The sequence below is a fragment of the Streptomyces sp. CB02009 genome (genome assembly GCF_001905825.1).
Classification (GTDB): domain Bacteria; phylum Actinomycetota; class Actinomycetes; order Streptomycetales; family Streptomycetaceae; genus Streptomyces.
This window is the reverse complement of record NZ_LIVV01000016.1, coordinates 1-54,918: the sequence shown is the minus strand read 5'-3', so window position 1 is coordinate 54,918 and position 54,918 is coordinate 1. Positions and strand designations below refer to the sequence as shown.

67 protein-coding genes (1 of these 67 only partly in view) are annotated in these 54,918 nt (G+C 70.7%); 50 read left to right on the top strand and 17 right to left on the bottom strand.

All coding sequences use genetic code 11. The features are described from left to right. The 5 genes from AMK27_RS39600 to AMK27_RS39575 all read right to left on the bottom strand — a co-directional run. On the bottom strand, positions 1-560 hold the start of the coding sequence (locus AMK27_RS39600; RefSeq protein WP_073919220.1) for a hypothetical protein. The gene continues 1,774 nt to the left of window position 1, outside the view; the window shows 560 of its 2,334 coding nt (coding positions 1-560); the start codon lies at positions 558-560; the stop codon falls past the left edge of the window. Then, entirely contained in the window at positions 560-1,066 is a 507-nt protein-coding gene (locus AMK27_RS39595; RefSeq protein ID WP_073919219.1) for a hypothetical protein, read from the bottom strand. The genes AMK27_RS39600 and AMK27_RS39595 overlap by 1 nt, the downstream gene beginning before the upstream one ends. Continuing rightward, positions 1,066-1,407, bottom strand: a complete 342-nt coding sequence (locus AMK27_RS39590; protein WP_073919217.1) for a hypothetical protein — start codon at positions 1,405-1,407, stop codon at positions 1,066-1,068. Before AMK27_RS39590 ends, AMK27_RS39595 begins: the two co-directional genes overlap by 1 nt. Before the next feature lie 411 nt (positions 1,408-1,818). Next, complete coding sequence (locus AMK27_RS39580) at positions 1,819-2,349, bottom strand: GNAT family N-acetyltransferase (RefSeq protein ID WP_241847779.1); 531 nt, start codon at positions 2,347-2,349, stop codon at positions 1,819-1,821. Further along, positions 2,346-3,599 (bottom strand): hypothetical protein, encoded by a 1,254-nt coding sequence (locus AMK27_RS39575; RefSeq protein WP_073919253.1) that lies wholly within the window; start codon positions 3,597-3,599, stop codon positions 2,346-2,348. Before AMK27_RS39575 ends, AMK27_RS39580 begins: the two co-directional genes overlap by 4 nt. 156 nt (positions 3,600-3,755) lie before the next feature. Here AMK27_RS39575 and AMK27_RS39570 point away from each other — a divergent pair, with 156 nt between their 5' ends. From AMK27_RS39570 to AMK27_RS39550, 5 genes are all read left to right on the top strand, one after another. Next, entirely contained in the window at positions 3,756-4,142 is a 387-nt protein-coding gene (locus AMK27_RS39570; RefSeq protein WP_073919213.1) for a hypothetical protein, read from the top strand. Next, positions 4,139-4,564 carry a DUF6415 family natural product biosynthesis protein gene (locus AMK27_RS39565; RefSeq protein ID WP_079188797.1) on the top strand — a complete coding sequence of 142 codons (426 nt, stop codon included), beginning with the start codon at positions 4,139-4,141 and terminating at the stop codon, positions 4,562-4,564. Before AMK27_RS39570 ends, AMK27_RS39565 begins: the two co-directional genes overlap by 4 nt. Before the next feature lie 238 nt (positions 4,565-4,802). Beyond that, complete coding sequence (locus tag AMK27_RS39560) at positions 4,803-6,290, top strand: pyridoxal phosphate-dependent decarboxylase family protein (RefSeq protein WP_198956022.1); 1,488 nt, start codon at positions 4,803-4,805, stop codon at positions 6,288-6,290. After that, positions 6,287-6,955 (top strand): hypothetical protein, encoded by a 669-nt coding sequence (locus AMK27_RS39555; RefSeq protein ID WP_073919211.1) that lies wholly within the window; start codon positions 6,287-6,289, stop codon positions 6,953-6,955. Before AMK27_RS39560 ends, AMK27_RS39555 begins: the two co-directional genes overlap by 4 nt. Beyond that, the gene (locus AMK27_RS39550) at positions 6,952-7,764 is read left to right on the top strand and encodes a phosphotransferase (RefSeq protein WP_073919210.1); all 813 of its coding nucleotides are present in this window, start codon (positions 6,952-6,954) and stop codon (positions 7,762-7,764) included. Before AMK27_RS39555 ends, AMK27_RS39550 begins: the two co-directional genes overlap by 4 nt. A gap of 149 nt (positions 7,765-7,913) precedes the next feature. Here the strand turns inward: AMK27_RS39550 and AMK27_RS39545 are convergent, their stop codons facing one another. From AMK27_RS39545 to AMK27_RS39510, 8 genes are all read right to left on the bottom strand, one after another. Beyond that, on the bottom strand, positions 7,914-9,089 hold the full coding sequence (locus AMK27_RS39545; protein WP_073919208.1) for a hypothetical protein: 1,176 nt from the start codon (positions 9,087-9,089) through the stop codon (positions 7,914-7,916). Next, complete coding sequence (locus AMK27_RS42535) at positions 9,086-11,752, bottom strand: hypothetical protein (RefSeq protein WP_143204940.1); 2,667 nt, start codon at positions 11,750-11,752, stop codon at positions 9,086-9,088. The genes AMK27_RS39545 and AMK27_RS42535 overlap by 4 nt, the downstream gene beginning before the upstream one ends. A 74-nt stretch (positions 11,753-11,826) precedes the next feature. Further along, positions 11,827-14,391, bottom strand: coding sequence for an ATP-binding protein (locus AMK27_RS39535; protein WP_241847786.1), 2,565 nt, complete (start codon positions 14,389-14,391; stop codon positions 11,827-11,829). Positions 14,392-14,393: 2 nt separating this feature from the next. Beyond that, positions 14,394-15,011, bottom strand: a complete 618-nt coding sequence (locus tag AMK27_RS39530; RefSeq protein WP_073919203.1) for a hypothetical protein — start codon at positions 15,009-15,011, stop codon at positions 14,394-14,396. Then, positions 15,008-15,349: a hypothetical protein gene (locus tag AMK27_RS39525; RefSeq protein WP_073919202.1), complete on the bottom strand. Its 342-nt coding sequence runs from the start codon at positions 15,347-15,349 to the stop codon at positions 15,008-15,010. The genes AMK27_RS39530 and AMK27_RS39525 overlap by 4 nt, the downstream gene beginning before the upstream one ends. Next, positions 15,349-16,443, bottom strand: coding sequence for a conjugal transfer protein (locus tag AMK27_RS39520; RefSeq protein WP_158076968.1), 1,095 nt, complete (start codon positions 16,441-16,443; stop codon positions 15,349-15,351). Before AMK27_RS39520 ends, AMK27_RS39525 begins: the two co-directional genes overlap by 1 nt. Next, complete coding sequence (locus tag AMK27_RS42530; RefSeq protein ID WP_073919200.1) at positions 16,440-16,664, bottom strand: hypothetical protein; 225 nt, start codon at positions 16,662-16,664, stop codon at positions 16,440-16,442. Before AMK27_RS42530 ends, AMK27_RS39520 begins: the two co-directional genes overlap by 4 nt. A gap of 110 nt (positions 16,665-16,774) precedes the next feature. Further along, positions 16,775-17,596, bottom strand: coding sequence for a hypothetical protein (locus AMK27_RS39510; RefSeq protein WP_241847778.1), 822 nt, complete (start codon positions 17,594-17,596; stop codon positions 16,775-16,777). 312 nt (positions 17,597-17,908) lie between these two features. Here AMK27_RS39510 and AMK27_RS39505 point away from each other — a divergent pair, with 312 nt between their 5' ends. Next, complete coding sequence (locus tag AMK27_RS39505) at positions 17,909-18,628, top strand: prepilin peptidase (protein ID WP_073919199.1); 720 nt, start codon at positions 17,909-17,911, stop codon at positions 18,626-18,628. A 413-nt stretch (positions 18,629-19,041) separates the two neighbouring features. Here the strand turns inward: AMK27_RS39505 and AMK27_RS39500 are convergent, their stop codons facing one another. Continuing rightward, a complete protein-coding gene (locus AMK27_RS39500) occupies positions 19,042-19,242 on the bottom strand; it encodes a hypothetical protein (protein WP_073919197.1) in 201 nt (66 codons plus the stop codon). Positions 19,243-19,541: 299 nt separating this feature from the next. Here AMK27_RS39500 and AMK27_RS39495 point away from each other — a divergent pair, with 299 nt between their 5' ends. From AMK27_RS39495 to AMK27_RS39430, 15 genes are all read left to right on the top strand, one after another. Beyond that, positions 19,542-19,940: a WYL domain-containing protein gene (locus tag AMK27_RS39495; protein WP_073919195.1), complete on the top strand. Its 399-nt coding sequence runs from the start codon at positions 19,542-19,544 to the stop codon at positions 19,938-19,940. 242 nt (positions 19,941-20,182) lie between these two features. Beyond that, on the top strand, positions 20,183-20,479 hold the full coding sequence (locus tag AMK27_RS39490) for a hypothetical protein (protein ID WP_073919194.1): 297 nt from the start codon (positions 20,183-20,185) through the stop codon (positions 20,477-20,479). Positions 20,480-20,548: 69 nt separating this feature from the next. Next, positions 20,549-20,995 carry a hypothetical protein gene (locus AMK27_RS39485; RefSeq protein ID WP_073919192.1) on the top strand — a complete coding sequence of 149 codons (447 nt, stop codon included), beginning with the start codon at positions 20,549-20,551 and terminating at the stop codon, positions 20,993-20,995. Positions 20,996-21,285: 290 nt separating this feature from the next. Beyond that, positions 21,286-21,861: a hypothetical protein gene (locus AMK27_RS39480; protein WP_073919191.1), complete on the top strand. Its 576-nt coding sequence runs from the start codon at positions 21,286-21,288 to the stop codon at positions 21,859-21,861. A 282-nt stretch (positions 21,862-22,143) separates the two neighbouring features. Further along, positions 22,144-22,767 carry a hypothetical protein gene (locus AMK27_RS39475; protein ID WP_073919189.1) on the top strand — a complete coding sequence of 208 codons (624 nt, stop codon included), beginning with the start codon at positions 22,144-22,146 and terminating at the stop codon, positions 22,765-22,767. Positions 22,768-22,778: 11 nt separating this feature from the next. Beyond that, positions 22,779-23,681: a hypothetical protein gene (locus tag AMK27_RS39470; RefSeq protein ID WP_073919187.1), complete on the top strand. Its 903-nt coding sequence runs from the start codon at positions 22,779-22,781 to the stop codon at positions 23,679-23,681. Positions 23,682-23,779: 98 nt separating this feature from the next. Then, positions 23,780-24,496 carry a hypothetical protein gene (locus AMK27_RS39465; RefSeq protein ID WP_073919186.1) on the top strand — a complete coding sequence of 239 codons (717 nt, stop codon included), beginning with the start codon at positions 23,780-23,782 and terminating at the stop codon, positions 24,494-24,496. A gap of 339 nt (positions 24,497-24,835) precedes the next feature. After that, positions 24,836-25,165: a helix-turn-helix transcriptional regulator gene (locus tag AMK27_RS39460; protein WP_073919184.1), complete on the top strand. Its 330-nt coding sequence runs from the start codon at positions 24,836-24,838 to the stop codon at positions 25,163-25,165. Beyond that, positions 25,162-25,974, top strand: coding sequence for an ATP-binding protein (locus AMK27_RS39455; protein WP_073919183.1), 813 nt, complete (start codon positions 25,162-25,164; stop codon positions 25,972-25,974). The genes AMK27_RS39460 and AMK27_RS39455 overlap by 4 nt, the downstream gene beginning before the upstream one ends. Positions 25,975-26,078: 104 nt before the next feature. Further along, positions 26,079-26,474: a DUF6248 family natural product biosynthesis protein gene (locus tag AMK27_RS44625; RefSeq protein ID WP_445194900.1), complete on the top strand. Its 396-nt coding sequence runs from the start codon at positions 26,079-26,081 to the stop codon at positions 26,472-26,474. Positions 26,475-26,660: 186 nt separating this feature from the next. Next, positions 26,661-27,032, top strand: coding sequence for a DUF6409 family protein (locus AMK27_RS39450; protein ID WP_073919181.1), 372 nt, complete (start codon positions 26,661-26,663; stop codon positions 27,030-27,032). A 363-nt stretch (positions 27,033-27,395) separates the two neighbouring features. Further along, complete coding sequence (locus tag AMK27_RS39445; protein WP_073919180.1) at positions 27,396-27,689, top strand: hypothetical protein; 294 nt, start codon at positions 27,396-27,398, stop codon at positions 27,687-27,689. Between the two features lie 140 nt (positions 27,690-27,829). After that, complete coding sequence (locus AMK27_RS39440; RefSeq protein WP_073919178.1) at positions 27,830-29,227, top strand: hypothetical protein; 1,398 nt, start codon at positions 27,830-27,832, stop codon at positions 29,225-29,227. A gap of 111 nt (positions 29,228-29,338) precedes the next feature. Further along, positions 29,339-29,740, top strand: a complete 402-nt coding sequence (locus AMK27_RS39435; RefSeq protein ID WP_073919177.1) for a hypothetical protein — start codon at positions 29,339-29,341, stop codon at positions 29,738-29,740. Positions 29,741-29,812: 72 nt separating this feature from the next. Beyond that, on the top strand, positions 29,813-30,211 hold the full coding sequence (locus AMK27_RS39430; RefSeq protein ID WP_073919175.1) for a hypothetical protein: 399 nt from the start codon (positions 29,813-29,815) through the stop codon (positions 30,209-30,211). Here the strand turns inward: AMK27_RS39430 and AMK27_RS39425 are convergent. Then, a protein-coding gene (locus tag AMK27_RS39425; RefSeq protein WP_445194899.1) for an IS5 family transposase occupies positions 30,192-31,036 on the bottom strand; the annotation gives its coding sequence in 2 pieces (ribosomal slippage) (positions 30,192-30,706 and positions 30,706-31,036; 846 coding nt in all). The two genes, AMK27_RS39430 and AMK27_RS39425, sit on opposite strands and share 20 nt — an antisense overlap. 79 nt (positions 31,037-31,115) lie before the next feature. On the opposite strand from AMK27_RS39425, the gene AMK27_RS43965 reads away from it, so the two are divergent. From AMK27_RS43965 to AMK27_RS39335, 19 genes are all read left to right on the top strand, one after another. Next, complete coding sequence (locus AMK27_RS43965) at positions 31,116-31,610, top strand: phosphoadenosine phosphosulfate reductase domain-containing protein (RefSeq protein WP_274535771.1); 495 nt, start codon at positions 31,116-31,118, stop codon at positions 31,608-31,610. A 78-nt stretch (positions 31,611-31,688) separates the two neighbouring features. Continuing rightward, positions 31,689-31,961 (top strand): hypothetical protein, encoded by a 273-nt coding sequence (locus tag AMK27_RS43960; protein WP_241847776.1) that lies wholly within the window; start codon positions 31,689-31,691, stop codon positions 31,959-31,961. A gap of 155 nt (positions 31,962-32,116) precedes the next feature. Continuing rightward, a complete protein-coding gene (locus AMK27_RS39410; RefSeq protein WP_073919172.1) occupies positions 32,117-33,571 on the top strand; it encodes a DNA cytosine methyltransferase in 1,455 nt (484 codons plus the stop codon). A gap of 216 nt (positions 33,572-33,787) precedes the next feature. After that, positions 33,788-34,267, top strand: a complete 480-nt coding sequence (locus tag AMK27_RS39405; protein WP_073919170.1) for a hypothetical protein — start codon at positions 33,788-33,790, stop codon at positions 34,265-34,267. A 5-nt stretch (positions 34,268-34,272) separates the two neighbouring features. Then, positions 34,273-34,647 (top strand): hypothetical protein, encoded by a 375-nt coding sequence (locus AMK27_RS39400; RefSeq protein ID WP_073919169.1) that lies wholly within the window; start codon positions 34,273-34,275, stop codon positions 34,645-34,647. Positions 34,648-34,795: 148 nt separating this feature from the next. After that, positions 34,796-35,722, top strand: a complete 927-nt coding sequence (locus AMK27_RS42525; RefSeq protein ID WP_143204939.1) for a hypothetical protein — start codon at positions 34,796-34,798, stop codon at positions 35,720-35,722. 205 nt (positions 35,723-35,927) lie between these two features. Beyond that, positions 35,928-36,581: a hypothetical protein gene (locus AMK27_RS39390; protein ID WP_073919166.1), complete on the top strand. Its 654-nt coding sequence runs from the start codon at positions 35,928-35,930 to the stop codon at positions 36,579-36,581. An 87-nt stretch (positions 36,582-36,668) separates the two neighbouring features. Beyond that, positions 36,669-37,334 (top strand): hypothetical protein, encoded by a 666-nt coding sequence (locus AMK27_RS43955; RefSeq protein WP_241847775.1) that lies wholly within the window; start codon positions 36,669-36,671, stop codon positions 37,332-37,334. Between the two features lie 53 nt (positions 37,335-37,387). After that, positions 37,388-37,582 (top strand): hypothetical protein, encoded by a 195-nt coding sequence (locus tag AMK27_RS39380; protein WP_073919242.1) that lies wholly within the window; start codon positions 37,388-37,390, stop codon positions 37,580-37,582. 431 nt (positions 37,583-38,013) lie between these two features. After that, positions 38,014-38,388, top strand: coding sequence for a DUF3846 domain-containing protein (locus AMK27_RS39375; RefSeq protein WP_073919165.1), 375 nt, complete (start codon positions 38,014-38,016; stop codon positions 38,386-38,388). Positions 38,389-38,451: 63 nt separating this feature from the next. Further along, complete coding sequence (locus tag AMK27_RS39370) at positions 38,452-38,718, top strand: hypothetical protein (RefSeq protein WP_073919163.1); 267 nt, start codon at positions 38,452-38,454, stop codon at positions 38,716-38,718. Further along, positions 38,715-39,260, top strand: coding sequence for a hypothetical protein (locus AMK27_RS43175; RefSeq protein WP_073919161.1), 546 nt, complete (start codon positions 38,715-38,717; stop codon positions 39,258-39,260). Before AMK27_RS39370 ends, AMK27_RS43175 begins: the two co-directional genes overlap by 4 nt. A 337-nt stretch (positions 39,261-39,597) precedes the next feature. Continuing rightward, complete coding sequence (locus AMK27_RS39360) at positions 39,598-39,852, top strand: hypothetical protein (protein ID WP_073919159.1); 255 nt, start codon at positions 39,598-39,600, stop codon at positions 39,850-39,852. 99 nt (positions 39,853-39,951) lie between these two features. Beyond that, positions 39,952-40,449 (top strand): DUF6573 family protein, encoded by a 498-nt coding sequence (locus AMK27_RS39355; protein ID WP_198956021.1) that lies wholly within the window; start codon positions 39,952-39,954, stop codon positions 40,447-40,449. A 183-nt stretch (positions 40,450-40,632) separates the two neighbouring features. Further along, positions 40,633-41,061 (top strand): hypothetical protein, encoded by a 429-nt coding sequence (locus AMK27_RS39350; protein ID WP_073919157.1) that lies wholly within the window; start codon positions 40,633-40,635, stop codon positions 41,059-41,061. A gap of 390 nt (positions 41,062-41,451) precedes the next feature. Next, positions 41,452-41,586, top strand: a complete 135-nt coding sequence (locus tag AMK27_RS44275) for a hypothetical protein (protein WP_274535769.1) — start codon at positions 41,452-41,454, stop codon at positions 41,584-41,586. A gap of 72 nt (positions 41,587-41,658) precedes the next feature. Next, positions 41,659-42,168, top strand: a complete 510-nt coding sequence (locus AMK27_RS43950) for a DciA family protein (RefSeq protein ID WP_241847785.1) — start codon at positions 41,659-41,661, stop codon at positions 42,166-42,168. A gap of 713 nt (positions 42,169-42,881) precedes the next feature. Continuing rightward, positions 42,882-45,272 (top strand): hypothetical protein, encoded by a 2,391-nt coding sequence (locus AMK27_RS42170; protein WP_274535770.1) that lies wholly within the window; start codon positions 42,882-42,884, stop codon positions 45,270-45,272. A gap of 159 nt (positions 45,273-45,431) precedes the next feature. Continuing rightward, on the top strand, positions 45,432-45,878 hold the full coding sequence (locus AMK27_RS39335) for a hypothetical protein (protein ID WP_073919155.1): 447 nt from the start codon (positions 45,432-45,434) through the stop codon (positions 45,876-45,878). A 379-nt stretch (positions 45,879-46,257) separates the two neighbouring features. Here AMK27_RS39335 and AMK27_RS39330 read toward each other — a convergent pair whose 3' ends face one another. Further along, complete coding sequence (locus tag AMK27_RS39330; RefSeq protein WP_073919153.1) at positions 46,258-46,641, bottom strand: hypothetical protein; 384 nt, start codon at positions 46,639-46,641, stop codon at positions 46,258-46,260. A gap of 619 nt (positions 46,642-47,260) precedes the next feature. Between AMK27_RS39330 and AMK27_RS39325 the strand changes: the two genes are divergently transcribed. The 6 genes from AMK27_RS39325 to AMK27_RS39305 all read left to right on the top strand — a co-directional run bounded on the left by AMK27_RS39325 (position 47,261) and on the right by AMK27_RS39305 (position 50,236). After that, a complete protein-coding gene (locus AMK27_RS39325; RefSeq protein WP_073919152.1) occupies positions 47,261-47,665 on the top strand; it encodes a hypothetical protein in 405 nt (134 codons plus the stop codon). Positions 47,666-47,720: 55 nt separating this feature from the next. After that, positions 47,721-48,773, top strand: coding sequence for a DUF6292 family protein (locus AMK27_RS39320; RefSeq protein WP_073919150.1), 1,053 nt, complete (start codon positions 47,721-47,723; stop codon positions 48,771-48,773). Between the two features lie 392 nt (positions 48,774-49,165). Then, positions 49,166-49,333: a hypothetical protein gene (locus tag AMK27_RS42870; protein ID WP_158076967.1), complete on the top strand. Its 168-nt coding sequence runs from the start codon at positions 49,166-49,168 to the stop codon at positions 49,331-49,333. Between the two features lie 72 nt (positions 49,334-49,405). Further along, entirely contained in the window at positions 49,406-49,741 is a 336-nt protein-coding gene (locus AMK27_RS39315; protein ID WP_073919149.1) for a hypothetical protein, read from the top strand. 35 nt (positions 49,742-49,776) lie between these two features. Further along, the gene (locus AMK27_RS39310) at positions 49,777-49,983 is read left to right on the top strand and encodes a hypothetical protein (RefSeq protein WP_143204937.1); all 207 of its coding nucleotides are present in this window, start codon (positions 49,777-49,779) and stop codon (positions 49,981-49,983) included. Between the two features lie 31 nt (positions 49,984-50,014). After that, positions 50,015-50,236: a hypothetical protein gene (locus tag AMK27_RS39305; protein ID WP_241847774.1), complete on the top strand. Its 222-nt coding sequence runs from the start codon at positions 50,015-50,017 to the stop codon at positions 50,234-50,236. A 230-nt stretch (positions 50,237-50,466) separates the two neighbouring features. Here AMK27_RS39305 and AMK27_RS39300 read toward each other — a convergent pair whose 3' ends face one another. Then, a complete protein-coding gene (locus AMK27_RS39300; protein WP_073919144.1) occupies positions 50,467-51,570 on the bottom strand; it encodes a DUF5954 family protein in 1,104 nt (367 codons plus the stop codon). Between the two features lie 353 nt (positions 51,571-51,923). Between AMK27_RS39300 and AMK27_RS39295 the strand changes: the two genes are divergently transcribed. From AMK27_RS39295 to AMK27_RS39280, 4 genes are all read left to right on the top strand, one after another. Then, a complete protein-coding gene (locus tag AMK27_RS39295) occupies positions 51,924-52,433 on the top strand; it encodes a hypothetical protein (RefSeq protein WP_073919143.1) in 510 nt (169 codons plus the stop codon). Positions 52,434-52,785: 352 nt separating this feature from the next. Next, positions 52,786-53,463: an HNH endonuclease family protein gene (locus AMK27_RS39290; RefSeq protein WP_073919141.1), complete on the top strand. Its 678-nt coding sequence runs from the start codon at positions 52,786-52,788 to the stop codon at positions 53,461-53,463. 657 nt (positions 53,464-54,120) lie between these two features. After that, positions 54,121-54,351: a hypothetical protein gene (locus AMK27_RS44620; protein ID WP_445194898.1), complete on the top strand. Its 231-nt coding sequence runs from the start codon at positions 54,121-54,123 to the stop codon at positions 54,349-54,351. A gap of 241 nt (positions 54,352-54,592) precedes the next feature. After that, positions 54,593-54,918, top strand: a 326-nt coding sequence (locus AMK27_RS39280; protein ID WP_241847783.1) for a sigma-70 family RNA polymerase sigma factor, incomplete at its 3' end; no start/stop codon positions are given.

Here is a 54,918-nt window from a genome sequence, read left to right as displayed (position 1 = left end):
GGACGCCGCGCCTGAACCCGGACGAGAACCTGCACCGCGAAGACCTGACCGTCCACTCCCGGCAGGAACTTTCCCACCCCGTCGGCCAGATCCGTCTGCCGCGGCCGCGGGACGGCCCCGCCCCGCGAGCGGCCGGACCCCGATGACGTTCCGCCGTTCAGCCCCGCCATCACCTGACCAAACACCGGGGCCGCCCGGCCACCGCTCGGACCGGTTCCGAGCTGCTCCCCGTACGCCGACGGTCCCCGCTTCGCTGCCCGCCGCATGAGCCGGCGCCGCCACCGTGCCACCTTCCGGCCAGAGACCGGCACCAGGTCCACGACCAGTTCGGCCCGCTCGCCCCGTTCGCTCGCCACGTGCGCGCAGGCGGCCGCCATCATCTGCAGCGGATCGGGATCGAGACTGGCCGCCGCAAGCCGCCGGTGATCGGCCCGGGCGAGCACGAGCTCCGCCCGCGCCACGTAGGCCCCGCCTTCTTCCCGATGCGGATCCTTGTTCTCCTTGCGTCGGCGACTGGGGGCTGGCGGAGTGGCGGTCTTCTCCATCAGGACCTGGGTCATCAGACCTCCTGTTCGTTCCCGTTGTCCGTCACGTTGAGAGGCGAGATGTTGGCAAAGCGGATCGGTCGCAGCTCGCCATGACTGCGGCCCACCTCGAGCACGTCCACGTCCGGAAACGACACCAGGCGCAGCAGCCCTGCAGCCCGCGCAGGCCCTTCCAGCCGAGTCGCCAACTTCCCCTCGACGCTCATGTGGCGCATGCGGACCCCGGACGCTCTGCGCGGCAGCCATCCGGCAGCTGCCGGCACCCGGACCAGACGGGCCGCGTGCCGGCCGATCTCTTCCACCGACGGATCGAAGTCACGTGTCGGCACCAGGTCGACCACCGTCCGGGACCTCAGCGCGGCGCGGGCACGGCGACGCCACCACACCCAGCACGCACCCCACAGGGCGGCCGCCGCCACTACGGACAGCCCCAGCCACCACAGATGCGCCTCGGCGTACCCCGTCACCGAAGCGGTCACGGCCGACAGGGATCTGGACGGGCCGAGCAGGGCATCGCCCATCACCAGTTCGCCTTCGACAAAGGGAAACCAAGCGGGCCCCGCCGATACCGGCGCCCCGGGTCCACCCCGCGCACTCGGTCTGCGGCCGCGTACCAGCCACGCCGCACCAGGACCGCCCCGCACGTCATGAAGAGGACCGGCACCGCGGGCCAGCCACTGCGCCTGGCCGCGGCCTCGGCCGCCGACTCCCCTATGAACGGCAGGTTGCTCAGGTCGCCACCCCACCAGCCCGGAAAGCAGGCGACCACGAAGACGACCGCGACGAGCCAGCCAATCCAGCTCACCAGCGCGTCGACTGCCGCATCTCGCCGCCCAAGCAGACGCTGTTCATCCGTTGCCATCGGGCACTCCCCGCAGGCCGGGGCGGCCTCGCGCCGCCCGTACGCCCTCCGCAAGGACCCGCAATCCCAAGAACGTGACCGTCCGGGCACGATGAATGTGGGGCCGGACCCCGCGACCACCTGAAGCCGCTCAGAGCCGCAGCGGCAACGCGGCGTGGAGCGCTTACGGTGCGCGACGAGGCCGATCACTCAGCCAGACCGCACTACGACGAAGCAATGTGTGCGGAGCTGCCGTCCACTATCTGGGGGCCCGCGCGGTTCAGCCCCGGGGCCGGCGAGGTCGTCGCGTCCGGCCGCAAGAGGAGTATCCAGAGCCTGGTGCGCGGCACCTTCTTGTACCGGCAGACGGAGCACATCCCCAGCAGCTCAGGCGCCACCTAGAGTCGTCGAAGGGCTCTGCTGTACGCGAGGTCACCCAGCCGCAGGCTTGCCAGGGAGGCCGTGGACCATGACGAGGAAGTTCGGGGAGTCGGGGAACGGTTGCCGGCGGCCGACGGGTTGGTAGCCCCACGTTTCGTACAGCGCCTGCACCCTGTCGTGACCGGGGTCGACGAGGAGCGCGGCCAGGGCCTCGGGCCGGTCCTGCAGGAGTGCGGCATGCAGCTGCTCGGCTGCCCCGGTCTTGCGCCAGCGGGGGCGGACCATCAGCTCCGAGACGCTGAACGTCGAGTCCTCGGCTGGTGCTTCGGGCAGGTGCTCGCGCCACCATTCGCGGCCCGGGCGGGCGGGGGCGCCGTAGGCGAAGCCGACCGGCTCGTTGCCGTCGTAGGCGATCACGCAGGAGAAGCCGGGATGGGAGCCCCAGTGGTCGACGAACCAGGGGAAGCGCTGAGCGAACTCGTCCATCTCGTCGGCGTAGGCGTCCGCGTGCACGGCGAGGAGGGTCTGCCGGATGCCCGGCAGGTCTTCGTGCCGGAAGCGACGGAGGGCTATGGCGGTCATGCGCTGGTCCATTCGGTCCGGTACCGGTCCGTCCACTCGACGGCCATGGGGTGGGGGGCTCGGGAGAGCAGCTCGCGCTGGAAGTCGCCCAGCACCCTGCGCATACGTCCCGGCAGGGGTGTGCCGGCCATGATGGTGAAGACCTGGCCACCGGAGGCGCACGCCTGCTCGGCGTCGCCTTGGTGCAGCTGCGCGAGGGCGAGCCGTGCGGTGGTGTAGGCCCTGTTGCGGCGGTACGTCTCCGGCAGCACCGCCAGCGCTCTGTGCGAGGCGGCCTCGGCCTCTGCGGCGTCGCCCACGATGTCCCGCACGATCGCGGTCAAGGAGTACAGCTCCGCCGGTCCGTAGAAAGCGATCCACGCGGCCCGGGGCTGTGCCAGATCTACCTTGGCCAAGGACTCCTGCGCGCGGCCCAGGCAGTTCAGCGCCGATCTGCGGTCCCGGCCGTGGGCGAGGCCGACGGCGGCCCGGGCGTGCGCGAGGGACGCGTGCAGCGGCGAGCGGCGTGCGATGGCCGTCGTCAGGGCGGCCTGAGCGGATGCCACAGCCTCGGAGTAGTCACCGCGCTGCCGGGCGAGCATCGCCCGCAGGTTCCATACCTGCATCACCATCTCGGGGTCCTGGGCCAAGCCTGCAAGAGTGAGGGACCTGTCCAGGTGGTGGCCGGCACCGTCGAGCCGTCCGGCGTCGATCAGTGACCACGTGGCCGCCGCGGTGAACGCGGCGGCCAGAGAGAACAGCCGCTCGCGGGTGCGCGCCGAGGCACCCTTCTCCTGGAGCCGGGCGGCCTCGTGCGCGCCGGCGAGCGCCGCCTGCTCCAAGGTCGCGTGCCCACCCCGATGGTCATCGAGCGTCCTCAGAGAGTCGAGCTGTGCCCGCAGCCGCAGGACATCCGAGGTGCCGACAGATGGAGCGGGACCTGCCAGGACGAAGGACGCCGACGCCCCGACGGTCGAGTTCAGGAAGGAGCGGCGGAGCATGGAGTCCTCCGGGGGAGTGCTGGTCTTACGGCGCCGGTCGGCGAACCCTAAGTCCTGGGCGGACCGGCCGCTGATCGCTTCCAGAGCCAGGCGCACCGCGATCCGGGGCCAGGTCGTCTCGCCTGAGCGCCACTTGCGCACCGTCACATCGGAGAGTGTGCCCGGCTTTCCGGTGCTCTGACCGATCGCCGTGTTCAGCTCAGTCGCCAGATCAGGGGCCGTCCAGCCCTCGGTGTCCATCCACACGATGAACGCCTCGTTGCGCGCCATGCGATCCACGGTAGACCTGTCGCGCAGCTCGGCGAGAGTCAACGGATAGTCAAGTCGCTACGGCCAGGTCGAGTGAAGCGGCGCAACTCGCTGTGTCCCGAACCACCCTGGCGGCAGTTACCTGGGGGAGCACCCGGAAGAACGTGGAGGAGAGTCATGTTCCCCATCGACCCGCCCAGGGCACCACGGCAGCCCACCGCGGTCGCCCTGTACGCGGCCGACCCCGATCCCGGCACGGTCCGGGGGATGCTTGCGGCCGCGGCTGGCGTCGCCGTAGCGCGCGGCTGGACGGTTGCGGACGGCGGTGCAGTCTCCGATGACTGCCTGCTGACGCAGGCGCCGCAGACCCGGCCGGGCTGGAACCGCCTCCGCGAGCTCGCCGAGCTGCGCCGGATCACCATCGTCCTCGTCCCGGCCCTTGGACACATCGGATTCACCTGGGCTGTATGGCTCGCTGAACAGCGGTTTCTGCACTGCCGTGGAGTGTCCGTCGTCTCCGTCGAGCCGATGCTCGACGCCATCATGACGGGAGAGAACCGGTGACGTACGGCAGCATCGTCCACGACCCAACCAGCTCCCTGGACGCCGACATCCCGCTCGACCGCAGCCTCCACGAACAGCTCGCGGCCACAGTGCTCAGCTGGACGCCGGGGGATGACAGCCTCCCGCCCACGGCCGACATCGAGCAGGTCGCACTCCGGCTCACCGGCTACGCCAACCTCCTTGTCCGCGAAGTGCAGTCGACAGCCATGGCGCTGCCGCGAGACGGACAGGCGTCCACCGTGGCGGCCCGGACGCTGGCGCACATCGCGATCGGGGAGGCCATCAGGCGCCTGAGCGTCCCGCCGGTTCCCGGGCGGCATCCCCTGCGGGTGGCCCAGTCCCAGGCCCGGCTCGTACGGGCCTTGCACGTCGCGCTCGACCGCGTCCTTGCCGCGGCGCCCGTCAGCGTAACGAGCCCGTGAAACCGCTGCGCGCCGGCCCCGCCCGGACGGGGCCGGCGCGCAGCACGGGGCCCGCCTGCCAGGGGTGGACCCCCCACAGCCCCCGCACCCGCGCCGGAAGGCAAGGAGTGCGGGCGCGGAGCCCCTTCGAGCGAGCGCCTCGCGCCGTTGGAGGTCTCCGCACGCAGCATCGCCCCGGACACCTCCCCACCCGGGAGGGCCGGGGGCACCTTCACTGAGCCCGAGAAGGAGCCCTGTCATGCCTCTGCTGAGCGAGATGGACCGCAACAGCGCCATCGCCCTGCTGAACCAGCTCGTCACCGTCGGCGTCGACTTCAAGCTCGACGACCAGGTGACCCGCAAGCGCCTCGCCCCCGCCGAGATCCGCGACCTCCTGGTCACCGACCTGCCCGAGAGGTCGACCGGCGTCCCCTCCGTGGTGCAGGAGCTCGTGGAAACGGTCCTGCCGATGTGCAACAACGAGGCCTCCCCGCGCTTCCTCGGCTTCGGGCACACGGGCGCCGACGTCGCCGCACTGGCCGGCGGGCTGCTCGCCCTGTTCGCCCAGCAGAACCTCATCAACCAGTCCTTCGCCGCCCCCTCAGCCACCTTCACCGAGATCGCCGTCATCCGCTGGCTGCGCGACCTCATCGGCTTCACCAACCCAGCCGTCACCGACGTGAAGACCGTGTGGGACGTCGGCGGCGTCACCACCTACGGCGGCACCGGCTCCAACACCACCGCCATGATGCTGGCCCGCGAGAACATCGCCCCCGGCACCATGCACGAAGGAGTCACCGACGCCACCCGCAACATCGTCGTCCCCGCCGGCATCGGCCACTACAGCGTGAAGAGCGCGCTGGAATGGATCGGCTGCGGCGGCCGCGTCATCGAGGTACCGACCAAGGGCTACCGGTACGACCGCACCGCCCTGGACCGCACACTGAGAGACCGGCAGGGCGAGATCATGTCCGTGGTCGCCTACACCGGCGACAGCCGCACCCACACCGTGGAAGACCTCCGTGCCGTCCACGACATCACCCGCAGCATCGACCCCCAGATCTGGCTTCACGCGGACGCCTGCTGGGGCCTGATGTGCGCCTTCACGCCCGAACTCGGCCACAAGCTCGCCGGGATCGAGGACTTCGACTCCATCACCGTCGACCCCCACAAGGTCATGGACATCCCGTACGCGATGTCCGCCCTCCTCGTCCGCGACCCCGCCTCGCTGCGGCTCGTGTCCTCCTACTCGGACCTGATCATGCAGGAGGACTTCGCGTTCGGGCAGGTCACCCCCTTCATCGGCACCAAGGAATGGTCGTCGATCAAGCTCTGGGCGATGATGCGCGCCCACGGCCGCCGAGGCCTCGCCGACCTCATGCGCCGCCGCCTCATCACGACCCGCACCTTCACCGGCCTCGTCGACGACAACCCCCACCTCCTGCGGCTGAACGACCCCGACATGACCGCCGTCGTGTTCATGTACCTGCCCACCAGCCACGACCCCCTCCATCCCGACATCGAGCGGATCAACACGATCAGCAAGGCCATCCACGCGCGGATCCTGGACGAGGGCCGCTGGCACTTCCACCAGTTCTCCCTCCCCGACGACACCGGCCGCATCCAGCAGGGCGCCACGCTCCACCCGCTGCGCTTCATGGGCAACAACGGCCGCATCGCCGAGAGCCACATGCGCGACGCCCTCGCCTACGTCACCGGCCTCGGCCGGGCCCTGGAGCAGCAGTGAGCACCCACCTGTTCACTGCGGCCGCAGCCCTGCACCCGGCCCGCGACGGCTACGCCCTCGCGTACGGCTCGCACGCGACCCGCCCCAGGCCCGCATCCGACCTCGACCTCCTCTACACCGGGACCGCCCCCCTGCCGGCCGCCCGCCTCGCGCGTCTCATCGACGGAGTCAAGCGGCTCCACGCCGACCACGGCCTGGACATCGACGAGGAGGTCGCCTTCACGTCCAAGCTCTACGCCACCACCCGGGAGATCGAGAACGCAGCCCGTCTCGGCGGCTTCGACGGCGTCACCGACTACGCCACACCCGTCGGAGACCCCGACGCCCTGAACTCGCCCCGGTTCAAGGCACGCCTCCTCCTCAACGCCCTGACCACACCCCACGTCTTCCTGACTGGAGACGTCCACAGCTACCGCCGACACGTCGTCGCCGCGGAACGAGGAGCCGCGCTCCTTGCCCTGAGGATCACCGGCGCCGGAAAAATCCCTCTTGCCCGGGCTGCACACGCCCTACTCTCGTCACCAGAGGGCCTGACAGAGAAGCACTTTCTCGGCTACCGGCACGAGACCCACCTCCACGCGGTACTGCACCGGGGCCTGCTCCACCTGGCCCAGGAAGGCCAAGTCTGCATCGACCGCGACACCATCACCTGGAGAGCGACGTGACCACACCCACCCGGGACGACCTCCCGCCCGCGCTCCGCGAGCGGATCGCCGGCCAGCTTGCCGTCACCGGCCCGGCCCAGCCCGTGGCCGGCGGATACACCCCCGGCGTCCGCGTCCGCATGCCCCAGGCCGACGGCCGCGCCGCCTTCGTCAAGGCCATCCGAACCACCGACCCGTTCGCCGCCACCTACCGCACCGAAGCGGCCATCAACCGCGCCCTCCCCCAGGGGCCCGGCCCCCGACTCCTGGCCGACACGGACGCCGACGGCTGGGTCGTCCTCGCCTTCGAGCACATCGACGGCCGACACCCCGAACTCACGCCCGGCTCCCCAGACCTGCCGCTTCTCCTGGACGCCGTCACCACCCTCCACGACACCCTCACCCCGAGCCCCTACCAGGACGCACCGAACTTCGCCGACCACCCGGTCGTCGAACGAGCCGCGGAGCACCACGAGGCGATGAGGGGCGACACACTCCTGCACTGCGACATCCGCACGGACAACCTCCTGCTCGACGACGCCAACGTCCGCTTCGTCGACTGGGCCAGTGCCCACCGGGGAGCCGCCTGGCTCGACATCGCGCTCCTCGTTCCCCAACTCATCCTGGCCGGCCACGGACCCGAGGACGCGGAGAAGCACGCCGCCCAGGTCCCCGCCTATCGCAACGCACCCGAGGCGGCGGTCACCGCCTTCGCCTCCTCGATCACCGCCTACTGGGCCGATCGCGCCGACCAAGGCGGCCCCGAGCTGCGCCAGTACCGCCAACGCGCCCGTGAAGCAGGGCGAGCGTGGGAAGCGCACCGCAGGTAGCTCCTGGGAGGTCGGAACGCCCCCAGAGTCAGCAGGCGCCAGCCGCCTAGCGCCACCCAATCCACGCATGGGCGCACCCACATGAGCTGAGCCCCGGCGCCAGACGGCCGGGGATCAGTCCGCTGAGTAGGAACGGTCTGCCTGGTGTTCTATCCACCCTGGGGGAAGTACGGCGGGGCCCAGCCGAGGTACGTGGCGCCCCACACGGATTCGATATCGCCCGCGTCAACGACATCGATGTAGCCCTTGCGCCGGATGTCGTTGGAGGCGATCTTCCCGCCGCCGAGGTACAGCGCGACGTGACCGGCCCGCTGTCCGGTGTCCCAGTACATCAGCGCCCCGGGCGGCGGCCTGCGGTCGCGGTCGTGGCGCAGGGCAGCGGGCATCTGCCAGTAGTGATCGACGGCGTACTGGACGCCGGAGTAGGACCAGCCGTAGGTCCGGGCAACGAACGCGAGACAGGCCCGGTACCAGTTCCGGCCCCCACTGACGGCCTCTCGGCGCGCCCAGGCGATCGCCGCGGCTGTAGAGCGGGGGTTCCTGACAGAAGTGGGCCAGCCGGCACTGCCGTCATGGAACACGGGGCTGCCCGGCGAGTTTCCATGGCCGACACCAGAACGGCTGAGCTGATCGTAGGCACGGACGTGCCCGATGACCTCGGTCGCGTACGTCCCGGACTGGTTGTAGCGGAGCACCGCCTTGCGCAGCTGCGCCTCGTCGGTGAGATTGTTGTGTCCCGTGCCGCACAGATAGAACGCGGTGGCCTGGGCCGCATCGAAGATGTTGTGCGGGTCGCGGATGCCGTCGCCGTTGCCGTCCTGCCCGGAAGGCCCCTGCCAGGTGGAGGGGATGAACTGCATAGGGCCCACCGCCCGGTCGAAGACGGCATCGCCGTCGAGGGTGCCGTTGTCGGTGTCGCTGTGGACGCTGGTGTTCCCGCCGGCGCCTGAGCCGTTGAGCGGCACGCCGAGGATCCTGGGCGTCACGTCACCGTTCGCCGCGACTCTGCGGCCGGCGGCGTGGCCGGACTCGACCTTGCCGATACCCGCGATGACGGACCAGCGCATCCCCAAGCACTTCGGGCGGAGCGTGGTGACGGCATCCGACGCTTTGACGTAGGCGCTGAGGACGACGGGACCGATCCCGGGGACGCTTGACGGCGTCGCGTCTGCCGGCCCTGGGGCGGACCTCCCGCTCTCTTCCTCGTTGCCGGTCGCCCCGCTGGCTACGGCGGCGATGAACAGGACGAGGAGTCCGATGACGAATGCCAGCGGGGCGAGGACGACCGAACCGACGGTCAGCGCTGTCTTCGTTGACGCGCTCATGGCCGGCCCGGGCGGCGCGGATTCGGCCTCACGGGCGGCGTCCTGCGTGCAGGGCGAGGCGTCCGAGCAGGAGTGGGCGGGGCAGCAGGAGGAGGCGTCTGCGGGGTCGGCGGGGCAGCGGGGGGCTGAGGTGGCGGGGGAGACGCGGGCTGCGGAGGCTGGGCCTGGAGGCGGTGCAGCCTCTGCCGGAGCATGGCCTGGGCCGGTCCGGCCGGAGGCTGCACGACCCGCGGTGGCGCCGGACGCCGACGCATGGCAGGCACGGCCGGTACAGCGGGTACGGCAGGAACGGGAGCAGGAGTGGCTGCGGGGGCGGGAGTGCGCGGGCGGGGTGCTGGACGCGGGCGCCGTGCGGGCGGGTAGGGGCCGGGCCTGTGCGGGGCGGTGTAGCGGCCCAGTCCGCCCCGGCCGGTCACGATCCGGCCGAGTGAGCGCAGGTTGTGGGTGTACTCCCCGCTGAAGTCCGCCACCGGTGCCACGACATTCTGATGGACCGCCTGGACCGCGCCCTGAACTCCGGCCACCGCGCTGCCGGCCACGGAGGCAACCTGGCTGGGCAGGGCCGCGGCCGCGGCACCGACCCGTCGGGCCGCGCGGGGTCCGTAGACCGGCAGACCGATGGTCGCCTTCAACCCGAACGCCGTCGTCTTCGCCGCGCCCTTGGCCCCGGCGAGGGCCGTGCGGCCGGCGAGGTTCGCCGTCCCGGCCACCGCCCGCCCGGCGCCGCTCAGAGCCTTGCCGCCCAGACGCGCGACCGCCCGGCTGGTCCCGGCCCGGCCGATGCCGACCCGGCCGATGCCGACGGCGGCGCTGGTGCCGCCGGTCGCGGCGAGCGCGCCGAGCATGAGCCCGCCCACCACCAGCTTCCGGCCCATGCTGCCGCGCTGTGGCCGGGCGAGCTCGGACGGAGAAACCGCCCCGCCGGCGATGCTGCTGCCGACCCGGGCCCGGGCGCGCGTGGCCAGGCCGCGGGTGGCACGGGTCAGTCGCTTTCGGTAGACGAAGGCGCCGACGACGACGCAGTCCAGGACGACGAAGCGGATGGTGATGCCGCCGGGGATGTCGGTGTCGGAGGCGTTGAGCACGGCGTTCACGACGACGACGAACACCGCGACGGCGGTGACGGAGACGATCAGGAGGGCCAGGGAGCGGGCGATGGCGGTCGCGCGGTCCCAGAGCCAGCCGCGCCCGGGCCCGGGCAGGACCCCGAAAGCCAGCGCGACCTTCGCGATCATCGCCTCGAGGGCGATCTGCAACTGGGCAAAGAGGAAGCTGAACGTCAGCACGATCATGAAGAAGCAGGTCAGGAATGCGGCGATGACCATGAAGAAGGCGCCGCCGACCTTCTCCATGCTGGCCTTCTTCGCCGACGCGGCGCCGTCCTTGACGCACGCGGCTTCGAACTCCTTCAAGGGCCCTTTGGCGGCGAGCTTCTCGCGGACGACCGTCTCAGCGGGCTGGGTCGCGGTGTCGACGAGGTCGCTGAGAGGGCCGCCGATGAAGGGAACGTCCTGGACGTACTTGTTGTCGGCGGCCAGGATCTCGTCGATCTTCTGGTCGAAGACGGCCTGGGAGATGCGGGACTGACGGAACAGCGTGCCGCACTGCGGGCCGCGGCCGCTCTTCGGGTCCTCGAAGGTCCGCCCGTAGGAGAGCATCATGGCCGGGCGGGCGACGAACGCGTCGACGAGGGCATCGGTGATGGGCCGGGCGATCGAGCCGGCCGAACTGCGCACCCGCTGTCCGACTGTCGAGCCCTGCCCGGCCTTCTCCCATGTGCTGCCTGCTGTCGTCGTGGCGGTGCCGCCGGCGTCGATGGCTTCCTTGTCCAGGACGAGCGCGGCGGTTTCCACCGCCAGGTCGCGGACTGTGGCGACCGCGCCGTGGTCCTTGGACAGCAGCATCTCGGGCGGCGAGGCGAGCGCGCCGATGGCGAGCGCGGAGATGACCATCGCCGCGGCCATCTCGCCCCAGCCGCGGGCCCGGTTGCCGAACATCAGGTGCCAGGAGGCCACCACGGCCGAGAACGTGAGGAACAGCGCGGGCAGCCCCAGCTGCATGATCACTCCGCCGTACAGCGACGTCGAGACCTGGAGTGCGGGCTTGAGGAGCAGGCCGGCCAGCGAGAACGACAGGGCCCAGGCGATGAGGAAGCAGGCGAAGGAGACCAGCCACTTGTTGCAGAGGAACATCATCTCGACGAGGAAATGCTCGACCTTGAGTTCCCAGTCGTTCCAGTCGCCGGTGTCGGCGTAGATCCGGTAGGCGGAAACAGGGATGTTGTTGCGGTCGGTGACCTCGAACGCGGACAGCACACCGCCCTGGGATGCCTGGGTCTTGAGGTACTTGTCCACCTCCTTGTCCCAGTCCTCCCGCGCCTTCTTCGCCTTCGCCGCCTTCTCGGCGGCTGCCTTCTTCTCCGCTTCCTCGCCGATCTCCTCCAGAGTGGTGCCGTTCTCGGGCGGGGTGAGGACCGGGCCGGGCGCGAGCGGGTTGTCCGGATCGACCGGCGGAGCGAGCGGCCAGGGCGCCGTCGGGGAGGGGGTGGGCGTGGCCCTTGGCGCGGCGGCGGCCACCGCAGTCAGCGTCAGAGATGCCACGCCTGCGAGCAGCAGCAGGACCACCGCGAGCAGCAGCGCCCGGCCCGGCCGCGCCCACCGCACCACTGCGACGGCACGGCCCCCGACACCCGCCCCCACACGTGTCGCGCTCCGCACGAGGCGCTGCTTTTGGGGCATCAGACTGTCTGCCGCACGGGCTGGGAGTGAATGTTGTCGGCGGCAGCCTGGTCGGCGGGGATGACGACCTGCATGGTGCCGATCCGCCCGGTCAGATCGCGGTGCAGGCATTCGCCGGCACGCGCGGCGCGCTCCGCGTCGTTCATGTCCGGCCGGTTGGGGGACAGGCCGGTGGTGACCAGGTTCAGGAGGTCTTCGTCCTCGGGGTTGCAGCCCAGGAACGCCAGGCCCCGCCGGGCGAGGTTGCGGTTGGTGTGCCGGAAGAGGAACTTGCGCGGGATCAGACCGCGCAGGATCTGGCCCTTTTCGCTGGAGGCGGGGCCGATGTCGTCCTCATCGTGCCCGCCGAACCAGGCGCCCGCGTTGTGCTTGCGGCCGTCCTTGACCAGCTCGATCGCCAGGTCCAGGCCCTCGGGGGAGGACGTGAGCCACCAGCACTCGTCCCACACCACGACCGCGAACTCATCCGGCTGCGCGTAGACGATCTTCCGGCACAGCGCGGCGATCAGATACATCACCGCACGGCCGAACGTCTTCTCGAACTGCAGCTTCTCCAGACGGCCCGCCTCGAGCTCGCTCTTCGACGGCAGCGCCAGCGACGCCACGGCGAAGACGACACTGTCGGCCCTCGAGTTGCGCACCACTGGCAAAGACTCGTCGAACACCGCGCGGGCGAGGTCCTTGCGGCGTACTGCCGCGAGCCGGCGGGCCGCCATCGCCGCGAACGTATCCCCGCCCGCGCCCCGGTTGGTGAGCTCTTCAACCAGGACCCGCATCGACGGGCCCGGTTCCTGAAGGACTGCTTCGATCGCCTCGGAGAGGGCGATGCCCTCCTCGCTCATCGGCGCCAGCCCCAGGAGCAGTGTGAGGAACGACTCGGTGAACCGCTGTGCCTCCGAGGCCTTGGTGAAGATCCGCAGCGGGTCCAGGGAGATCCGAGCCTGGTCGTCGATGGTGATGATCTCGCTCTCGCCGGGGCAGGCCTCGGCGAAGCGCACCCACTCCTGCTGCTCGGTCCGGTCCACCACCACAGCCCGCCCCCGCCTGACACCGCGAAGACGCCGCCCGGCGGCGAGCTCCGAGTACATGGCGCCTTTCATCCCCACCGACTTGCCACTGCCCAGCTCACCGACCCACGCGGCCGCCGCCGACACGTTCTCCCGCGGGCCGCGCGACCAGTCACACAGCACCGGCCGCACCCCGCCGTTCGCCAGCTGCAGCCCGTACAGAGGACCTGTCTCATCACCCAGCGCGCTGCCGGTGAACGGGCCGGCCATCGCGAAGTCACGCGCGAGGAGGTACTGCGAGTACTGGGCCATCACCGACGGTGTACGGGCGCCGGGCAGCATTCCGTACCAGAGGTTCTCCTGCTCCCCGAGCGGCCGGACATACGTGTACTCGCCGCCGGCGAAGTGACCGGCCAGCTCACCCGCCCGCCGTTCCGCCTCCTGCGGGGTGCCGCCCCACACGCACAGCGCGGTCATCGCCCGCACCTCCACTTCCGTCGTGGAGGACGTCAGGCGCTCACGGAACTCATCCAGGCCTGATGCAGCCTTGTCGACGCTGGCCGGCACCCCCGCCGTCTCCCCGCCGTACTCCTGATACTGGTTGGCGAGCTCTCTTGCCTGACGCCGGCTCTTGGCCTCCGCCGCCGCGCCGCCCTCCACCCGCAGACGCACCACCCAGTCCACAGGGAAGGAGAAGTCATCGAGCTGGCCGAGATACTCCGAGCCGGGAAACGCGAACGCCTCGGGCATCTCGGCGAGCGCCAGCATCGCCTGGTAGGACGGCCCCCACTCTGTCGTCACCTCCAGCCACCGCCGCGCGAACGGATTCCCCCACGCCTTCGTCCCGCGACCGCCCTCGGTGTCGCCGTCCTCGTCCTGCCAGGCAAGAAGGTGGCCGCCCTCGGCGAGGACCACCTGACCCAGCGCGGCCGCCCCCCGCCCACGCCCCCGCATGCGCCGCTCACCCTGAACCCCATCGGGCAAGGCCGGCTCGACCAGGCCGCGGCGCGCACTGTGCCCGTAGATCCACAGCACCTCCGCTGCCGACGCCGGACGGACACCGATCCCGGACGGCCACGTCGACGCCAGCCGCTCCGCCTGCCCAAGGCGCAGCTCCTCTTCACGCGCGGAAACGGGCCGGGGGAGCAGTCCCAGCGTCAGCGCGATTCCGGCGCGCGCGGCCGTGAACACCTCGCGCACCGACTCCGCCCGCTGCATCGGCAGGGGCAGGGCCAGCCAGTCCGACCGTCCCGTCAACTCCAGCTGCTCCAGCTGACCGCGCAGAACATCGACGCTTTCGCGATAGCGCGGCGAGGCCCCCATATCGATGTCCGCGCACATCTTCGCGACTACCGCGGCCGGGTCCACTGCCGGGCACAGGCTCAGCAGCATCGACTCTCCCCGCAGCTGCTTGACCAGCGCCTCCAGGGAGCCCAGCCGCTGCTGCTTGGCACGCCGCGAGGCGTGAGCCGTATCAGCGCCCTGCACCCGGAAGACCGCCCAGACCGTTCCCTGCGTCGTCCACACGACGTTCCCGGCCACGTGCCGGATCGGCATCCTCACCGCTCACACCCCGCCCTTCCGCTACGTGTCTGCCGAACCTGTCCGCCCTCATGACGCAACGCCAGAAGCCCCGCGGCCGCCGAAACCGGCCGCCCCACCCCCGATCCCGACGAATCAGCGACCTGCTCGGCCGCCGACTTGGCCACCCGGTCTCCCTGGTTCTCAGCCAGCCGCCGGACCTCCCGCAGGGACGCCGCCGGCGTCCAGGTCACGCTGCACACACCCACCAGCTGCCGACGCCCCCGCGGCCTCACCGGCCTGCCCCCGAGTCGGCCCCCGGCAGGCGCCACCACAGTCCCGCCCGCGCTCACGGCGGCCAGAAGCGGATTGCGCCCGTCGATGTGCACGTGACGCACCACCAGCGACAGCCCATACGGCACACCGATCGCGATCACCAGGTTCACCAGCCCGAAGTGCGCCCACACCGAGCGCGTCAGCATCAAGCCCCCGAACACCACGGCGAGCACGATCACCTGCGGCACCGTGTACGGCCCGCCCCAGATCGCGCCGCGTCCTCCCGGCCACATCCCGATCATCAGCGGGTGCCGCCGCGCCTTGGTGTAGCAGCGGCCGACCAGCACCTCGTCCTCGACGGAGGGCGTGTCCGCGCTCACAGCACCTCACCACCAGGACCGGCGTCCGCCGGCTCCACGACCCGGACGACCGCCGGCCCGCGCCCCTCGGTCACCGGCGGCGCAACGCCCCCGCCCGGCTTGATGGTCTCCCCGACGCTGTCGCGGAACGCGACCGCGTTCATCACCGCGAACCACAGCGCAGCCGCCCCCAGGAACGCCGCGCCCGCGGCCAGCAGCGAGTTCGTCTTCTTCCACGTCACGATGACGGAGACCACCAGCATCAGGGACATCACCGTGCCGGTCAGCAGGTTCCGGATCCTTGCCCCCAACCCGTCGACGTCCGTGACCACGTCCGCCAGTACCACCAGGCTGTCCATCAGTTACTCCCGTCCGTCGTCGCATCAGAACCAGCCGAGACGGCGAGGAGGGGAGCCGCTTCTACGGCCTCCACCTCCCATCGCCCATCCCGCGCCTTCAGCGCGAGCGCGTACGTCAGCGGCCGCTCGACGCCCGCGTGATCCGTCGCCGTGACGCCCAGCAGCAGCCGCCGCCGAGTACCGTCCGGGATCTCCGCGCCTTCGGGGAAAGCCGCCCCCGGGGCGTTCGTCCCGTACTCCGCGAGTCGGTCCAACCTGACCGACGCGTACGGCGCCGGCACGACCGGCGACAGCGTGCTGCCCGGAGACATGTACCGGTCCAGCTCACCCTCGCCCGCCAGGTACGACGACAAGAACCCCCCGAGCGTCCTCACCCCGGCGTCCGTCCGACGTGCCTCCGCCCACTGCCCATAGACGAGCGCGGGTGCCTTCCCCACCGGCGGCGCACTCACCTCGGCAGGCAGGGACACCGCCGTGAGCGTCCCGCCGGGCCCAGACCGCACCGGCACCCGGAAGTACCGCATCACCACATCAGTTCGCTCCGGTGCACCAGGCTTGTCAGGGGCGGCCTTGACCAGGCGGACACGAGCGGCGACCGTCACCGCCCAGTAGCCGTCCGAAACTGCACGCATCCGTACCGACGCGACCTGCTCCACCACCTGACTCCCGGGACCGGCAGAGAGCGCCAGCGTCTCGGCGCCGGGCAGGAAGGCCGCGAGCGAAGCCTGCGTCCCCTCCCCGGCTTCCAGGTAGGTGCTGACGAACAACTCCGCGAACCCGCCTGGACCTGCATCCGAGACACTGCTGGCCGCGGCTGCGGACCGCTCCGGGACCGCCGCCGTACCTGATGCCACGTCCGGCTGCGCCAGCAGCGCCCACGCGCCCAGTGCCGGCCCGGTCAGCAGCAGCACCCACGCCGAGCGCCGCAATACCGTCACCGCGTTCGCCGCAGCGCCGAGGGAACCCAGAGCCCACCCGCCAGCCTCCCCGGGCAGCACCACAGATTCCTCCTCCGGCCGACGCCCCACCACCGGACCGGACCGCCCGTCCGCACCGCCACGACCACGGATCGAGTCGTGCTCCCGGCGCTTCACGTCAGCGCCTCCCTCAGCAGCGCGGCGCGAGTGCGCCGGGTCTGCGCCGGCAACGCCGCCCACCGGGCAAACGCCGCACGCGCTCCCGGAGCCTCATCCCGCAGATAGGAGCGCATCGCCTCCTCCGTGTCCGCCGAGAACGGGGCGACCTCCAACAGCGCGGCCAGTTCCCCCAGCCGACGGCGGGCCCGCACCAGCACCGCCTCGTCCGTGTCCACCACAGCCGACACCTCCCATACCGGTTCACCGGCGGCCGATCCGCCGTGCCACCCCCGCAAGGAGCCGCCCCGGCCCGAACGTGACACCCCGGCACCCACCAATCCGCGGAACGTCACGCCGCCTGCACCCACTGCTCCGCGACCGACCGCAGCCGCGCAACGCTCCGACTGCGCCGCTTGCGCCACGTCACCGCCGAAACCCCCGCCTCCTGGGCCGCAGACCGGGACTCCTCACGCACCTCACCCGCGATCTGGCGCGCCCGCGCCTGCGTCAGCAAGCCCCTCCGCATTCCCCACAGCAGCAGTTCGGCCAGCTCAGCCTGAGCGGGATCCAGCTCCTCGCCAGCGTGCGCGAGTCCGCCAGCCACGGCCTGCTCCGTGAAGGCCTTACGGCATACGACGTCCGCGACGTTCTCGGCATCGGGAAGCTCCGCCAGCGCCGGATCCCACTCCAGCCCCTGCGGGTCGTCGTCCCGCAGCTCCCGGCTTGCCCGGTGCAACGTCTCCAGAAGCAGGTTCGCGGCGACCTTCCGGGCCCGGTGCAGCGGATAGCAGCGCACCACCCCGTACAAGCTCGCCACCACGACCTGACCGACCTCGTCGAAGTCCCGCCCGGGGCGCAGCAACGAGAGCGTCATCCGCACCGCCCCGTCCAACATCGCCTGGACGACCACCCGAGCCGCCAGCCGCGCCTCCGCGCCCTCACCCGAGGCCACCGCGAGAAGAGCCCGCATCCACCGGTCGCTGTGCTCACGGCCCAGCCGCCGATCCCGCACACCGATCCAGCCGAGCAGCTCCGCCAACTCCGCCGGACCCTCACCCCGGCACAGCACGCCAGCCTCCTCCAGCCAGCCCCGCACCCGCTCACCCGAGCCCGGCTCAGCACACACCAGCGCCCACTCGGCGTTCAGTCCCTTGAAGACACGGATGTCCACGACACGGCCCCACTCTCTCGATGACGTGTCGTCGACTGTCCTCAGCACCCCTGACCCAGAAGGTGACCCGGAACACCAAAGCTGCAGGTCAAACGGTTGCCCAATCGGAACCCCGCCCCCGAACCCCCAACGGGTCACTCCCTCCGGAGCCCTGGGTCACTTTCTGGAGCGCGGCGATTCACCGACGGATGCGTCTGTGCGGCTACTCCGCGCTGCGGTCGGAGGCGTCGCCGCCAACGTGACCACGAGGTACCTGCCGCTGGTAAGGCCCGTAGCGTCACGGCACGTGGAGCCGTCTCGTACTCTCACCACGTGACCCAGCTGACGCTCTTCGCCGCCTGCTACGGCATCGCCGCCGGGATCCTCATCCCGCGGGTCGCCTACCGTCTCTCTACGGAGGCTGGGACGCCCTGGCGTGCGAGCTGTCCGCAGGGCCACCCGATCCGTACCTGGGCCGGACTTGCCCGCTGCACAACCTGTGCTGCCCCCTACGGGCCATCCGCCCTTCCGGTCACGCTGACCACCACGCTGGGCTGCACGCTCCTTGCTCACGCCACCGGACCGCGCCCCGAGCTGATGATCTGGCTGCTTGCGGTGCCGGTTCTCGTTCTGCTGGGCGTGATCGATCTGATGGCGCATCGCCTGCCCAACGTCCTCACCCTGCCGCTAGCTGTCTCTGCCCTGGCCGGGCTCGGCGTCGCAGCTCTCCTCTCCAGAGCGGGCGGATCATTCACCGGGGCGCTTGGGGGCATGCTCGCGATGGCGGGCGGCTACCTTGTGCTCTTCTTGATCAGCCCGCGCAGTCTCGGATTCGGTGATGTGAAGCTCGCCCTGGCTCTGGGCGCCGTGCTCGGCTGGTACGGCTGGACGGCCCTGGCGGCGGGGGTGATGGCCGCGCAGGTTCTGGCCGGCGTCTACGCACTCGCGCTGCTCATGCTCCGCAAGGCCTCCCGCACGTCGGCCATCCCGTTCGGGCCCTTCCTCGCGAGCGGGACGCTACTCGGCATGCTCCTGGGCGCCGCCGGCGCTTGAACCCGGTTGCCTCACCAGTTGCCTTGCCGGTTGCCTCACTGGTTGCTTCACCTGTTGCCTCAATGGTTGCCTCATCGGTTGCCCACCTGTTTCACGGCACTGCTCGTCGCCCCAGGTCAACCCCTGTGGGTCACTCCTTAACGGCGCCGACACCTCTTTCTCCGCGATAGCCGGAGGAAGAGGCCTGCGTCTTCTCAGGGCCGGGCCCGGCCTGCACCAGCCCAGGCCAGCTCGGACCGGTCTCCACGGCTCGGTCCGTTCCTCGGCCCCGCTCCCTGCTCCCCGCTCCGGATCCGGGGCCGCTCGCTGCGCGGCCCCGGCCCGGACACCGCGTGCGCTCCCGCTCGAAGGCTGCGCCCGGACATGCCGAAGCGGCCCCGCCGGAAGGCGAGGCCGCTTGGTGTGGAGCTGATTCAGTGCATCTCCCAGTCGACGCAGCGGCGCTGGGGGAGCGGCGGCTCGACGCCGAGGCGCAGCGCAAGCCGGACCGCTGCGCGGTCCCGCTTGTGTGCCGCCTGCTGGTGAGGCTTCCTGCTCCCGTCCTTCAGGTGGGAGATCCAGGGCCGCTCCTGGAGCTGCAGGTGCGCGGGGCGGTCGTGGAAGGTACGGGCCATCTCGGGGCTCCTCGCTGTGGATTTGTCCAAGTGCGTGTTTCGCGGTCGCTGACCGGCTGCCACCGCCGATCAACTGAGACAACCATAACCACTACTCACCACTTTGGTCAAGTGGGGGTGCTGTGATGCCGCCGCGTGGCGCGGTGTGCGGGCGGCCGAATGGGTGAACGCGAAATCGGGGCGAGGAAAAGACCGTTCCAGCTTCCTGGAAGTGATGTGTGTAAGTTATAGTTGTCTTGTTGGTCGGGAGTGGCACCCGGCCAACACCCCCCGAACTCACAAGCTCCAGGGAGAAACCCGTGTCGAACTCCATGAAGATCACCGCCGGTCAGACCACCACCCGCACCCTGACCGACCTGATCCGCGCCATGGACGGCCAGCGCGCCACGACCATCACCTACATCGACAGCAAGGGTGACGAGTCGGTGCGCACCATCGAGATCCACAACATCCTCACCACCAGCAAGGGCGGCATCATCGTCCGCGCGATGTGCCGCACCCGGGGTGAGATGCGCACCTTCACCCTGGAGCAGATCAAGGCGTACACCGTCCACCGCATCCGCTTCGTCCTCGCGGTCCCGGAGGAGAACGCGGCGGATGTGACCCCCCTCGCCCACTTCGTCTTCACCGCGCAGGAGCTGGTTGACCTGGAGCTGGAGCGCGACTACCCGGCGCCCACGCTGAAGCTCGCCGCATAGGCGAGCGGGCCCGCCCCGGCGGGGCGGGCCCTCGCCACCGCGCCTGCCGCCGGGGGGTCGTACTCGTCCCGCCCCCGGCTTGCAGGAGGAGCCGAAATACAGGCGCCTCGCCCACGGGACCGCGTCGACAACAACACCGCCCCACAACCCGCCCTGACCTTCCCGGCTCATCACGCCGTCGAGCAACCCTGCTCAGCTTGGCGAGAGGACCCGGGGATCAGCCAGAAGAGAGGAAGACCTCCATGCGCAGCCATGAGTTCGGATTCCACGTCTCGGATATCGCCCACACGGCCGGACCACTCCTTGGCGACGACTGGCGGGCCGAGTCGGGCGCGTGGGGCACCTGCGGCTTCCTCCTCGCCCCCGACGACGAGGAGTACACGATTGGTGTCCTCGACCTCGGCCCCGGCTGCGTCGACCGTCCCCTATGCGTCCAGGACGCTCACGGGGACCGGCGCGTCCTGCCTGAGCTGACCATCGCCGACACCCTCGACGAGATCGCCCACGTGATCGCCCGAACCGTCCGCGACATGCGCTGACCCACTCAGTCGTCGTGTGGCTCCCTCGCGTGATCGTTCCACCCGACTTACAACCCGAAGGAGCTCCCTGTGAAGGACACCACCACGAACGCCACCCTCGCCTGCGCCGCGTGCGGCGGCCATGGCGTCTACGCCTCCACCCTGCCCGTCCCTGAGCCGCTCTACGGCGTCGAGTATCCGTTCAGCATCTCCGACATTGCCCACGCCACGGCCGCCCGCCTGACTGCCGATCTAGGCGACCAGTGGACGGCCGAGGCCGGGTACTGGGGCGTCACGGGTACCATCTCCGGGCCCTGCATCGCCTCCTTTACCTTCCGGATCGACTACGAGGGAGACCTCGTCATCGACTACGAGGGTCGTTACGTCGATGACGGTTTCCCCGAAGACCCGGAACTCCCTGAGAACGTCGTGCGTACCGACGATGGGGTAGCACTCATGGACGCCTGCGCCCCGGTCGGGCTTGACACCCTTGCCGAGCAGTCCGCTGCCGCGATCCGCGCCGTCATCGGCAGCTGAACTTCCTTCCGCTGCGGTGCGCCAGGGCCTGAAACGCCGTGTCTCCGGCTCGTTCGCAGGCTCCCAGTGACTGAGGGGAAAGCGGTGTGCGCCGCTTTCCCTCCCGGCCACCGCCAGGCTCCAGCCGAGCCCGGCGCCGGCGGCCGCAGTCTCCCTCGACACAGAAATCTGACGGGTAGTCACAGGTTGTGATCGTGATTGGGTGTTGGTATAGTTTTTTCATCGGGGCGGGGAGCCCCGAGGCGGCAGTGGCAGCCGCACACCGAAAACCGCACCACCCAAGGAGACCCGTGAACACCTCCCGCGCCGCGTACGCCGTCCTCGACACCGCCCGCCGCCTGTACCCCGAAGCCGCGACCGTGGACGTCTACAACTACGGCGGGACCACGCGCCTGGACGTGTTCAAGGCCGACACCGAGCAGGACCGGGCGCTCCCTCACTTCACCGTCCGCTCTGTCGGAGTGGCCTTGGACGCCGCCGCCGGAACGTACGCGGCCCTGGCCTTCGGCCCCCGCTCTGCCTGGCCCAAGCGCTTCACCATCACCCACACCGGGCCCCTCGACGTCGCCGACGCCGACCGGACCGCCGGGGACCACGTCTTCAACGGCCGCGCCTGGACCGGCATCGGCGAACAGGCCATCCAGGCGGCTCACCACGTGCTCGTCTACCGGCGAGACATGAACCGCTCCGAGACCCTGCGCATGGTCCTGCAGTACCAGTACGAAACGGCGGTCAGGAACCTGGAGCTGGCCACCCGTGCTCCGAAGGGATACCGCCACCTCTTCGCCCTTGCCCGCTCCATCGTCAAGCACAACCCCGTGAGCCCCGCCGCCGCATGGGTCGCGGCTGGCGCCGACACCCGGTAGGCAACGCCTCCGGCTCGGGCCCCCACGCGGGCCCGGGCTCCTCCCTGCGGTCAGGCCCTTCCCAGGGCCCCGGCCTGCGGCGCCTCCTGGCGGATGAGCCTGGGGGACTGACCCCCGGCCGTGTCCCGCCCCGGTGACGCGGGGCGGGACCAGCCTGGCTACGGCGAACCGCCGGGAGCGCCGCGCCGAGGAGCGTCGGCGCGGCCGACGAGACACATCAGAGACGCCCCCGCGGCAGTGGCAGCCGCGCACCCCGAACACGCACCCCACCCGAGGAGACCCATGCCCCTGCCTGCCCGTACCCGGACGGCCATCCACGCCGCCCGGCTGGCGCGCCCTGCCGTCCGACGTAAGCGCCCGACCGTCCTCACCTGGGGTCTGGGTGCGGATTCGACGGCCGAGATCCTCATGTTCCTCAACGACCCCGTCGCCCACGGCCTGGAGCTGGACCTGTCCGACCTCGTGATCGTGCACGCCGTGACGGGCGACGAGTTCAGCGATTCCCTGTCCTTCGCCGACCGCCTGGTCCTGCCGCTCCTGCGCGCATGGCGGGTCCGCCTGGTCCAGATCTGCCGCGGCGGCCCGCGCGACGCTGACGGCGTCCTGGTCCTCGACGACTCCCGCGCGCCCCGCCGCATCCACGCGGCCAGCCCCTGGCGCCTGTCCGACGAGCTGCGCACCGCCGGCACCGTCCCGATGCTCGCCTCCGGCCAGCGACGCTGCAGCATTCGATTTAAGGGCTGGGTACTGGACACCTGGGCCGCCCATGAGTTCGGCACCGAGACCTTCCGCCGCGTGATCGGCTACCACGCCGACGAGACCGGCCGCGCGCTGAAGGACTCCGCCATCCAGGACCAGCTGAACACGGCCGCCGGCCGGATCATCTGCGAGCCGGACTACCCCTGATCCGTGCAGGCATGAACCGGGCCGCCGTCGAGCGGTACGTCCTGGACTGCCTCGGTGAAATGATCTTGAAGAGCCACTGCGTACAGTGCCCCTTCACCGGGGTCTGCTCCTCCCGAGAGCTCTACGAACAGCGGCTGCGCGCCCACCCGGCCGAGGCCGCGCAGGTCCTGCGCATGGAGTACATCTCGCTGGCCCTGAACGAGCGGATGTCCCTCTATGGGCCCGGCGGATCGCTCCGCCGGCGCCTGGCCGAGGACGACCGCAACCGGCCGGTCCTGGACGCCTTCCAGGCCGACCTGGAGCAGACCCCGTACGCGGTGTACGAGGTGCGCCGCCTCACCGGCTTGGGCCGGACCAAGGACTGCCGGCGCTGGCACGGCAAGGACTGCGCGGAGCCGAAGTGGTGGTGCAGCCAGCAGCGCAAGCCCCGCTGCCGCCGCATCCACGCGGTCGTCGACCAAGGCGGCGCGCCGGTCGACGCCGAACCGCAGTGCCCCGGCGACGATGAGCGGTGCCGCGGCGCGCAGCAGAAGGGCCCGACCTGGCGATCGGTGCGCACCGTGTACGAGGGCCCCCGCGAGCGGGCCGAGGAACTGGTCACCCGGTTTGCCGGACGCTTCCCACATCGCGTCCGCCTGGTCGACGGAGAGGCCTCCGGGATCCGGCGCGCCCACTACCTGGACGACCTCGAAGGCCTGCCGCACGCTGAGGCGTTCATCGTTGCCGCACCGGCGGGCGTCGCGGACAAGCAGCGCCCGGGATTCGAGACGCGCTGGAAGCAGCACACCGGGAAGAGGCCGGTCTTCCCGCCGCTGCGCGGACTGCCTGAGCCGACCCCGCGCAAGAGGTCGGCTGGCGGCCCAGCGCCGCTGCACCGGGCCAGGGTCATCGGGGACGTGCTCCTGATCGTGTGACTGCACCTCCTTGCGAAGTGATTAATAACGTGTATAGTTGTCTCATGGTTCGGCGGTGGCAGCCGACCACCCGGAAACACTCAACTCGGAGGCACTGCATGAGCACCCATACCCTCAGCGCGACCCGGCTCGACGCCGTCATCGCCGAAGGGACCGACCGCGGCTTCACCCGCATCCGCCTGGCCGACGGCCACGCCCTCCTCGTCAAGGCCCAGCCCGGCGCCCGTGCCGCGGACGAGGTGCTCCTCTCGCCGGGCCTCACCGCCCCGGATACCGAAGCCTGGTCCGAAGAGGACTCGTTGGAGGAGTGGCTCACCGGCGGGGACCTCGGCGCGGAGACCGGAACGTTCCTGGACGTGCCCACCGAGGCGCTGCGCGACCTGATCGCCGAGCACGGCGGCGAACACGAGGACCAGGAGGGCGAGGACCCCGCGCCCAGCACCGAGGGCGACGCGGCCGGAAAAGCCGCCCAGGAGCTCGGGGCCGAGCTCGTTGAGCTGCACGGGGCGTTCGAGCACGGATACGGCGCCGACGACATCCGGCGCGTCTTCAGGCGCATCAACGACGCGGGCGGCCCGTACCTGGTCTGCGTGTGGGACATCGCCGACGACTACGGATTCGGCGGCAACGCCGACTTCTACGCCGAGGACGAGGAGTGCAGGCTCTTCGAACTCAAGCCGGACGTCTACCGCTGGCTCACGGGCCAGCAGGACAGCCCCGGCCCGCTGGACACCTGGGTGGGCGCGCACGTTCCCGAGCTGGTCGAGTTTGCCGCCAGCGACGACCGCCACAACTACGCCCGGACCGAGCGCTGACCGTCGCTGCGCGCGGCAGGGGGCGGGATCTCCGCCCCCTGCCCGCGATTGAGCAGGCTGCCGAACGCTCAGCATCGAAGGGATCTGCATGAACGAGACCCGACGCGCTGCTGGCCTGCGGCCGGAGGCCGGGTTGCTCGCGCACCCGGTCATCCGCCGCCCGCAGCGCACGCTCACCCCCGAGGAGCGGGAGATCGTACGGGGATGGGTGGGCTCAGTTCGCCCAGAACAGCTGGGCGGAATACCTCGAAGCCGTTCACGACGTCGACTAGGCGCCAGTCGTTCCAGCACCAGCGCGCAGCACTCGCCCTTCTATCTCTAGATAGCTAGAGTTGGCGCATGAGCTATCCCTTCAGGGTCACTGACGCGACGGTCGACGTCGTCGAAGCCCTGCTTTCTGGCGATGACGAGCTTTACGGCTTGAAGATCGCCAAATCCATCAACCGGCCCAGCGGGAGCGTGGTTCCCATCCTCATGCGCCTCGAAGCCTGCGGTTGGGTTCTGAGTGAATGGGAGCAGGATGGGGCCGTCCGTGGGCCCCGGCGTCGTTTCTACCGTCTCCATGCAGATCATGTCGCTGAGGCCAGACGTCTGGTCAGTGAGCGGAAGACTGCACCCAAGAAGGCCCACTCCGGCATCCTGCAGCCCGGCCTCGGGGGCGCTCGATGAGTGCTGAAACCATCATCTTCGCTTTGACGGCCGTGGTCCTGCCGCTGTTGCTGTCAGAGTTCGGCGAGTGGTGTCCCTGGATGGCCAAGCGCCTCACAGGTTGGACGGCGCGACGGCTGGGTGACGCACAGGCGGCAGAGCGATACTCCGAGGAGTGGCTCGCGGAGCTGGCCCACCTTCCCGGAAAGCTGTCGCATCTGCTGACAGCGACTAGTTATCTCTTAGCACTGCCACGTATCCGATGGTGCCTCAGGGCGGCTCGGCGGGCGACCGCTGCCGGGTCGAATCTCCACGAGCTGCTACCGACACCGACCCCGATCGGCTGTGACTCGCGCGAGGTGATCATGGACTGGGTCCATCAGGCAGAGGCTGCCTACTTTCTGCTCCGCGCGATCGTTGACGACGATCCGCAGATCAGGAACCGCCTCCACATCCTTGGTGGCCCAGCCGGCTGCGGCAAGACCACCCTCGCCCGCTGGCTGCACAGGGAATTCACCCAGGACGGCAAGAAGCTCCACTACGCATGGGCTCCCGCCTGGATCAACCGAGAACGCCCACTCCACGTGAGCGCTCAGATGCGTGATCGGTTGGTCCAAGCGTCACAGGAGCTTGACCTCCTTGTGGTGGATGAGGCCGACCGGGTCACGATCCAAGCACTGCACAGCTTGCGGCTACCTTGTCCGGTCCTCGTCATCACGAGGACCGATATGCAGTTCAGGGAGTTCGTTGATCTCCCCGCTAGCACAGGGGCCGTAGTCAGCATGGGACCGCGCTGGGACGGCTGGCGAGCGACAATCGACAACCCCTAGCCCTCTTGCTCGGGTAGTTGGCGGCTGCGGTTTGACCGCAGCCGCCAACCGTGTTCAAGAGAGAACTGCCACCAGCTGCCCGAGGCGAATAGCGCAGGGGTCGAATACTGGCTCTTCCCCAGTCCGCAAGTACCCCTTCGGCTTCGCGCGATGGGCCAGGTGCGAACGGGGCACCTGCCGGGAACTGCCTGGCCGGCCGCTGTGACCTGTGCGTCCACTGGCAGGAAGGCGGCCCGCACGTGGACGACAACATCGACTGGGTACGCGACACCCGGGGCAGGTGCGTCGCCCCGCTCATCGTGCGCCCCGGCGGCGAGCCGTGCGTGTGGTGGTGCCGGTGCGCGTGCCCCAAGAGCGAGCCGACCCCGGAGGGGCCTGCGGCGCCCGTCGAGGACGAGGCCGTACGGGAGGAGCCTGCAGGGGCGGCTGGAGCCTCGCCAGGCATCCGCCGGCGCCAAGGCTCTCCGGACAACGCTGGAGCGCAGTACGCCCTGTTCTGACGGCCGCCCCCGGTTCCCGCTGTCGGCGGCGGCGCGGCGTATGTCTGATCGCCGGTGAGCGTCTGGGCCCGCCTGCGGCGCGCCTGAGGAGGGGGCACCCTTGCGCGAGTGATAAATGACGGGTATAGTTTTCTCGTCGGCAGGGGATTCCCGCCGCCCCCCCCACCCCTCTCCAAAGGAGTCCACATGACCGTCGCCACCGACTCCGCCACCCAGACCGTTCTGGAGCCGGGCATGGTCGTGCGTGCCCCCCGCTTCGTCGAGGGCAAGAACACCGGTGTCCGCCGGGCCATCGTCCTGGGCCTCTGGAACGAGAACGCGCCGAAGGGCGGATACCGGGTGTGGTTCTACACGCTCGGCGCCCCCTCGTTCGCGCCGAGGACGCTGGGCATGGCGTTCGCCAGGGAGTTCACCGTGGTGGGCACGGTCGATGACATGTCCGAGCGCACCCTGATCCGCCTCTACAAGTGGCTGCGGAATCTCGACCAGTTCGGAAAGGTGCGGTACCGCGTCCAGAAGGCAGGCCTTCGACGGCGTGCGCTGCGCCTGGGTCAGTAGACCCGATGCCGGGGGGCGATAGCACCGCCCCCCGGAGGGGCCTGCGGCTCCCGTCGAGGGCGAGATCGTACGGGAGGAGGAGGCCGCTGGGGGACCGGGTGAAGCCTCACCAGGCATCCGTCGGTGGCAAGGCTCTCCGGTCAACGCTGGAACGCGGTGGGCCCTGTTCTGACGGCCACCCGCGTCCCCGCTGCTGGCGGGGGTGCGGCGTGCGCCTGGTCGCCGGTGAGCGCCTGGGCTCGCCTGCGGCGCGACGGGTGGGCGGCACCCTTGCGAAAGTGATGAGTGACGAGTATAGTTGTCTCATCGGTCGGCGGTGGCAGTCGACGACACCGAACACACTCGCAGATCCAGGAGTCCCGAATGCTCTTCACCAACCTCGCCCAGCTCCCCGCCACCAGCGTTGACGTGGACGCGCTGCGCCAGGACGAGGCGCTGTGGCAGCACGGTCCGGGCGGCCGTGGATACGCCCCGCTGTGCAACCTCGTCTGGGGCTGCGGTGCGCCCGCCGAGTGGACCATCGAGCACCCCTCCACGGAATCCCGCCGCTTTGTGTGCAAGGACTGGCACCACGTCGAGGAGATCTCCGACGCGGTGGCCCACTGGGTGGCCGAGGCGAATGAGATCGCCGAGTACCTGGCGAGCAAGCGGGACTAGCTGGACCCGGGGCGGGCGGTCTACCGCCCGCCCCGGCGCAGGGCACCGGACCCCGAGGGTCTCCCATCGTCCCAACCGCTGGTCGGCCGTGGCAGTCGTCCAGCACCCGACAACACACAGCACACACAAGGAGTCCTGTCATGGCCCGTATCACCTTCGTCGCCTCCACCGGCTGCACCCGCACCAGCGAAACCCGCCACTACACCCACGCGGTGGTCGCTGACCGCCGCGACGGCGAGGGTCGCATCGTGCACACCTGGTCCATGTCCGCGGCCAACGTCGCCCGGGCCGCCCGGACCGCCGAGCGCGCGGGCTGGAAGAACGTCACGGTCGAGGAAGTGCACGTCCAGGAGAAGCCGGCCCGCACTCGCAGGCCGACCCCGAAGCAGGCGCCGGCCGCTGCCCAGCCGGCCCCGGCCGCCGGGCGTGAACCGCTCGCCCTCTACGTCGTCCGACCGGCTGCGGGCGGAGGCTTCGACGTCGCCAACAACAGCGGCCTGGTCGTCTCGGGCGACTGGCAGACCGAGGCCGGCGCCCATGGGCGCGCCGAGTTCCTGAACGCCCAGGAGAGCCGCAAGCGTGCCGAGGACGCCCTGACCGAACCTCAGCGTCTGGTGTACGCCGTCGTCAAGCGCGACGGCGCGATCGGCGCCGGATACGGGCACAACCTCACAGCCGTCCGGAGCCTGCACGCCGCAGGCCTCGTCAAGCTCACCGAGTACGGCGCGCGCTCCTGGAACGCTGTCCTCGTCCCGCCGCCCGCCGCTGGCCCGGCCGGGAACGCACCGGCAGCCGGTACGGGCGTACTGCCCCAGGACGCCGAACACCCGGCGGCCGCCGCCGCGGTGACCGCCCTGTCCGGACAGCCGCTCGCCGACGTCACCGGCCCCGACGACCTCGGCGAGGTGGCCGGCTACTGGGTCCGGCCGGACGGCACCAGCGGCCGCCTGACCGTCGGCTGGGTCGAGGACGGCAAGCTAACCACCGATGCCGACGGGCGGTCGCCCCTGAGCCGGCTGCGCGTCGCGAAGGAGCTGTTCGAGCGCACCGAAGGCTGGCTCGTCGACCCCGGAGACCACCCGTCGTTGCTCGTCTGGCACGTGCCGACCCTGGAAGCCGCGGCCGCGCAGGGCGCCGCCGCCGACCAGGCCCGGGGCGCGATGACCGACACCTGGGCCATCACCCACACCGGCCTGCCCGAGGGCCGCTACTTCCTGAGGGTCGAAGCTCCCGATTCCGGCGCGGCCTTCGAGGCCGCCCTGGCCACCCGCGGCGGCCGCCTGGTCCAGCGGGCGGGACACCGGCTCGGCGCGCGGCGCCTTCGGGAAGCGGACCTGATTCGCATCGTCGGCGAGCGGGTCCGGCACGTCGCCAGCGGGCAGACCGGCACGGTCGAGGCGGTGGGCGTACGGATGACCGGCGCCCGCGCGTACCGGGACGGCGTGACCGTCGCCGTTGACGGCCGCTCCCGCAAGACCGCGCGCTCCCTGGAGTGGGAGCCCCTGGCGGCGGCCGAGGACCCCGAGGCTGCCTGCTGACGGGCCCCCCGCCCGGCCCTACGGGGCCGGGCCGCCGGGGTCCGGCCCCCTGGCGCACGACACCGGCCCGCACGGCACAACGCCCCTGCCTGCTCGATGCGAAGGAACGAGATGACCAACCAGAAGGAACCCACCGAAGGCGACCTGCTGCGCGCGGAACTGGCCGCCCTGGGCCGCCACGCCTTCCCCGGCGAGGAGGGCGGTATGACCTTCCTGATCATGGCCGCCGACCCGGATGCCCCAGACGACGAAGGCTCCGTCTACGGCGTCCTGCACGTCCTGATGTACGCCGGCGAGCGTGCCGACCGGCCCGCTGCCGACCATCGCGAGTCCTGGTCCGCGCACCTGCACGATGCCGACGGTACCTACCTCGCCACCCTCGTCGGCAGTTCCTCCACGCCGCTCGACGCGGCCGCCGACGCGGCCCGGTGCGCCCGTGAGGTGATCGAGCGGCTCGGCCGGCGCCACCGCGGGAACTTCCCGCCGGTCGCACGCCGGTTCTGCACCTTCTGATCCACCCCCTGGCCGGGCGGCAGTGGCAGCCGCCCGGCGCCGAACACACCACCCCGCACCCAGAGGAGTCCCATGGACATGCCCACCCGCCGCCGGCTGCTGGAGGGAATCCGGCGCGCCCACCAGGCCGACGCCGCGTACACCGCCGCCGGCCGCGCCCGCACCCGGGCCGCCAAGGCCACCGCTGCCGACCGCGCCCGTATCGCCCACGATCAGCAACTGCAGGCTGACGCTAACGAGCCGACGGCCGCCCAGGCCGTGCACGCCGGCCTCGTACGCCGCGAGCAGGACGCCCGGGCCAAGGTCCGCCGGACCTTCACCGCGGCCCGCGCGGCCAACCGCGCCCTCGCGGCGCTCTACACCCCACACGCCCCGGGCCGCGGAACCGGTGGCGGGCGCCGGTCCGACGTCGCGACCGCCCTCCTCGGCGAGCTAGGGCGTTTCTTTCGGATCACCTCGCTGACCAGATGAAGATGGCGGCGAGATGGAGTCCGGCGAGGTAGATGGTGGCGGTCTTGTCGTAACGAGTGGCCAGGCCGCGCCACTGCTTGAGCTTGTTGATGCACCGCTCGACGGTGTTGCGCTGCTTGTAGGCCTCGCGGTCGAAGGCGGGCGGTCTGCCGCCATGGCTGCCGCGGCGTTTGCGGTTGGCGGCCTGGTCGGAGGGCTGTGGGATCACCGCCCGGATCCCGCGTCGGCGGAGATGATTGCGGATCGCCCGAGACGAGTACGCCTTGTCTGCCAGGACCACCTCCGGGGTGGTCCTGGGCCGGCCGACCGGCCGCGGCACCCGTAAGCGGGCCATGACCTGGGTGAACGCGGGTGCGTCACCTGCCTGGCCGGGCGTGAGGACGAACGCAAGGGGGCGGCAGCGGCTGTCTGCGGCGAGGTGGATTTTGGTGGTCAGTCCGCCGCGGGACCGTCCGAGGGCGTGGTCGTCCGGCTCGCCGGCCGCGGCCCCTTTTGACGAGCCCCAGCTGCATGCTGGTGGGCGCGGACGATGGTGGAGTCGACTGCGACCACCCAGTCGAGGTCGCCTTCGGCGTCGGCTTGGGCGAGGAGGGTGGTGAAGACCTTCTCCCAGGTACCGTCGGCGGCCCACTTCCGCAGTCGGTTGTGGGCGCCCTTCCACGATCCGAAGTGCTCGGGAAGGTCCATCCACGGCGTGCCGGTGCGGTACTTGAACGCGATCGCGTCGATCACCTGTCGGTGATCACGCCACCGCCCGCCCCGCTTCGGGGTCCGGTCCGGCAGTAGCGGCTCGATGCGGGCCCACTGGGCGTCAGTCAACGACACACATCAACCAACGATCCGATGATCCGAAAGAAACGGCCTAGCCCAGACACCCCGCGAGCTCGTCCTCGCTGCGGACAAAATCCTCGTCTCGACCAGTGCCGGCAAGGACTCGCTCGTCTGCGCGTACCGCGTGGTCACCCTGGCCGCCGAGGCCGGCTGCCTGGACAAGGTGGTCATGGTCCACGCGGATCTGGGGGAGGAGTCCGAATGGCCGGGCGTGCGCGAGCTCGCGCAGCGCCAGGCCGAGCGCTGGGGCGTGGAGTTCATCGTGGTCAAGGCCGACCGCGGCCTGCTCGGCCTGGTCGAGAAGCGCGGCATGTGGCCCGACGCGGCGCGCCGGCTGTGCACCTCGGCCCTGAAGCGGGACAAGATTGCCCCGCTGTTCAAGCAGATCACCGACGCCCTCGGCTTGGACGAGCAGGCCCTGATCCTCTCCGCCCTGGGAATCCGGGCTGCCGAATCGCCGGCCCGGGCCCGGAAGCTCCCGCTCGCGATCGACATGCGCGCGAGCACCGGGCAGCGCATGGTCCTGGCCTGGCACCCGATCCTGGAGCTCTCCGAGACCGACGTCTAGCAGCAGATCGCCGACGCCGCCCTGGAGTACCACCCCGTCTACGACGCCCTCATCCCCCGGCTGTCCTGCGTCTTCTGCGTGCTCGCCGGCCGGGACGTCCTGGTGCGCGCCGTGCGGCTGTGCTGGGCCCTGGGCCTGGACCTGCCCACCCGGTACGTCGCCTTGGAGGAGCACATCGGCCACAAGTTCCGGGAGAAGCTCAGCGTCGCCGAGATCGTTGCCGAGGCGGCCCGCGCCGAGGCGGAAGAAGGCCCGCTGGTCTGGGCTCGGGGGGACGCGCTGCGGCGCCACGTCGGCGAGGAGGCCGCGGCCGACTACCTCCGCCGGCTGGCCATGGTCCTGGCCGCCTGACCGTCGACGCGACACGCGAGAGGAAAGTGCGCGCCCCCACTACCGAAAGTGATATAACGCAGTTATAGTTATCTAGCCGGTCGGGGGTGGCACCCGACCGCCGACCGAAGGCGCAGCACGCGGCCGCCGCACCGGCCGACCGAGGGGAGCAGCTCATGACGGACGCTCAGGCCGCCGAACGCAGCGCCGAACCCATCCGAGTCACCGGCTTCGGCACCGACGCCGAGGGCCTGGTGCACCTCCTGCCCGACCACGACGACACCACCGCCCGCTGCGGCTTCACGGACTGGCACAGCTATGTCACCTGCGTCGACTGGTTCGAGGAGCGCACCTGCCCGCTGTGCCTGGCCGACCTCGCGCTCGACCTCGGCGCCGAGATCCCCGCGGACGTCCTCGCCGAACTGGACGAGATGGCCGCGCCCTGGCCCGGGCGCTGGCTCCTGCGCCCCCGCGAGGGCGACCGCGAACGCGTCATCGGCGTCTTTGCCGGCCCCGGAGGTTGGGACGAAGGCCTCGCCGCCCTGGGCGCCCAGTACGACGCCGTCGGCCTCGACCTCTCCGGCGACGCCTGCGCCACCGCCGAGCGCGCCGGGCACCGCCGCATCGTCATCGACATCACCCTGCTCGACCCCGAACACCCCGCGCTGTGCTGGATCGTCGGCGTCGTTCTCTCCCCGCCCTGCCCCGCCTGGTCGACCGCAGGCAAGCGGGCCGGACTCACCGCTCAATCCCTCCAGGTCCTCACTGCCATGCTGCGCGCCGCCGGGAAAGCCTCCGGGCACGGCGGCCGGGCCGAGCGCTCCGGGGCGACCTGGGCCGAGGTGCGCACCCTGGCGGCCGCCATGCCCGACCCGGAAGCCGGGCTCGTCGCCGAGGTGCTGATCTGGGCACTGGGCCTCCAGCTCCACGGCGAGGCCCTGCGGTGGGTCGCCATGGAGCAGTCCGCGAACCTGCCCGAAGACGTGCGAGAGGCCGTCTCGTTCGAGCTGGCCCTGGCCAGCTGGTCCCAGCAGCAGTGGGTCGAGCTGGACGCTGCCGACTACGGGGTGGCCACGCACCGGCGCCGCGTGTTCTTCATGGCGGTGCGCTACGGCCGCATTCCCGGATCCGTCCGGCCGAACATGCCCTTCGCCGAGCAGACCCTGGCCGCCGCCCTTGGGTGGGCCGCGGGGGAGCGCATCAACACCCGCGGCGTCCGGGGAGTCGATGCGAGCGGACGGCCCAAGGGCGGGAACACCTTCTCCGCGGACAAGGCCGGCTGGTGCCTCACCGGCAAGGCCCGGACATGGTTCCGGGAGTCGGACGGCTACCGGCTGACCGAGGCCGAGGCCGGGCAGCTGGTCGGATTCCTGTCGACCTACCCCTGGCGCGCCTCGGAGCCGGCGGCCCGCAAGGACTCGCGCACGAGCGCGTTCCAGCGCATCGGCGACGTGGTGTGCCCGCCCGTCGGCGCGGTCGTCCTGGGTGCCCTGACCGGACGTCCGTGGCACCGGCCGGTCGTGGACTACCTCGGCCGGGTTTACGGCGACGACGAGCGTCCGGCGCCGATCGACGTGCCACAGCAGTGCGGCCGGCGCGCCCCGGCGGACCTGCTGGCCCTGGCCGCGTAGTCGAGTCCTGGCCGAGCGGCGCCGCTCGGCGGCCGGATCGCTACCGCCAAGGGCGGCCCCGGATGCGGTGGCCGCCCCCGCTGGGGCGCTGCTGAGCTGCCGGTCCCCGGGTCGGGAGTGCGTTCCCACCCGCAATAGTGATGCATGTGTGGTATAGTTGTTCCATGGTCGGTGGTGGCAGCCGACCACCCAACCGAACACACACCCAGGAGAGTCATGACCCGACAGCCCTCCCCGAAATCCGGCTCCGTCCGCACCCGCGTCACGATCGACGGCACCCCCGACTATCCGGCCGTCCTCGACCCGGCCAACCGCTGGAACGGCTTCGTCTCTCCCTTCTTCACCCTCGACACCGTCCGGCTGCTCTCCGCCGAGACCGTCAAGGACGCCGTCAAGTACGGCTACGACTGCGCCGACACCATCCACGTCATCGACGGCGGAACCGACAGCAGCGGCGCCCCGCGAGCAGTAGTCCTCCACGTCCGCTGGATGTACCTCGAAGAAGAGGGCCCGGCCCAGGTCACCTCCGTCATCAACCCCCGGGTGGAGGACGGCCTATACGGCATCGGCGGCTGGGAGTGGGCGTGGTCCATCTCCACCTGGGACTGCGCGTGCAGCAGCTGGTACTACCACGAGACCGACCCCTGTCCGAGCTGCGGCGGCGAACGCCCCAACGGCTGCGAGCTGGCGACCTGATCCCCATGGCCATCAACACCGCACCCCAGCCATCCACCTGCCTGGTCCTCGACCCGGACGGCCGGGGCACCGTCCTCCAGGTCACCTCCGTGCACAACCTCGACGGCGAGACCCTTGCCGAGCGCCTCTTCGACGCCTACGCCATGACCACCGAGAACAACATGGAACTGCCCGACGAGATCGCCGTAGAGACCCTCATGGCTGAGCTTGGCGAGCAGACTGCCGCCTGTGCCGAAGGCTGGCACCACTGGGCCAACGAACCGACGCAGGAGGCCTGGGACACCGTCCGTCCCTGGGCCGAACGGCAGGTCCGCCGCCTGTTCCCGGACCTGACCTGGAGCGTCGAGCCGGACCGGCAGTTCCTCCGGCCCAACGCCTGAGCACCGCCCACCAGCGAGGGTGACGGCCGACCAAGCGGCCGTCACCCCCGTCCCCGCCGCCCTGTCCGCGACTGGCATGCGTCGCCGCGCGCCGTGGCACCGCCCGGCTTCAGCAGCACCCCACATGTCCACCGGCCCTGTTTCCGCCGTGCCGTTGCCCCGTGCGCGCCGCCGAGTCGTCTACCGCGACCGCGCCTACAGCGCCGTCCACCGCTTCCGCCACGCCGCCGCCCACCTGGAGGCCTTCCGCACCGGCTGGCAGTGGCACGTCGACCAGCTGATGCCCCGCACCGCCCCCGTACCGAGGGAGGCCGTCGTGCGTTGCGCCCCCACCCTCGCCGAGGCCGTCGCCCAGGCGGTCGTACGGCTCGACGGCCGAGCCGTCCCGGCGCCCGACGCCACGGACGACACCCTGCGCGCATACGCCGCCGCAGGCTGGGACGTTGTCGACCCCGTCACCGGCCGCACGATGGCCTGGGCACGCCGCCCCGTCGCCGGCCCCTACCCCTGGCAGTCGGCCGAGCACGAGGGGCTCGTCCCGGTGAACAGCAGCCGCAGCGCCGGCGCCGCCCTCGACGTCCGCGAGACCGCCCAGTCGAGGACGCTCGGCCCGCTCGGGCCCGTCGTCGTACCGTGCAGCGGCGCCAAGTCAGCCACCGAGACGACCCTGCCCGTCCGCCAGCTCTACACCGAGCTATCACCTCCTGTGCCGCCAGGCGGCCGAGCACCTCGCCGGCACCGCCGGCGACGTCGTCGCTCTCTCCGCGAAGAACGGCTTCGTCGCCCCCGACGAACCGCGCTTCCCGTACGAACTCCGCATGGGCCAGCCCGGCTCCGCCGCGCCCGAGATGCTCGCCGCCCAGGCCAGGCAGCTCGCATCCTCCCCGGCCCCCGCCCGGTCGTCGCCCTCGGCGGCTGCGTCTACGTCCCACAGCTGCGCCCGGACGCCCTGCAGCCGCTCGCCGGCTGCCGCGGCATCGGCGAACAGCGCGCCCGCCTCGCCCGGCTGATCCGATCCGAGCAGCCGCTGGACGTCCTCCACCAGCTGACCACGGCGGCCGCACCAACGGCCTGACTGCCGGCAACCAACCCACTGGCCTCGCCCCGTACGGGGCGAGGCCAGTTCTGCGTGACAGGTACGGGTGAAAACGAGCCCCTGAGCAGCGGAAACGGGGTCCAAGACCCTCCCGCGAATGAAGAGTAACTGGTATAGTTGTCTTGTGGTCGACGGTGGCAGTCGACCACCACCGGAAACACACGCGAAGACCCTGGAGACCCGTATGCCCCTGGATTTCACCAACCCGCACGAATTCAGCTGCTTCGGCACGCTCCACCCCGACCAGCTCGTGAACTGGTCCTTCGGAGACGCCCACATCGAGTGGGAGCTCACCGGCCTCTTCTCCGGCCCCGGCACCTACACCACCGTCCCGCTCGACGCCGAGACGGACATGCACTGCCTCCCCGGCGACCAGGGGGCCACCAACACCGTGGCGCAGCACCTCGCCGCCCACTACGGCTTCGACGGCCTCGACATCCGGGGCCCCGTCCACTTCACCGGCCCGAGCGGCGAGACCGACCGCGCCCTGGGCCTCGCGCCGGACGCCTTCGACGTCATGTACGGCAGGGTCCAGGACATCTGCGCCGACCTCGGCGTCCGCACCTGGTGCAAGCTCCGCCCCGGCGACACCGTCAGCGTCCGCTACACCGACCTGGAACGCGGCGACGTCTACTGGTTCCTGAGCACCCCCCACCGTTTCCAGCACTTCAGGGACTTTCCCGTCGGCAGCAAGACGCTGGAGTTCATCCCGGACGCCCGCGTCCTGGTATGCGACGACGAGTTCGAGGTGACCGCCTACGGCACCTACCAGTGCCGCGCGGACCGCGCCCCGGCCGGGTACTGGCAGCGCACCGGGAACCAGCTCCTCAGCGCCTGACCCGCTCCTCCCCCCGGCCAGGCGCCGGGGGAGGAGCCCAGCTTCGGCCAGCCGAACTGCCGGCCCCCAACACCCTCAGGAGGACCGATGCACACCACCCTTCAGAACTGCCAGGACGCACTCGAAACCGCCCAGGACCAGGCCCAGGGCCTGACCCGAACCCTCACCGCCACCCTCGCCAGCATGGACCCGCACGCCGCCTACCTGGTGCTGCGCCGCCACCCCCACTCCGGCGAACTCCACCTCGACAGCCTCCGCACCGCCGGAGGCGGCACGCAGTGCGTCTTCGACTTCGACGACGTGGACACCCTCCCCGAGCTCACCGACCCCGAACTGCGCACGGCCTGGGGCCAGACCGACCCGCGCGACCCTCAGACCCTGCTCCAGGTCCTCCGCCAGCTCGACCGCCTCGGCACCCCGTTCGGTCGACTCCCCGACGCTGCCCAGGCGCAGGCCGACCCGTACGAGGACACGGCCGCCCTGCTGTGCCTCGTGGTCAACGCCGACGCGCCCGAGCCTGAAGGCCACGACCAGGAAGTGACCGTGCGCCTCGCCCTGACAGTGACCGAGGAGGTCACCTACGAATTCACCTCCGAGGTCCGCCTCCCCGCGTACATCGCCAACAACCCGAGCGCCCTCCACGGCTACCTTGCCGAGAACGAGGAGCTCTGGCTCGACGACCTCGACCCCGTCAGCGGCGTCACCATCAACGAGCGCAGCCTGGACGACGTCGAACTCACCCTCGCCGCCTAGACCTCCCAAGACCACACATGGGCGCTGAGGGCGTCCAGGAAGGCACGAAGCACATGCCGGAGTACAGCATCAGCTGGACCATCGAGATCGACGCTGAGACGCCCGTACACGCCGCCTACAAAGCACTCGCCGTCCAACGCGACCCCGAGTCCTGGGCCACGGTCTTCACCGTGCACACGGATGACGGTGACGTGGTCGTCGACCTCAACCCCCGTCAACCGGGCCCGCTGTCCCTGAGCGGCCCCTGAACCCTGACGGCATAGCCAGCACACCCTCGCGCCCCGACCCGGCCCACCGGCCGCGCCGGGGCGCCGCCATGTCCGGCCCAGGGCCACGTCGGCCGTCGGTAGCTGGACGGCGCCGCGCGGTCCGTACGGCGCCGCCAGCCGCTGCAGACGGCCTGTGCGCCGTCGGCTCGGCAGCGCGCCTCCACCGCGCGCCTCGGCACCGCGGGCGGGCGTCATCTTCGCGGCCGGCCATCGCGACGCAGGCGCCAGCGTTATGGAAGGCCGGCGGGGCGTCGGGGCGTGCCGCCGGCGGGCTTTCGGCTTGCCGCTGAACAGGGGAAACGCGCCTCCAAGACGTTCACAAAGTGATGAGTGACGGGTATAGTTGTTTCGCGGGCCGGTGGTGGCAGCCGACCTGCACCGAAAACCAACTCCCAGGAAAGGGGACCCCCATGCCCACCCTCCTCCAGGACAGCTACGCCCTCCGGGTCGAGCCCACCGGCGGATTCCGCCTCCTCGACTGGGGCTCCGAGATGAGCCCGCAGGACGCACTGGACGCTGACCAGGTCCGATGCGTCGACCTGACCACCCGGCTGATCATGTGGACCGACGAGTGGGCCTTCCCGCTCGGGCACCCCGACAACGGACCGGCCATCGAACTCCTGCACACCTACCGGGCCATGCCCTACAAGGTCAGCGGACTCGCCGTGTTCACCGGCACCACCACGTCCGGCGGCAGCGTGCTCGGCCTCACCGAGGACCAGGCGCTCGTACTCATCGACCGCTTCTTCAGCCGTCACCGCGACATCCCCCGGCCGCGCCGCTAAACGCAGGTCACCCCGGGCCCCGGAACCCAATTCCGGGGCCCCCGAATTCAGCGAAAGGAAACCATGAAATTCACCATCATCGGAGACTGGTACGAAGTCTGGGATCTCGCCTCAACATTCGCAGTCGTCGCCGACGGAGCGGATTTCGAGGAAGCCAAGGCAAACGCGGCCGCCGCAGTACTGGAAGCCTTCCCGCACCGCGCCGAGGAAGATGGGGAGACCCCTGAGACTCTCTGGGGCGGAGACCACGGTGCCTACGTCGTCGCAGCCTTCCTCGGAGACCTCGGAGCCCAGGCGGTCGACGCCGCGCACTTCAGGCTGATCGCGTGACCGCCGCCACCCAGACGTACACCGTCATCGGGCTGACCCTCGACGTCGACGGCACCGAGCTGCTCATCGCGGCCGTCCTCGCGGGCCCCGTCGCGGACCAGGTCGAGCTGCTCGCCACCAGCGAGGAGGACTTCACCCGGTGGGCCGAGGAGTTCAACGCCCCCGACCCGGACACTGCCGCGGATCTGGCCTACGCGTTCTGCCGCGACTTCGGCTACGCCGAGGAAGACACCGCAGGGGAGTACCTCCAGCGGGTCCTGGCCGAGGCGGGCGTCGAAGCCACCAGGGATGCACACCCGGGCTCCGGCGGCTCCTGGATCGCCGTCCCCACCCCCGACGGCGGCGAGGTCCTGCTCACCGGCCAGGACCGGCACGAGGCCGAGGTGGACTACCCGCTGACTGATCACGCCGGTTGGCTCGCCTGCGCTTTCGGCAGCGACGGTGTCGAGGCCACCGTCCTGTACGACTCCCACACCTCTGACCTGGCCGCTGACACCGCCGCCGCAGTCGCGGCCGTACGCGCCAGCATCACGACCGGATAGACGCCCTCCCGCCCTGCGCCCCCACCGTGCCCTGCCGCACGATGGGGGCGCACTCGCGTTCCGGTCGGCGGGTGCACCGGCTGAACCGCTCTGAGCCCGCGGCGGACTCCCTCCCGCACCCTCGGCGCACCGGCCGCGGCATGCTCCAGCGGTGCCGGCCACAGAGGAAGTGCCGGCGGAGCCCTCGCTGTCGACGGAATACGGGCGAGAGCGGTTCCCCCAGGTGGGCGGGCTAATGCGAGCACCGCAGTGATCAATGTGTGTTATAGTTGTCTCAGTGGTCGGCGGTGGCAGTCGATCGCAAACCGAATCCACGCACAGTCGTGAGGAGGCACCCATGTCCGACACCCTGCTCCGCACCCTTGATCTCGTCGAGCCCGGCGACCTGGTCCTGTACCACGGCAGCAAGCCCGAGTGCCACGGCCTCTACATGGCCCGGCTGTGCTTCTGCGCCCACTGCGGACACGCGGACCACGTCGGGAGCGCCGACACGCGCTACCACCTCACCGACCCGTTCGCCGAGGACACGGACGCCTGCGTGGTGCACCACGTGCGCCGCGCATCCATCACCCGGTCGGCCGTGAACGCCTGACCTTCCCTCGGGGCGCAGCCACCCGGCTGCGCCCCGCCCAGGGCGGCGGGGAGTGGCACCCCGCCGCCGCCGAGAACACCGCTCACGAAAGGGCAGACCATGACCGACAAGACCCTCATCAGCGGCACCGCGAACCCGGACAGCATGAGCCCCGACGCGATGCGCTGGACCCCCGAGGCGGAGCAGCCGGCCGTTTCCGTGGCCGACTTCTTCGGAGGAGCCATCCACGCGTACAGCCGCGCCAGCGCCCTCGCCGACGGGGCCCTGGTCGCCGTCGGCGACGACGTCGCACGCGAGGCAGGGTTCACGATCCCCGTGGCCCTCACCGCGGCGGCGTGGGCCGACTGCGTCGCCTGGACCGACCAGGACAACCGGCAGACCTGCCAGGACGAGACCGGACGCCTCTGGGACGTGCTCCGGATGACCCACTACGCCATCAAGCGGTCGGGCGACGGGACTTCCTGCACCGTCGAGCTCTACCGGGTTCCCCGCGATGGGGAGGGCCACGAGAGCGAGCGGGCGTGGCTGCTCGCCACATGCGGGCCCGGCGACGGGATGGAGCCCGTGCTCACGATCTCCCTGCCCGACGAGGACTGACCGGCCACGGTGGCGCCCACCCAGAAGTGGGGCGCCACAGGTTCGCAGCGCCTCTCGCGTACGGAAGTTCCCCGGGAAAGATCCACGAAGCTTCCCGCGAGTGATGCTCATAGGTTATAGTTGTCTCAACGGTTGGCGGTGGCAGCCGACCAGAGAACCGGAAGCAGACCGAGAGGAATCGGCATGGAAATCACGGCGTACGACAAGACCCCGTACGACACTGAGCGCCCCGCTGCGCTGTTGATGGGCTTCCTCAAGGCGGTGGGGGACGGCTTTCACCATCTCGTTGTCGCGGCATCCACGAACGGTGCCACCCTCTCAGCCTCCGTGCCGTTCACCAACGACGGCGCGACCAGCACCGTGGACCCGGACGACGCTCACGAAGCGATCTTTGTGCTCACCCTCGCCGCCGTGACTGGCGGTGGCGCGGTGATCCGCACGACCGTCGACCAGGGTTCCAAAGTGATGGGCTGGAAGCTGACGGAGTCCCACGCCAAACCCCTCAGCGCATCCGAAATCCTCCACGCCTACTGCAAGGACGCGGAGACCGGCGAAGTGATTCCGCCGGAGGAGGGCGTGAAGTACGTGGCCGCACCCAGCCTGACGGTCTGAACCGGTGGACTCCGGGGCGTGGGCGCTGCGCCCACGCCCCGGAGCTCTCCCGCCCGGCTGGGCCCGACGATCCCCTCCGCGGTGGGCGCACAAGAGACACCGGCTCCCCTGCTTGGCGTTGCTGCCAGCTCGCGGCTACTTCCACCGCCGTACTGGCAGCAGACGGCATAACGTTGCGTCCCTCACCTGCCCGACTCCTTGAGCACGTCGAGTTCTGCGCCGGGAGCGGCCATCGCCCGGAACGCTTCGGACGCGGAACCTCTCACGGCCCGTCGCCCAGGACCTCCCCGACGCCTCCGCCCCGGGCGCGGCCTCCTACGAGGTCGACGAGACCGAGTTTGCCGGCATGCGCGCCGCCGCCCTGGCGAGCTCAAGGCCGGCGTCACCAGCATGATCACCGACACCATCCACGGCTGCGGCTACGACGAGGCCCTGAGCGTCTACGGGCCCGAGCTGATGAACCGCGCCCGCCGGATCGACCAGATCCGCCGCAGCTCCCTGACCACCCTCGCCTGCGGCGCCTGAAGGAGGCATCGACCATGACCGACACCACCCAGACCACCACCGCCGCCGTCCCCACCCAGCGGAACACCACCGCTGCCGGCGCCGAGGCGTCGGGGGCCGACCTGGCCCGCCTCATGCTCCAGCGCGCCCGCCAGGACGCCAAGCAGCGCGGCAACGACCGGCCCGGCCCGGCCCGCCGCCCGAAGAAGACGTCGAACATCCAGCACCACGGGCGCGCCCCGGTCGGACTCTCCGGGGCTTTCCAGAGCCTGCTGGCCGACCGGGGCTGGGACGTCCCGGCCGCCGGCGGCAGCATCCTGGACCGCTGGCCCGACATCGCCGCCGCCGTCGCCCCCCCGACTCGCCGCCCACACCACCGCCCTCGCTTTCGACCCGGAGACCGGGCAGCTCGACCTGATGCCCGACTCGCCCGCCTACGCCACCCAGCTCCGGCTGATGCCCCCCCGGATCATCACCGCCACCAACGAGATGTCGGGCGCAGCCGCCGTGCGCACCGTCCGGGTCCGCCAGCCCGGCACGCTCCCCGTCACCTCACCCCCCCCGCCGCCGGAAGGACGGCGGCCGAGCCGGCCGGGCCGGTGAAGACGCGCGAGACCGCCTCTGCGGGATTCCGGCGCGTGCTCGCCCTCCACCACGAGGCGGGGACACCGTTCCAGCAGGACCCGGCCCTGGCCGCGGCCGTCGGCCGCCAGGCGCAGGTCCGCCTCGACCTCGGCACCCGCGCCTTTCCCGACATCTCGGGGGAGGACCAGGAGGGCGAGACGCCGACGTCGCTGGAGGAGTTCCGCGCCCAGCAGCGCCAAGCCAACGACGCCACCCGCAGTGCCGCGATCTTGCGGGCCCGCGCCGAGCGCGCCGGACGGACGGTGCCGCCTGCCGCGCCCGCCCTGCGGCAGGCCGGGTGAACAGCCACTGCGGCAGGACGGTCCACCGGCAGATCGCACAGGACCTTCGGTTGATCGAGGTACGTGTGTGACGTCCATCACACGTTTCGGTGGTCACGAAACGGTGCATCGTCGCCCCTTCCGTCTGTGTGACGTCTCCTTCTCCGCTCGCTGGTCTCTCATCGCAGGACAGGTCTCTGACCTGCAGTGGCGGTGCTCACCGCCGGGCTTTCCCCTGGTGTGCCGGCAGGTGAGCCGATGAGCGCGGTACTGGCGGCACAGGCAGTGGCCGGGGGTTTCCACGTGCGCCGCCATGCCCGGGGAAGGGTGGCTCTCGGTCCTGTTCCGGTACGGGGCCCGGGGCGTCCTTTGGCGCTGGGGCGGGGTACGCGGGTGCGTCTTCGTGCCGTGGTGCGGGCGTTGCTCGACCTGGATGGTCTGGACGGTGTGGTGGATGCAGCGCGGCTGGCGGTTGTGGTGCTGGCCTCACGGACGCCGGCGGAGTCGGGTGTGGTGGAGATCCGCACCTCCGAGCTGGGCCGTTGGCTAGGTATGTCGCAGTCGTATGTTGCCTCGGTTGTGATTCCGGCGCTGCGCCGCTCGGGCGTGGTGTCCATCAGCACGGCGGAGGGGGAGTTCGGCCAGGACGGCGGTCTGAAGTGCGAGGTGCTGGCGCTGACGAAGGCGCAGGACGTGGTTGGCCACCCGCTGGCGCTGGCCAAGAAGCAGCTCGCGACGCTGCTGGGGTTGTTGGAGGCGGTGATGGCTCCGGGCTGGGCGCACCAGGATGGCTCGGTCACTCCGGCCGGGCTGATCGGTACGCGTACCGGTCGGGGTGCGGCGACGGACCGCCTCGCGTTGCTGCTGCTGGTGCTGGAGGCGCGGGAGACCGGGCGGGTGCGGCTGTGTGGTGGGACCGTGGACACCAGGCGTGGACGAGCGGCGGCGACGGTGGCGCGGCTGCTGGGGTGCACGGCGTCGGCGGGGGAGCGGGTGCTGGAGCGCCTGGAGGACCGGGGGCTGGTGCTCCGGGTACGGCTGCAGACGGGCTCGGGTATGCCGAACAGGTCTCGGCTGATGGTGCCGGCGGTCGCTGCCGCGCACGGCCGTACGGTCGCCAGCGACGTTCAGGAGGACCGTGTGGCAGACCTGGAGGCCGATCTTTCAGACCCCGATGTTGCGGCAGGGCCTGGTGAGTCGCCGGAGGCGGAGAGGGATCTGCAGGTCAGCAGGGTGCTGGTGGAGGATGTGGCGGGTATTGCAGAGCCCGACGTTGCGGCAGACCTTCACACTGATCACCCTCACATGGTTACTCCCGTCGTCTCTCCGCAGCGCTCTGGCGGCTTTTCCGGCGAAGGCCGTGGGGGTCAGGGCCATCGGCCGGACCGCGCGTGCGTGCGTGAGGACCAGGTCCCGGAGCATGAGACGGCCGTTGCCGAGTCCGGGAGCCCGGTGGCAGAGGGCAGCCCGCTCCGCGGGGAAAAGCTCGCAGAGCCACCGGTCGATGAACAGGAGCAGGCAGGCACCGTTCCTGGTGGCCTCGGTAGCCGGCTTGCCGTAGTCGGTGGTCGAAAGACGCAGCAGCTGGGACGGGAGGAACTTCCTGCTGATCTTGGTCTGCGGGTGGCTCTGACGCCGGTGTCGTGGCTGTGGAAGAACCTGTCGCGCTGGCAGCAGGACCACGTGGTGAAGGCCACGAAGGCGGAGCTGGCGCACTCGGGGCGGGTGCTGCAGTGGCCGGGTCAGGCCCCGTCGCTGCTGGCCGCCCGGCTGCAGGCCCGGCTCGAGGAGACCGGTGGCGAGGCCCTGATCACCACCCCGTTCGGGTGGATCACGCACCGCGGACTGGTACGCCGGCCGTCGTGCTCGGATGTGCGGTGCGACGATGGCACACGGCTCGACACCGGCGCCGACTGCGACAACTGCGCCAACGTACTCCACGTTCGTCGTGCCTGGCGGGTGCGGATCGCGACCGAGGTGGACGAGCAGTTGCCCGGCCTGGGGCAGGACGAGCGATACCGGGAGATCGAGGCCCGGATGCGCCGTCATGCCAAGGCGGAAGCCGTCGGCTTCGTTGCCCGCCGCGAAGAAGCCCGGGAGCGGAAGGTGCGGCGTGCGGCGTTCCGTGCCGAGGCAGAAACGCTGGCCGCAGCCGAGGCCGCAGTCCGGCAGGATGTCACGTGTGAGGAGTGCGGCCGGGAGCGGTCGGCCGGGCTGTGCGAGGCATGCGACCACCGGCGGCAGATCGAGGTCCTGATCAGCGAGGCCGGCCTCCTCCAGGCCACCTGGTCGGCCGACCTGACCGACCCGTCCAGCATCGCGGCCGTCACCGCCGAGGTCCGCGCGGCCATCGAGAACGACATCGCTGCCGAGTGGGCGCAGTTCCAGAAGATTACCGACCTTGCCGACCTGGATGCCGCCGGTCCCGAAGCCGCCAAGGACGCAGCCGCGTACAACGCGTTCTTCACCGCCGAGGACGCGGTCGCGGACTACCGGCAGCGTGCACTGGACACGCTGGGCCGCAGCGAGGAAGCCCTAGCCGAGGCACGCAAGGCGTACGCCACCGAACGCGGCAAACCCTGGCACCAGTCCATGCCCGACGGCGACGCCGCCCTCCGCGCCGCGACCCAGGCTGCCGCGACAGCCCAGACCCGGACCGCCGAGCACCTCCTGGCCGTACGGCTGGAGAGGCTACGTGCCAAAGGCCGCCCCGAGCCGGTCCGCCGCGTGCCGTGGTCACAGCGTCTGCCCGAGCTCGCCGCCGTCCCGCTGCACGGCGAGAACGCGAAGGCGATGGCGTGAACGCCCGTACCGGACGTGCCCCAACACCTCGCACCCGAACGCGCGATGCGGGCTACACCCCCCGGTCATGGCGGACCGCCGGTCGTCGCTGTAGCGACACGCCGCCACGAGTGGGCCGTTCGGGTGCTTTGCCGGGTCCCGCATCGGTAGGGTCGCGCCATGGACGACGTACGCGGCACGGTCTACGCATTCCTCTACGGTCCTGCCGAGCGCTTCGACGAGGCCCTCGCTGCCCTGCACGCCGCTGGTATCACAGCGGCGCGCGACACCATCGAGCTGGAGGCGATCCGCGCCCTCTTCAGCGACGGGTCAATCCGCCCCTCAGCAGAGTTCATCTACCAGTGCCGGGACCGGGCCATCGCCGCTTCCGCGGGCACCGGCTTCACGGTGGCCGTCGAAAGGATGGGGATCGAGGAGGGCAACGCCGCAACCAGGAAGATCACGTACAACCGCCATACGGGCGAGTACCTCGGACAGTTCGTCGACACCGAAGCACCCCTCTTCATGCGTGAGGAGCAGCTGCAGCGCCTGGCCGACGAGCAGGGAATCACCGTCAGCGACATTGAGCTGCGGGACCCGCCGTACATGACGCCGCCGACGGCGTAACGGGGGTCGCCTGGGAGCTCACTCCATCAGGCGAGTGTCCATCCGATGGGGCAGGAGTCCCGCATCAGCTGCGTGACCCACTCCGGGACCCAGTGGGCTTCATGCGTGAACTCGACGTCCACCAGGCCACTCTCCTTCGCCTCGCCAGGCTTCCTCGGCGATCCGAAGACGCGCGCCCTGGCGGTCGTGCGCTCGTTGGGCGGGTAGTAGTGGCGTAGTGGATCCGGATGTAGGTCGGCACAAGCAGGCCGGCACCGTACGGGAGTGGAACCTCCGGGGCTCCGCTCGGTAGCTCAAGGACGACAGTCCGGAATTCCGAAAGATGTCGAGTCCGGATGCGGGTGGTCGTCTGGTGCAACTCGTCCGCCATGACGGCCTCCTAGCGGGTGAGTCCTGTGGCCGTGTTCTCCAGCCATCGCACCGCCCAGGCGATCCCCTCATCGAAGTCGCGCGTGCCTTCGGGGGCGGCTGCCTGGAGACGCTGTGCAAGCACTCGGAGGTCTGACTGCAGCCCCTTGGCCTTAGCGCGTTCCATCTCGTCTCGAAGTTCGTCCGGCACGGCCCAGTCGGATGATGCTCCCTGCTCGCGCTTCCGCTCCTCTTCGGCCTCCTGCTCCGCCCAGCGCTCGTTGATGGTCTCGATGAAGGGCAGCTTCAGAAGGAGCTCCGCGTCGCTCAGCGCGGCAAGCGCGGGCTTCACGACAACAATCACTCTGGCGCCGTCGGGCATGACGATCGCACGGCTGACCAGGTCTTCGCTCACGGCGATCTCCGTTCTCTGGACTGCCACACTCACTGACAGAAACCTGCTGGTCAATGGCTTTGACCAGGAATCACTACGCAGAGAGGGCCCCAGTGCGGTGCCGGGGCCTCTTCAGTCGTACGCGATCTGCGCTTCGGCTTGATACAAGTGAGGTGCCGGGACGCCGCCGAGCTCGCTCTGCCCGCGATCCAGGCGGAGGTCACGGGGCTGCTGAACGAGCAGCACTCGGTGACCCCACCTACATGACGATGCGAGAGCTGTTCGATCGAGCTGCGCGAGGAGCTCGGTCCCCCCCGGCGACAGGGACCGCTTCGACATCGAACGCGACACCGTCGCCCTAGAGCACGCGCGGGGAAGGCCCCGGTCGCAGGTGGCGGGCGGAAACCAAAGCGGCCGGCGCCCACTTCCGCCGAGGCGGGTGGCAAGGGCGCCGGCCAACCGAAAACACACACTCCGGGAAACCCGAGAGGCGTATCTCGCTTCTGAGTGTATCCGTACGAGGCGGCGTTGCGGATCCAGCCGACTTGCCAGCGATGATACAAGCTAGGTAATGTTGTCTTGCTCGCGGGTGGTGGCAGCCCGCAGCGCCGAACACACACCCACCCACTCAGGAGGCCCCATGCCCCTCTCCCCCACCCACTCCGCCGCCAGCACGACGCAGAACGCTGCCGCGTCCGCGTGGCCGGCCACCGCCGAAGCCGCGGACGCTGAACTCGCCCACCTTGCCGAGCTCCTGGCCGAGGCCGGCGTCACCGCCGTTCCCGGCGCGGGCGTCCTGGCGGCTCCCGGCCTCGCCGCGGGCCCGGGCGACACCGCCGGCATCCGGGTGCGCACCACCGCCAACCCGCCCCACGCCCTCTACCTCATCGCCGCCGGCCGCCTCACCCCGCACACCACCGCCGGCAGTGCCTTCGCTCACCTCCGCCCGCTCCTCGAGGCGGCCGCCCGCCCCTGCGACGGATGCGGCGCCGAGGCCGGCGAGCCGTGCAACCCGCACTGCCTGCCCGACCCGACGACCGACTGACACCCCCGCCGGCGGGGCGCGACGAGCGCCCCGCCCTGTGATGAAGGAGAAGCACATGATCCGCGCCGGACGCCTGCCGTACGTCCAGACCATGTCCGACCTGGCTGACGCCCTCGGCAAGAAGCTCACCACGCTTCGAAACCAGAAGCCCTACGCGGCAGAAGGCCACCCGGCGCCCATCAGCTCGCCCGACGCCCGCAACCAGCTCTGGGACGCGGAGCAGACCAAGGCCTTCTACGCCGGCGAGCCCATCCCCGAGCTGCCCCAGGTCGACGACGACGAGGACCTCCTCGACCGCCACGAGGCCGCCCAGGCGCTCGGCATCGAACCCGTCACCTGGAACACCTACAAGAAGGACCCGGCTCTGGTCGCCGGCATGGTCCTCGTGCCTGCCGGCCCCAAGGGCACCGAGCACTGGCCCCGCCGACTGGTCACCGCGTACAAGGACAGCCGGCCCGGCCGCGGCGCCGGCGGCGGCCGCCGCGAGGGCAGCGGCGACATGATCCCCCGCGACCAGATCCTGCCCCGGATCGCCGAGCTCCTGGACGCCGACCCCGCCGTCACCGTCGAGACCGTCTCCGACACCCTCGGCATCACCAAGTTCCCCACCGCGCAGAACGGCCTGGCCACCCTCCGAGGCAGGCGCATCGCCGACCTCGTCGAGCAGCAGCCCGGCCTCGACCTGAAGGACGCCGCTCTTCAGCTGGGCTACCCCGCCATCACCCACCGCGCCGCCGTCACGCACGCTGAGCGCGAGCTCCACGCCCGCGGCGCCCAGCCCTACCTGCAGCACACTGCCGACGCCCTGGCCGCCGCCGGCATCGCCCAGCAGGCCCAGGTCGAGATCCGCCAGCTCGACGGCGACGCCCTGGCTACCGCCGTGATCCTCAACCCTGACCAGCCGGCCGCAGCCGTAGTGTGGGACTCCCGCTTCGGCTGGCGCACCTCCACCAGCCGCCGGCACCCCATCGGCAAGGACACCGACACCCCACCCGAGGGCGAGGGAATCCGCTACCTGGGCAGCGGACTCCAGCCCAACCCCGACGAGCTCCTCGCCGCCCTGCACGACGGCCGCATGGGCACCAAGCGCCCTCACCCCAAGCCCTGACGCACCAGCAGCCGAGATGTGGGCACCGACGGCCCGCCCGCGCCCAGTCCGGACCGAACCCTCCACCACACCCGCGGGGGCGAGGGAGACGCAGTCTGCACCCAGCAGCCCGACTGCGACACGTACGGCCAGGAGATGGCCCTGACCGGCCACCACCAGAGAGTGGCAGCCAGTGCGCGGTTCACCGTGTTCCGGGCTCGGGCCGCTGCCGGGGCCTTGCCAGAGCAGGCGGACAAGATCGTGTCGAAGCTGGAAGCCAAGGCCACCGAGTCGGTTCGCGGCTGGGGTACACCACCCCGCCGACCAGGCCCTCGAGGAGACCGTGCGACTCATCGTCGACGCGGTCTCCGCTGACGAGGGCTGGCGGATCAGCATCCACCCGACCAGGACAAATGCTCGTCGTCGTCCTCAGCCACGCGGCTGCCGGCGCCGACGATGCGGTCCTCGCCGACCTCTCTGCCGTCCCCGGCACCGCCAGCTGCGACACCGACACCTCCGACGAAGGCCGACGGGTGTGGGTGGTGCTGTCCTCCGAACCCCCGCGGACCAGGCAAGGCTGAACGGGAGTCACGCGTCACCTCCGTCCGCGCGGGGTCGTTATCAGCGAGCCGCAGAACACCCCAGGAGGTCCCATGGCTCAGGAACCCGACTACGACACATTCGCGGAGATCTACAGTCGGGGCGGGAGGCAGGCGCTCGAGGGAGCGCTGGCCCACTACGCGCCGCGTGCCTCCTGGGCCAGCCTGAACGACGCGGAGAACCTGGCTGTTCAGGTCGTCGAAGGCGCGGCAGCCCGGACCGTGGCCCATGTCGACCAGCTCGAAGCCCAGGCTGCAGCACTAGCGGCGGAGATCGAACGGAAGCGGGCCCGCATCCAGGTGTATGAGCGGGAGATCGAGTCCATCAACAGCGCAGCTTTGAGCCACATCCTCGACGACGTGGACCCGGAAGCTGTGCCCAGGAGCTAGCCTCGGAGGCGTACCCGATCCGGATGGGGGCCGTGATGGCGCACCTGACTTTCGACGAGGCTGAACAGCGGGAGCTGCGTGACGCCGCGCGCGCCGAGTTCCCCGGGAACCCGGCGCTCGCCTACGTGCTCGAGAACCTTGCCGCCGAGGGCATCGACCTCGACCGGTGCCGTGACTGGGACGACATCCGGGCCGAGAAGGGCCTGCCCGAGCACGACGGCGGGGCCCAGGGTGTCGCCTAAGCACTCCCGTGGTGGCCGCCGGCCTCGGATCGTGTTTATCGAACCTGCCGAGACGCAGGTTCGCGTCCTCACCACCGAGCAGACCGGCCGCCTGGACGCGGCCCTCAACGCGATCGCGGCCGACCCCACTGACGTGAAGCCGCACGCCACCGCGTCGGCACTTCGCGACTTCCAGCACGACGGCATCCGCGTCATCTTCTACGCGACCGCGCTCGGCAGCATCCTCATCGTCACCTACGTCGAAGCCGACTGACCTGCCCCGTGCTCGGCCTTGCCGGAACGTGTGCGTCAACCTGTCCGTCACCGCCGGCGTAGGCATGTAGCCCGTGCGGGCGGCAGCGAACCGATACGCCTGCCTGCAGCCGTCGCCAGGCCGCTACGGTCACCTCTGGGAGGTCGGGCCGACTGGTCAGTTGATCCGCCTCCCGTGTGCCCCCGCACCCAGTGATCCCCGGTGCGGGGGCACCATACGCTCCCGGCTGGCTACGGGGCGGGTTCGCCTTCCGCCGACTCGTCGAAGTAGACGGTGCCGGCTTCGTCCATCCGCGGGTGAAGGGCGTAGGGGGCATGGGTGTTGACGTCGGAAGAGCGTGGCCCTTCCGGGCCGTCGGGGCCCCAGCGCAGGAGGCGGCGGGCGCGGCCGATCCTGAAGACGGTGCCGTGGACCTCTACCTCGTTGAGCCGGCCGCCTCGGAGCCGGTCCGCGGCATCGGCGAACACCGCCAGCTCGGCGGCCGCCGGGCTGGCGTTCTCGGCGACGACGGTGTGCGCGTCGATCTCTGGCTCGGCGTCGTAGGGGATCAGGCCCCGCGTGCGCGGTTCCATCCAGGTCAGGGCGAAGGCGAGGGTCCGGCGTGCGTCGTGAGCGGTGGCCTGCAGACCGCTGCCCGGTGTCCAGGGCTCGGTGCCGGACCGCTCGACGATCAGGAACGCCGGCGGCATGAGGACGACGTCGGGGTGACTCTCCACGGCCCGTGCCGAGTCGTGAAGGACGGGCTCGGGGAACCGGATACCCGAGTAGGCCAGGGAGCGAAGGGACAGGCGCTCCGCCGCCTGGAGCGGTGAGAGGGGGGCGTCCGGGTCCAGGACGAGGCCGTCGTCGACCTGTGGGCCGCTGGCGCCGGGGCTCCAGTCGGGGGTGAGGGGTTCGGGGTCGGTGGGCCGGGGCGTTTCGATGTCGCCATGCTCGTCGATGGCCGCGTACTCCTCGGCCCGCACCACGCGGTAGCGGGTGCCGAGCACAGTGAGCTCGTCGACGCACTCCTTCTCCAGGCGGGCGACCGCCGCCAGGAGCACACGCCGCTGATCCGGGTTCATCGCCTCATTCTTCGCCCGGAACCACAGCAAGGAGTTCAGTGCGTCCCGCGCCCGCTGCGGACAGCCGTGGGCGACATCGAGGACCACCTGCCACTGCCGCCCGCCGCTCTCGCTCTGCACGGCCACCCCGAACAGCGGGCCGCGTACGACCAGACCGCTGCTGCGCGCCGCGGCGTCGAGGGCATCGGCCTCCATCGCGGCCTCTACCGGCTCCACCGGAACCCTCACCACCACCGGCCACCCGTCCGCTCCCGCACCTGCTGCGCTCATGCCGCCATCCTGGCGGCCTGAGTGCGGTCACATCACGGTTTCGCCGGATCGTCCACCATCCCGAGTGGCGGGCCTGGGCTTCAGATAAAGGGCGTGCAAGCACCGCGCTGACTCGTGAGGCGACCCGGCGCGAGCGCTCGCTCAACTCCGAGTCCGAGCTGGTCCGCGCTCGCGGGAAGGGCACGTCAACCGGATCAAGATGCTCAAGCGCCAGATGTTCGGCCGGGCAGGCTTCGCCCTTCTGCGGAAGCGCGTCCTCATGTCCTGATCACCGACGACGGGGGGAACTCGACGGCAGCGGCGCCAGCGGATGTGCAAGCCTTCCCATCCCAGATGCCGACAGAGAAGACTTGATGACCAGCGACGACGCCCTCGATCAGCTCAGACACATCGCGCGTGAGCGAGCATTCGGCAGGCATGTTGGGTCGGACCGGCTCATACAGGCAGGTCTGGACGCGCTGATAGCTGGGGTCGAAAGCCCGTCCCTGGCCATGCTGGCTGGACTTCTCCGGAGCGAAGAGCCCGAAGCGCCAGAGCTCTTCGACCAAGTACTGGAGGAGATGGGACTGCTCTTCCACGCGCCCACAGACCCCCGGGCCGCAAAGTGGGCGATGGCTGACTGGATCGCCGGTCAGATCGCCGACGGATCCCTGGATCCCGCCGCCGGCACTCACCTCATCTGGGCAGACATCGCCTATGACCTCGGCTACCCCGACGAGCTGAAACCCCTTGTGCACTGCGCGCACAACCTAGACGGCTGGGAGGAGAGCTGGGGAGTCTCCGTCGAGGAACTCAACGGAGAAGCGGTTGAGGCAGCGAAGCAGTTCCTCAGCAAGAGGTCTGTAGCCGAGGGGGGAAACTAACCCGGGGTTCATTCTCGCCATCGGGACGGTCAACCACGAGGTGCTCCGCTCACTCAACGTGGCCGCACCACAGAACTGAGCCAGAGCCGGAACTCGTGAACAAAGCCAGGGGAGCGAAGGCTGGGGAGAGCGGGTGATCGGGACGCTGTGCAGAGCATCGTCGTCCTGTTCCCCTCCGGGGAGATCATCGGCATGCCGGCCGAGGGGAGAGAGGAGCACTGTGCCGGGGCTCGCGGCGTCAACCAGGGCGAGCCGCCCGGTGATCGTTTTCGGTGAACCTGGCGGCCCCCACGAGTGACATCCCACGGATCCACCCGGCCCGCTCTCACCGGAGCCGGTATTTCTGCGGACCGTGATCACTTACCTGACCCGGGCCGCAGCAGCGGCCACGCTCGCCCTGGCCTCCCTCGCCGTCACCACGCCCGCACACGCCGGCGGCGACACCCCCGCCGGCCTGCTCACCCTGCCCGGCGCCGTCGCCGCCCTCCCGGTCGCCGAGGAAGCCCAGAATGACACCTACTCACGCGACTTCTTCCGCCACTGGAACAGGGGCCTGAACCTCACCGACGCGTGCAGTACGCGAGGCGAGGTCCTGATCTCCGAGGCCGTCGAGGCCCCGGTCATCGGCGCGAACTGCGCACTGACCGGGGGCGCGTGGTGGAGCTACTACGACGAAACCGAGGTCCGCTCGGCCTCCGGTCTCGACATCGACCACATGGTCCCGCTCAAGGAGGCCTGGGGGTCCGGCGCCTGGGAGTGGACGGCCGAGCGCCGGGAGGCCTACGCGAACGACCAGAACGCCGCGGTCTCGCTGATCGCGGTCACCGCCCGCTCCAACCGGGCCAAGGCGGACAAGGACCCGGCCCAGTGGATGCCGCCGGCGCCCAGTGCCCGCTGCCGGTACGCCACCGAGTGGACCGCGACGAAGCTGCGCTGGAACCTGAACGTGGACCCCGCGGAGGCCGGCGCCCTCCAGGCGCTCGCCGCCGAGTGCCCGGACGCGATCGTCCAGTTCGAGCCCGCCGAGTAGGACGCCGGATCGCCGTCTGCGGCTCGGGGGATCCGCAGACGGCGACGCCGCCCGCCCCGCCTGCTCACAGGATCACAGCTCAAACCATTGCATTCGAGGGTGAAAGGGTGCGTATGGCTGTGAAGTGTGGGGGTAGGCGGGTGCCGAGCGGACCGGGGCCGCTCACGGGCCCGCGGACTCCCCCTTCCCGCCGGGCCCGACCGGGTGGAGGACCGGCCCGCACCAGCGGTGTTGTGCGGGCCGGTCTCCCCGAAGGCGGGGAAACCGCGGCGTGCTGCCGGTCGAGGGCCGGTCCCGCACACGTGCGAAAGGACGCGGGACCGGCTGTGGACGCCCGTCCTGTGGGAGTCATGGCGACCGTACGACGCACCTGTTGCAGTGCGCAGGTTCTGATCCGCCGTCAGTGGCCCGCCGGCAGACCGTGCGGGAACCGCTCGGCGGGCCAGCCGCCTCCGGGCTGCCTCAGATTTCAATACGCCGGTGCCACCAGTGCAGATGTTCTGGGGCGAAAGGATCGTTGACGGTTCGTCTGAGGACGCGTGCGTCGACAGGGGCCAGCGCGGCTCGCAGCTCTCGTCGAGCCCGGGCCCGCAGGTTCCATGCCGCCACTTCGAGCAGTGTGCGGATATGCCCGGTTGGGACGTCTGAATACCCGTAGTGCCACTCCTCAGCACCACGGGGTCGGCCGGCCCGCAGGGTCCAGCGCCGGAATGCGAGCGCAACATCACCCCTGGACAGGCCGCGCTCGCGCTCTGGCTGTACGCGTACCACCTGTTCATCGTCTCGGCGCGTGGCCTCGTACGGCTGGTCTGCGGGAAGACCGGCTGGGCGAAGACCCGGCGGAACGCCGAGACGGCGGGCGTGGGCCCGGTCGCCACGGAGGCCTGAGGAGCCGCACCGTGCCCCGGACTCTCGGACGACCGTGGCGTGCTCATCGTCCGTCGGCTTCGCGCAGGACGCGCAACGGGAGAGGTTCGACGACCCACCTCGACTCTATCGTTGCGGTGACCGGGCGGAAGGCTCGCACCGGCTCGAAATCGAAGGGGAGCACGTGCGGAACGGTGTGGCAGTCAGTGCGGTGGACCGGCTCGAGGAGTACCGACGCGAGCTGACCGGGTACTGCTACCGGATGCTGGGGTCGTACGCCGAGGCCGAGGACGCCGTACAGGAGACAATGGTCCGGGCCTGGCGGAACATCGACCGGTTCGAGGGTCGCTCGTCGCTGCGGTCATGGGTGTACCGCATCGCCACGAACGTCTGTCTGGACGCCCTGGCCTCTGGCAGGCGGCGGGCCCTGCCCATGGACCTGTCCGGACCCAGCGACGGCAACACCGCCCCGGCGCCTGCGGCGGAGGCCGGACTCTGGGTGGAACCCTGCCCGAGCGGAGATCCCCAGGCGTCCGCGACGACGGGCGAGTCGGTCCGGCTGGCGTTTGTCGCCGCGCTCCAGCACCT

Excerpts from the sequence above, each read along its gene's own strand:
- AMK27_RS39525 (WP_073919202.1), bottom strand. The coding sequence starts at position 15,349 with ATGGACAGCCTGGTGGTACTGGCGGACGTGGTCACGGACGTCGACGGG.
- AMK27_RS39320 (WP_073919150.1), top strand. The coding sequence starts at position 47,721 with ATGATCCGCGCCGGACGCCTGCCGTACGTCCAGACCATGTCCGACCTG.
- AMK27_RS39430 (WP_073919175.1), top strand. The coding sequence starts at position 29,813 with ATGGACATGCCCACCCGCCGCCGGCTGCTGGAGGGAATCCGGCGCGCC.
- AMK27_RS39570 (WP_073919213.1), top strand. The coding sequence starts at position 3,756 with ATGTTCCCCATCGACCCGCCCAGGGCACCACGGCAGCCCACCGCGGTC.
- AMK27_RS39400 (WP_073919169.1), top strand. The coding sequence starts at position 34,273 with ATGGCCATCAACACCGCACCCCAGCCATCCACCTGCCTGGTCCTCGAC.
- AMK27_RS39370 (WP_073919163.1), top strand. The coding sequence starts at position 38,452 with ATGAAATTCACCATCATCGGAGACTGGTACGAAGTCTGGGATCTCGCC.
- AMK27_RS39350 (WP_073919157.1), top strand. The coding sequence starts at position 40,633 with ATGGAAATCACGGCGTACGACAAGACCCCGTACGACACTGAGCGCCCC.
- AMK27_RS39440 (WP_073919178.1), top strand. The coding sequence starts at position 27,830 with ATGGCCCGTATCACCTTCGTCGCCTCCACCGGCTGCACCCGCACCAGC.
- AMK27_RS39470 (WP_073919187.1), top strand. The coding sequence starts at position 22,779 with ATGAACCGGGCCGCCGTCGAGCGGTACGTCCTGGACTGCCTCGGTGAA.
- AMK27_RS39335 (WP_073919155.1), top strand. The coding sequence starts at position 45,432 with ATGGACGACGTACGCGGCACGGTCTACGCATTCCTCTACGGTCCTGCC.
- AMK27_RS39580 (WP_241847779.1), bottom strand. The coding sequence starts at position 2,349 with ATGACCGCCATAGCCCTCCGTCGCTTCCGGCACGAAGACCTGCCGGGC.
- AMK27_RS39310 (WP_143204937.1), top strand. The coding sequence starts at position 49,777 with ATGGCGCACCTGACTTTCGACGAGGCTGAACAGCGGGAGCTGCGTGAC.
- AMK27_RS39575 (WP_073919253.1), bottom strand. The coding sequence starts at position 3,599 with ATGGCGCGCAACGAGGCGTTCATCGTGTGGATGGACACCGAGGGCTGG.
- AMK27_RS39490 (WP_073919194.1), top strand. The coding sequence starts at position 20,183 with ATGCGCAGCCATGAGTTCGGATTCCACGTCTCGGATATCGCCCACACG.
- AMK27_RS39465 (WP_073919186.1), top strand. The coding sequence starts at position 23,780 with ATGAGCACCCATACCCTCAGCGCGACCCGGCTCGACGCCGTCATCGCC.
- AMK27_RS39445 (WP_073919180.1), top strand. The coding sequence starts at position 27,396 with ATGCTCTTCACCAACCTCGCCCAGCTCCCCGCCACCAGCGTTGACGTG.
- AMK27_RS39545 (WP_073919208.1), bottom strand. The coding sequence starts at position 9,089 with ATGAGCGCGTCAACGAAGACAGCGCTGACCGTCGGTTCGGTCGTCCTC.
- AMK27_RS39500 (WP_073919197.1), bottom strand. The coding sequence starts at position 19,242 with ATGGCCCGTACCTTCCACGACCGCCCCGCGCACCTGCAGCTCCAGGAG.
- AMK27_RS39535 (WP_241847786.1), bottom strand. The coding sequence starts at position 14,391 with ATGCCGATCCGGCACGTGGCCGGGAACGTCGTGTGGACGACGCAGGGA.
- AMK27_RS39410 (WP_073919172.1), top strand. The coding sequence starts at position 32,117 with ATGACGGACGCTCAGGCCGCCGAACGCAGCGCCGAACCCATCCGAGTC.
- AMK27_RS39300 (WP_073919144.1), bottom strand. The coding sequence starts at position 51,570 with ATGAGCGCAGCAGGTGCGGGAGCGGACGGGTGGCCGGTGGTGGTGAGG.
- AMK27_RS39460 (WP_073919184.1), top strand. The coding sequence starts at position 24,836 with ATGAGCTATCCCTTCAGGGTCACTGACGCGACGGTCGACGTCGTCGAA.
- AMK27_RS39560 (WP_198956022.1), top strand. The coding sequence starts at position 4,803 with ATGCCTCTGCTGAGCGAGATGGACCGCAACAGCGCCATCGCCCTGCTG.
- AMK27_RS39455 (WP_073919183.1), top strand. The coding sequence starts at position 25,162 with ATGAGTGCTGAAACCATCATCTTCGCTTTGACGGCCGTGGTCCTGCCG.
- AMK27_RS39325 (WP_073919152.1), top strand. The coding sequence starts at position 47,261 with ATGCCCCTCTCCCCCACCCACTCCGCCGCCAGCACGACGCAGAACGCT.
- AMK27_RS39435 (WP_073919177.1), top strand. The coding sequence starts at position 29,339 with ATGACCAACCAGAAGGAACCCACCGAAGGCGACCTGCTGCGCGCGGAA.
- AMK27_RS43955 (WP_241847775.1), top strand. The coding sequence starts at position 36,669 with ATGCACACCACCCTTCAGAACTGCCAGGACGCACTCGAAACCGCCCAG.
- AMK27_RS39405 (WP_073919170.1), top strand. The coding sequence starts at position 33,788 with ATGACCCGACAGCCCTCCCCGAAATCCGGCTCCGTCCGCACCCGCGTC.
- AMK27_RS39295 (WP_073919143.1), top strand. The coding sequence starts at position 51,924 with ATGACCAGCGACGACGCCCTCGATCAGCTCAGACACATCGCGCGTGAG.
- AMK27_RS39355 (WP_198956021.1), top strand. The coding sequence starts at position 39,952 with ATGACCGACAAGACCCTCATCAGCGGCACCGCGAACCCGGACAGCATG.
- AMK27_RS44275 (WP_274535769.1), top strand. The coding sequence starts at position 41,452 with ATGATCACCGACACCATCCACGGCTGCGGCTACGACGAGGCCCTGAGC.
- AMK27_RS39475 (WP_073919189.1), top strand. The coding sequence starts at position 22,144 with ATGCCCCTGCCTGCCCGTACCCGGACGGCCATCCACGCCGCCCGGCTG.
- AMK27_RS39315 (WP_073919149.1), top strand. The coding sequence starts at position 49,406 with ATGGCTCAGGAACCCGACTACGACACATTCGCGGAGATCTACAGTCGG.
- AMK27_RS39595 (WP_073919219.1), bottom strand. The coding sequence starts at position 1,066 with ATGGGCGATGCCCTGCTCGGCCCGTCCAGATCCCTGTCGGCCGTGACC.
- AMK27_RS42870 (WP_158076967.1), top strand. The coding sequence starts at position 49,166 with ATGCTCGTCGTCGTCCTCAGCCACGCGGCTGCCGGCGCCGACGATGCG.
- AMK27_RS39450 (WP_073919181.1), top strand. The coding sequence starts at position 26,661 with ATGACCGTCGCCACCGACTCCGCCACCCAGACCGTTCTGGAGCCGGGC.
- AMK27_RS39390 (WP_073919166.1), top strand. The coding sequence starts at position 35,928 with ATGCCCCTGGATTTCACCAACCCGCACGAATTCAGCTGCTTCGGCACG.
- AMK27_RS39380 (WP_073919242.1), top strand. The coding sequence starts at position 37,388 with ATGCCGGAGTACAGCATCAGCTGGACCATCGAGATCGACGCTGAGACG.
- AMK27_RS39360 (WP_073919159.1), top strand. The coding sequence starts at position 39,598 with ATGTCCGACACCCTGCTCCGCACCCTTGATCTCGTCGAGCCCGGCGAC.
- AMK27_RS39375 (WP_073919165.1), top strand. The coding sequence starts at position 38,014 with ATGCCCACCCTCCTCCAGGACAGCTACGCCCTCCGGGTCGAGCCCACC.
- AMK27_RS39590 (WP_073919217.1), bottom strand. The coding sequence starts at position 1,407 with ATGGCAACGGATGAACAGCGTCTGCTTGGGCGGCGAGATGCGGCAGTC.